We start from the raw sequence: 56,337 nt of genomic DNA on the forward strand, positions 1-56,337 counted from the left end.
GCGGGGGGGGCGGGCGCCGGCGCCGCGCCGGGGGCCCCCCCCGGGGCGGGGGGGTCGGGGGGGGGGGGGGGGGCCGGGCGGCGCGGCCGGGGGGGGGGGGGGCCCGGGGGGGGCGCGGGGGGCCGCGGCCGGGGCGCGCGTCCCCGGCCGCGCCCGCGGGCCGGCGGACGGCACACCCCGCCGGCCGGACATGTCCGACACACCGCCGCGCGGTACGGAAACCGGGTGCACGCGGGCCCCGTGTGCCGGATCATGGCCGCTATGTCCGCGCACCCGCACGACGCACTGCCGATCCGGCTCACCGTCGACGACTCCGACTCCCCGTCCGACGTCGTCGACGCGCTGTTCCTCGGCCGCTTCGCGACGGGCGAGCAGCCGTACTCGCACGCGGCGAACATCGACCGCGTGCGTTCCGGCGCGAACCTGCTGCCGCCCGGGGCCCGCGTGCTGCGCGTCGCCCGCGACGACGACCGCAGCGCCACCCTCGCCGAGGGCGACGGCTGGACGCTGCTGGTCTCCCGCTGGAACCGCGGCGCCGACGTCACGGTCACCGCGACCAGCCCCGAACTGGCCGCGCAGGTGCTCACCGAGGCCACGGAGGGCGCCGCGGACGAGCCCGAACCCCAGCCGGAGAACGTCACCATGGGCTTCTGGTACGTCTCCCCGAGGCGCGGCCCGCACCGCACCACCCGCCAGATCTCCGCGGGCACCTGGGACGAGGTCCGCCCCAACTACACGGCCCCGGTCGCCGAGGCGATGGACCGTCTGATGGGCACGACCCCCGAGGACATCGCCGGCCGGCTGCTGCTCCTGCACGGTCCGCCCGGCACCGGCAAGACCTCGGCGCTGCGCACCCTGGCCCGCTCCTGGCGGGACTGGTGCCAGGTGGACTGCGTGCTGGACCCCGAGCGGCTCTTCTCCGACGTCGGCTACCTGATGGACATCGCGATCGGCGAGGAGGACGGCACCGGCAAGGGGCGCTGGCGGCTGCTGCTCCTGGAGGACTGCGACGAGCTGATCCGCGGCGAGGCCAAGCACACGGCCGGCCAGGCGCTGTCCCGGCTGCTGAACCTGACCGACGGTCTGCTCGGCCAGGGCCGCAACGTCCTGGTGGGGGTGACCACCAATGAGGACCTGGAGCGCCTGCACCCGGCGGTCGTGCGCCCGGGCCGCTGCCTCGCCCGGATCGAGGTCGGCCCGCTGACCCGGCGGGAGGCGGTGGACTGGCTCGGCACCGAGGAGGGCGTCGGCCGCGAGGGGGCGACCCTGGCGGAGCTGTACGCGCTCCGGCGGGGCACCTCGCCGACGTCGCTGCCGGAGCCGCGGGGCGGGGCGGACGCGGGGCTGTACCTGTAGCCGACGGCCCGGGGTGTTCTGATGGAGGCATGACCCTGTACGTCGGCACGTCCGGCTGGCAGTACGCGGACTGGAAGGGCGTCCTGTACCCGGCCGGCGTCCCCGTGCGGCGGTGGCTGGAGGAGTACGCGGAGCACTTCGCCACCGTCGAGATCAACAACGCGTTCTACCGGCTGCCGTCCCGGGAGACCTTCGCGTCCTGGGGCGAGCGCGTCCCGTCCGACTTCGTGGTCGCGGTCAAGGCGAGCCGCTACCTGACCCACGTCAAGCGGCTGAAGGACCCCGAGGAGCCGGTGCACCGGCTGATGAGCCACGCGGCCGGCCTCGGCGCCCGTCTCGGCCCGGTGCTCCTCCAGCTCCCGCCGACCCTGCGCGCCGACCCGGAGCTGCTGGACGGCTGTCTGTCCCGCTTCCCCTCCGGCGCCCGCGTCGCGGTCGAACCCCGGCACGACTCCTGGTGGACGCCGGCCGTCCGCGGGGTCCTGGAGGCCCGGGGAGCCGCCCTGTGCTGGGCCGACGCCCGCTCCCGCCCGGTCACCCCGCTGTGGCGGACCGCCGACTGGGGCTACGTCCGCTTCCACCAGGGCCGGGCCCGCCCGTGGCCCGAGTACGGCCGCCGCTCCCTGGAGACCTGGCTCGACCGCGTCGCGACGACCTGGCCGGCCGGGGCGGACGTGTACGCGTACTTCAACAACGACCCCGGGGGCGCGGCGGTGCGCAACGCGGTGCTGTTCGCGAGGACGGCCCGGCGGGCGGGCCTGGGTCCCACCCGTGTCCCCGGCCGGGTCCCGCCCGCCCGGCGCTGACGGGGCCCCGGGCGGAGGGCTCACGCCTCGTGGGCCGCGCGCAGGGCGTCCCGTACCGCCGCCAGCGCCTCGTCCTCGGTCAGGCCGAGCCGCCGGGCCCGCTCCGCGAAGGCCTGCGCGGCGACGGCCAGCTCGCGGGCCGCCGCCGGGCCCACGGCCGCGACGTACGTGCCGTGCCGCCCCCGCGTCTCGATCACCCCGTCCGTCTCCAGCGCCCGGTACGCCTTGGCGACGGTGTTCGCCGCCAGCCCCAGCGACTCGGCGAGGCCCCGCACGGTCGGCAGCCGGTACCCCACGGGCAGCTCGCCCGACCGCGCCTGCTCGGCGATCTGCGCCCGCACCTGCTCGTACGGCGCGGCGCCCTCAGCGATGTGGATCTTCAAGGTCACGGCCCGATTCTCCCGCACCCGCCGGAAAATGGGAGGCATCCGCTCACCGCTCCCCCGTAGCGTGCGCCCACATGACCGTCATCGTGCGTGATCTGCGCCCCGACGCACCGGCCGACCTCGAGGGGTTCGTCCGGGTCCGGGACCTCGCGCTGCCCTACCTGATCTTCACCCCGGAGTCGGTGGCCCACGACGCGGCCCGCGCCCGCCCCGGCGCCCGTTCCCGCAGGCTGGTCGCCGAGGAGGACGGCGAGATCGTCGGCACGGCGCAGGTGGGCCTCGCCCACGACAGTCCGGAGCCCGGGCAGGGCGTCCTCAACGTGTACGTGGACCCGGCGCGCACCGGCCGGGGCGCGGGCACCCTGCTGGTGCGCGCCGCCGAGGAGCACCTGGCGGCCCACGGCGCGACCCGCCTGTTCTCCTGGGTCCTGGACGAGCCGGGTCACCGTGCCTACGCCGAGAAGCGCGGCTACCGGCCGAGCCGGTCCGCGCACTTCCTCACGCTCGACCTGGTGGACACCGCGCTGCCCCCGCTCCAGGACCCGCCGCCCGGCGTCGCGCTGCGCACCGCGGCCGACTTCGCGGACGATCCCCGCCCGCTGTTCCTGCTGGACGCGGAGACGGCGTCGGACGAGCCGGGCGACATCGCCGTCGACCTCACGGACTACGAGGCGTGGACCGAGGAGGTCTGGCGGCACCCCCTCTTCGACGCGGAGCTGACCTCGGTCGTCGTGGCCGACGGCCGTCCCGTCGCCTTCAGCCTGGCCCACACCGACGGCGCCGGTCGCTACCGCTCGGGCATGACCGGCACCGCCCGTGCCTTCCGCGGTCGCGGCCTGGCCAAGCTCGCCAAGAACGACTCCCTGCACCGCGCCCGCGCCGCCGGGTACACGCAGGCCCTGACCGGGAACGACGCGGACAACGGCCCGATGCTCGCCGTCAACGAGTGGCTCGGGTACGAGATCCGCGCGACGGAGGTGCGCCATGTCCGCGAACTCGGCTGACTCCCCCGGCTCCCCGGGCCGCGTGGACGTCGTCCTGGTCAAGGGCGGCCGGACGAAGATCCGTTACGCGGCGGAGCTGCTGTCCGACGACGGCACCCGGCTCGCCGTCCGGGCGCCCTGGGCCGGCGAGGGCGTGCGCGACTTCGGCTTCGTGCGCTTCGAGGCCGGTGACGTCTTCACCGAGTACTACTGGCGGGACCGCTGGTACTCCGTGAAGGAGGTCCGCGACGCGGCGGGCGCCCTCAAGGGCTGGTACTGCGACATCACCCGCCCGGCCGCGCTCACCGGCACGCGGCTGGTCGTCGAGGACCTCGACCTGGACCTGTGGCGCTCCGCCGACGGCACGGACGTGCGGCGGCTGGACGAGGACGAGTTCGAGGAGAGCGGTCTGCGGCAGAGCGATCCGGAGGCGGCGGCCGCCGCCGTGGCCGCCCTGGACGCCCTGGAGGCCCTGGCCCGCGAGGGCGGCTTCGAGGCGCTGCTGGCCTGAGGAGCTCCCGGCTCAGGGCGCCGGGGGGTGCGCGGACGGAACGGTCGCCGGCACCGCGTACCGCTCGTCCTCCACCTCCCTCCCCCACAGCCGCGCGTCGTCCGACAGCCGCTCCACGCGGGTGTGCGCGGCGAGCGGGTCCAGGAGGGCGGTGAGCCGGTCCGCGGGTATGCCGACGGGGCTCACGGTGCCCCACACGCCCTCGACCAGCACGAGCCGCCCCCCGGGGCGCAGCAGATCGCGCCAGTGCCGCAGGGCGCGGCCCGGGTCGGGCAGGGTCCACAGCACGTGCCGTACGAGGACGGTGTCGAAGCGCCGGTCGCCGACCGGGGGCGCCGTCGCGTCGCCGACGAGGAACACGGCGTCCCGCCCGGCGAGCTCGGCCCGGGCCAGGCCGATCATCGCCGGGGAGAGGTCGACGCCCGTGACCCGGTGTCCCTGCTCGGCCGCGAGGAGCGACAGGCTGCCGGTGCCGCAGCCGAGGTCGAGCAGGTCGCCCGCGCGGCGCGGGAGCCAGCCGCGCAGCCGCCCCGCCCAGGCGGCGCGCACCCGCGGGTCGCGCAGCCCGTGGTCCGGTTCCTCGTCGAAGGCGGCGGCCGACGCGTCCCAGTCGACGTCCGCCGAAGTCGTCCCGTCACTCTGGTTTGCCATGCGCCCAAGAGTGACACCCGCCACTGACAAACGAATCGTGACAGCCGCCACTGACAGAACGGGCGGCGATGAGGAACTCTCCCGGCACGGGTCTACCTCCGTGGAACCGCGGAACCCGGTAGTCCCTGGAGGAGGCAGCCATGCGCCGTACGACCGTGCAGAAGCCCCTGAGGAAGACGGACTCCCGCAGGATCCGCGAGGAGGCCGACGAGCGCCCCGCCGGACGCCCCGAGGTGCGCAAGGACATCGCGCGCACCTGGTGGCCGGACGGATGACGGCACCGGGCTCCCGCAGGCCGGCGCCCCCCGGCGCGTTCCCGTCCGCTCCAGCCGCCCCGCGCCCGTGCCCTGGGCGCCGGGCCGGACGGCCGCCCACGCCACCTGTCTGATCCCAGCCTGAGCACTTCCTTAAGGCCGCCCTAAAGATCGTCTCCGACGGTCACCGGCAGCGGATTTCACGGTTTCTTGGTTCCGGCACACATCAGCACCCGGTTCCGAGGAGAGCCCCATGCCCGCACGCCGCAAGGCCGCCGCCGTCGTCACCCTGGGCCTGACCCCGCTGGCCCTGACCGGGCTGTCCGCCGCCCCCGCGGCCGCGCACGGCTCGCTGGGCGATCCGGTCAGCCGGGTCTCGCAGTGCTACGCGGAGGGGCCCGAGAGCCCGAGGTCGGACGCCTGCAAGGCGGCTGTCGCGGCCGGCGGGACACAGGCGCTGTACGACTGGAACGGCGTCCGCATCGGCGACGCGAACGGCCGCCACCAGGAGCTGATCCCGGACGGCAAGCTGTGCAGCGCGAACAACGCCGAGTTCAAGGGCCTGGACCTGGCCCGCGCCGACTGGCCGGCCACCGGCGTGCGCGGCGGGTCGTACACCTTCAAGTACCGCGTGACCGCCCCGCACAAGGGCACCTTCACGGTGTACGTCACCAAGGCCGGTCACGACCCGGCGAAGCCGCTGGCCTGGTCCGACCTGGATCTGGAGCATCCGGTGGCGACGGCCGTCGACCCGGTCGCGTCGGGCGGTTTCTACACGTTCTCCGGCACGCTGCCCGAGCGGTCGGGCCGGCACGTGCTGTACGCGGTGTGGCAGCGCTCGGACAGCCCGGAGGCGTTCTACTCCTGCTCGGACGTCTCCTACGGCGGGAGCGCCCCGGCCGCCCCGGCCGCCTCCGCGCCCTCCGAGGAGCAGATCGAGGACGGCGCCGGCAAGTCGACGATCGAGCACGGCGGTCACGGCGACGACGACGCCACCACGACCGCGGACCCGACCACGGCCCCGGCCCCCGACCCGAGCACCGCACCGGCCGGCGGCCCGGCCGACGCCCCGTCGTCCGCGGCCCCGGCGGCCTCCGCGACCGCGGACGCCGCCTCGCCGGTCGCCGCGGCGGCGGACGGGCCGAAGGCGGCCGGCGCGGGCGAGCGCCTCGCCGAGACCGGGGGCGACGGCAGCACGCCGTATCTGGCCGTCGGCGGCGCGGCCGTGCTGGCGCTGGGGTCGGCGGTGCTGTTCGCGTCGGTGCGCCGGCGCGCGGTGGGCGGCGGCCGCTGACCCCACGGACTCCGGGGCCTGACCGGCGGCTCAGGTCGGTCAGGCCCCGGCGGGACCACCCCGCGGCCGGCCGGTCACCGACGCGCGGGCGGCCCGAGCGGCGCGTGCCCGGCCGGTGACGACCGGGCGGGCAGCCGCTCCTGACGGTGCGTCACCAGGAGGGCCGGAGGGGGCCCTGGGGGGTGACGCGCAGCAGGCGGTCGCGCAACCCGCGCACCTCGTCCTCCCCGAGCACCTCGACCCAGGCCTGTACGGCGTCGACGGCGGCCGCCTCCGCGGCCCGCGTGCACTCCCACCCCCGCTCGGTCAGGACGACCAGACGCGCCCGCGCGTCCCCGGGGTGCGGCCGGCGCTCGACGTACCCCTTGCGGGCCATCTCGTCGACGAGCTGGCTGGCGGCCTGCTTGGTCACCCCGAGGTGGACGGCGAGGTCGGTGACCGTCGCGCCGTCCGGGGCGAGCCGGGCGAACGCGAAGCCGTGCGCGGGGCGCACCCCCTCGAAACCACGGGCGGCCACGCCCTCGTGGATGCGCTGGGTGAGCTCACCGGCGACGGCGAGCAGGGCGGCGGACAGGGCCATGGCTTCGGAGTTCTGCACGCAGGCATTGAACACCCTTGACGAATCGGTCAAGCTGCTTGACCATATAGTCAAGTAGCTTGAATGAATTCCACGACGCCCCGTTCCAGGAGGACGCCATGCCCGTGGTCCGCACGTCCGAAGCCGTCACCCACGAGACCCACGGAGCGCGCTTCGTCTCGTACGCCTCCCCGTCGAGCGGCAGCGAGGAGCTGTGCGCCTGGCGGGGCGAGATCCCGCCGGGGACCAAGGCCCCCACGCACACGGTCAGCCGGGAGGAGATCTTCCACCTCCTCGTCGGCGAACTGCTCCTCACGCTCGACGGCCGCGCCGAACGGATCACGGCGGGCGACACCGTGATCGTCAACCCGGGCACGGCCCTGGGCGTCGAGAACCCGACCGGCCACACGGCGATCTCGTGGGTCACCACCTCGATCGGCCTGGAAGCGGTCCTCGCGGACGGCACGCGGATCACTCCCCCGTGGGCCAACTGATCTGCGTGCCGGGCCGGTTCCCCGGGGGTGCGGCCGATCGCGCCGCCGCCGGAGAAGGGGGAGCCCCCGCACGGCGGTCGCGTGCGGGGGCTCGCCTGCCGGTCGCAGGTCCGGCCGGCCCGGTCAGAAGACGCTGACGCCGTAGGCGTTCAGGGCCTCCACCACGGGCTGGAAGAAGGTCGTGCCACCGGAGGTGCAGTTGCCGCTGCCGCCGGAGGTCAGACCGTAGGCCACGCCGTTGCTGCCGTACAGCGAGCCGCCGGAGTCGCCGCCCTCGGCGCAGACGTTGGTCTGGATCATGCCGTAGACGACGTCGCCGCCACCGTAGTTGACGGTCGCGTTGAGCGCGGTGACCCGTCCGCTGTGGGTGCCGGTGGTCGAGCCGTCGCGGTAGACGGTGGTGCCCACGGACGGGGTGGCCGCGCTGGTGATGTCCACACCGCCGGCGGTGCCCGCCTTGGCGACCGAGCTGTTGGTGTACCGGACGATGCCGTAGTCGTTCGTCGGGAAGCTCGAGCCCGCCGTGGTGCCGAGCGTCGTGGTGTGGGACGAGTTGGACCACCACGTGCCGGCGCCGTCGGTGCAGTGACCGGCGGTCAGGAAGTAGTAGTTGCCCGCGCTGTCACGGACGTTGAAGCCGAGGGAGCAGCGCCAGCTACTCGCATAGATGGCGTCGCCGCCCTGGATGTACTTCTGGAACTTGCCCTCCGTGCGCTTGATCGTGAGCGCGTCGGCGTTGGCGCCGGCCTGCTGCTTGATCTTCGCTATCTCGGACTGCGACACCGTGCTGTCGACGGTGACGACGACCCGGTTGGTCTTGCTGTCGACCGCCCAGGCGGTGCCCGGGATGTCGGCCTTGAGCACCGAGCCGCTGGCGCTCTTGAGTTCGGCGGCGCTGAAGGGGGTGGCGTCGGCGGCGCTCGCGTGGGGGATGGCGACGGCGGCCGCGGCGACGAGGCCGGTGGCGACGGCGGTCAGCCGGGTCCGTCTCGTGATGCCGCTGGTGGTGGTGCGCTCGATCCTCACTTGTCGTTCCCTCCCAGGGGAAGTCGGGGGCCCGCGTGGGGTCGGGGCCCGTGAGGCGCAGCCGAGGGGCCCGACCGTCCGGATTCCGGATACGCCGTGCCCCTGACAAGCGCTGAGGGGGAGTATTCGGCCGAACGGACGGTCGGCGCAAGGGCGCCTTTCGGCCGTCAACCTTTGAACCAACTGCGTGAGTTGCCCCCTCGATGCACCCCCTCGCCCGGTCTCAGACCAGGTTGCGCTCCCCTGCCCGGATCGCGACGGGCAGCGTGTTCCCCGGCGGCGGGAAGGGGCAGAGGAAGTGCTCCGCGAAGGCGCAGGGCGGCAGTTGGGCCCGGTTGAAGTCCACGGTCGTGCGCCCCTCGGCGTCGGGCGCGGCCGGGTGCAGGAACCGGAACCGGTAACTGCCGTTCCCGCTGGTCCCGTCGGCGAACACGGCCCACAGGGAGCCGTCGCCCTGCACGCTCACCCGCAGCGTGAACTCCCGTCCGTCCAGCCGGAACGCGACCTCCCCGCCGAGACCGAGGCCGCGCTCCCGCCCGTCGGCGTTCGGCACCCGGACGGTACGGCTCCCGTCGTACGGCGTGAAGCGGCCCGGCACCGACCAGCGCGGGTCGTACGCGGTGGCCTCGATGCCCCGGAACCGGCTCCTGGCCTCGGCGTCCGGGTCGAAGACGCGCACCGCCCAGGCGCCCTCCCGGACCAGGACGACGAGCCGCCGTCCGCCGTGGGCGACCCGGGCCGCGCCGGCCGGCCCCTGGTCGGCGCCGAGCCGCACCTCCCCGTCGAACGGCCTGCCGTCGACGGTCAGTCCGTCGGCCCCGGCGGCGCGGAGCACCACTGTCTCCCCTTCGGCCACCCACGTCCCGGGGACGTCCGGAAGTCGACCCTCCGGGTGGTCCTCCAGCCAGTGGGTGCCGGTGAGCGCGAGGGGCCCGTGGGGCTCCGACACCGTCTCGACGCGGTGCTCGTGCCACTGCTTCCAGTCGTCGGATGCGTCCGTGGTCATGCCATCAGTCCTGTCGTCATGTGATCGGTCCTGCTCCCCCGGGCCGGACGGCCCGGGGCGTGGGCGCGGGGTGGTTCGCCGGCCGGGGGTCCGGGCGCTCACGGCGGTCCCCCCGCGGTCTGGTGGGCGGGCCGGGTCAGGCCCAGGTGCTCCCGGAGCGTGCCGCCCGGGTAGAAGGTGCGGAACAGGCCGCGGTGCTGGAGCAGCGCGACCGTGCCGTTGACCAGTCGCTCCAGGTCGCGGCGCGGTTCGACGGGCGTGAGGTGGAAGCCGTCGGCGGCGCCCTCCCGGTGCCAGGACGTGATCAGCTCGGCGAGGTCGACCGGGCCGCCGCGGTAGAGGGGACCGCGCGCGCTCGGCCGGGGGCCGCCCCCGCCGTGCCCGGGTGCGGCGGCGTACTCGCCGCCGCCGAGGTCGATCAGGAGGCTCACCAGGACGCGCAGGGAGTCCGGGGCACGGCCGGACGCGGCCGCCGACGCGCGCAGCCGGTCGCGCACGTCCCGGGCCTCGGCGGGGTTCGTCACCCGCACCAGCACGACGTCGGCCCACCGGGCGGCGACGGCACGGGCCGACGCCTGGGTGACGTCGGCCACGCGCACGAGGCCGCCCTCCGGCGGCAGGGGCCCGATCGCGTCGGCGCCGTCGTCCTCCCGGCCGTCCCCCGACCGCGCCGCCGCGCCGGCGGCCCGCGGCCACGGCGCGTCCGGTGCGGCGGCGTGGTGGCCGACGGCGGGGAAGAGGGGTTCCTCCTCGGTGGCGGGCCCGTCGACCCGCCAGCCGGCCCGGCCCCGGCTGACCCGGTCGAGGCCGGCGACGGCGGCCCCGGCCCGGAAAGGGTCGGGGCCGCCGTCGCCGAGGGTGGGCACCAGACCGACGCGGTGCGTGGCGGGCGCCACCCGGGACAGCACGGCGCAGGCGTCGAGTCCGGGGCCGGCGAAGGTGTCGTCCAGCGTCACGAAGTCGAGCACGCCGTGCTCGGCGAGCCGCGCCAGCTCGACGTAGGGGCCGGTGTCGTACACCCCGGGCTGGTCGACGGCGGCGGCCAGGTGCGGCAGGCCCCGGCCCGGCGAGGAAGTCATCTGAGGGAACCCTTTCTCCGGTTCACAGCGGTCCGGAAGCTCACAGCACCTTGGAGAGGAACGCCTGCGTCCGCTCCTGCCGCGGCCGTTCCAGCACCTCGGCCGGCGGTCCCTGCTCGACGATCCGCCCGTCGTCCATGAAGACGACCGTGTCGGCGACCTCCCGGGCGAACCCGATCTCGTGCGTGACGACGATCATCGTCGTGCCCTGCCCCGCCAGGTCCCGTATGACGTCGAGCACCTCGCCCACCAGCTCGGGGTCGAGCGCGGAGGTCGGCTCGTCGAACAGCAGCAGCTTCGGCTCCAGCGCGAGCGCCCGTGCGATCGCCACCCGTTGCTGCTGCCCGCCGGAGAGCTGCTTCGGATAGGCGCCGGCCTTGTCGGCGAGCCCCACCCGTTCCAGCAGCCGGCGGGCGGCCTCCACCGCCTGGCCGCGCGGCCGCTTCAGCGCGGCCACCGGCGCCTCGACGACGTTGTCGAGGACGGTGAGGTGCGGGAACAGGTTGAAGTTCTGGAAGACGAAGCCGATCCGCGTGCGCTGCCGGAGCACCTCGCGCTCGGGCAGCTCGTACAGCCTGTCCCCGGAGCGCCGGTAGCCGATGAGGGCGCCGTCCACGCTGATCGCGCCCCGGTCCACCTTCTCCAGGTGGTTGATCGTGCGCAGCAGCGTCGACTTACCGGAGCCGGAGGGGCCGAGGACGACGGTGACCTCTCCGGTGCGCACCGACAGGTCGATGCCCTTGAGGACCTCCAGGGAGCCGAAGCTCTTGTGGACGGACCTGATGTCGACCATGACGCTCATGGCGTGGATTCCTCCGGGTGGCAGGGGACTTGACGGGCGGGGGTCAGGCGACGGCACGACAGGCCAGGTCGCGCAGGAAGACCAGGACGGCCCGCGCGGTGGCGTCGTTCTGCCGGAACGCGGGCCCGCCGGTGCGCGGCCGGGTGAACGCGCCCGGCGTGCGGCCGTCGGTGTGCGGCCCGAGCGCGAAGCGCCGCGGATGCGGCCGGCCGGCCCGGTCCAGGACGCGTCCGTCGGCGCGGTCGACCCGCAGCAGGCCGTCCGGGGTCTCGGCGGCGCCGTCCTCGTGCAGTTCCCGCAGCAGCGGGTCGCGGGCGCGCCGGACCGTCGGCTCGGGCAGCCGGGCCTCGACCAGCGCCCTGGCCTCCACGGAGAACCCCGGCACGGTGGCGCTCGACGCCCGGAACACCCCGTCCTCGGCCCGTACGGCCATGTCGGCGCCGACGAACTTCAGCACCCCCGCCCGCGACAGCGCGAGCAGGTGCCGCAGCCGGGGTCCGGGCGGGCCGGAGGCGAGGTGACTGAAGAACCCGTGCCACCGGGTGCCGATGTCGCCGAGCCGCACCAGCTGCCCGTAGACGGACAGCAACGCCAGGAAGACGGCCAGGTCGGGGCTGTGGCCGGCGTCGTGGCGGCGCTCCAGGTCGGCCTCGACGTATCCCCGCAGTCCTTCCTGGAACTCCTCGGAGGACGCGTACCGCACCCCGTCCAGCGGGCGGTCGAGCGCGGCCAGGTCGAGCCGGTCGCGGGGATCGGGCACCGCGCCCGCCACGAGCACCTCCCGCTCGGCGGGGCTCGCGGCGGCGTACTTCTCCTCGAAGTCGGCCCAGGCCATCGTGGTCCGCCCGGGATGGGCGGCGAACAGCCGGTGGTAGTGGGCGAAGCCCAGCTCCTTCTCCACCAGCGGCCACACGTCCCGCCGGAAGTCGAACCCGCCGGGCCGCGCGAGCAGCCCCTCGATCTCGGCCGGTCCCAGGAAGCGGGGCAGCGGCGGCCGCTCCCCGCTCCACTCGTAGCCGATCTTCGCGTGGTACGGCACTCCGCGCCGCGAGCCGACGTGCAGCACCGGCTCCCGGCCCGAGGGGACGTAGGCGTCCCCCTCGTACCGTCCGCCGCGTCCCTCGGTGAGCAGCACCATCAGGTCGACGAAGGCGAGTCCGAAGCCGCGCACGAGGACGGGTTCGCCGGGCCGCAGCGCCGACAGGTCGCTGTCGGCGGTGAAGTCCGGCGGGAGGTGGACGAGGCCGTGCTCGTCCGCGTACGACGCCAGCGCCCGCTGCTCGTCGTCGAGTTCGGCGTCGAGGTGGCCGAGGGCGAGCACGACGAGGTCGGCGAGGAGGGGCCGGGGGCGGCCCTCCAGCCACACCTGTTGCCGGCCCTCGCGGGGACCGGTGACCCGCAGGGCACGGCGCGGGTGGTGGTGGACCGCGACGGACGGCGGCAGGGCGGCGACGGCCCGCTCGTGCACCCAGCTCAGGTAGGCGCCCTGGAGCTGCCGGTCGGCGAAGGTGCGTCCGTCGACGCCGGCCCACTCGTGCAGCGTGGGTCCGGGCCGCACGGGGCCCGCCATGTCCACCGTCTCGTCGGTGAACATGGTGACGTCCTCGGCGTGCGAGTTCATCCACAGCAGCGGTGACTGCGCGGCGCGCCAGATGCGTCCGGGGCCCGGCGGGTGCGGGTCGACGAGGTGGATGTCGAGGCCCCGGTCCGCGTACAGCTCGGGTGCGTTGGCGGCGATCCGCTCGATGAGGCCGGTCCCCCGCGGCCCGGCCCCGACGATCACCAGGGAGTGCCTCACCGGGTGCGCTCCGAACCGCGGGCGTAGTACTTCTCCACGTAGTACTGGCCGACGCTCAGCACCGAGGTGACGACGGTGTACCAGACGGTGGCGACCATCAGCAGCGGGATGACCTGGTAGGTGCGGTGGTAGACGAGCTGCACCGAGAACAGCAGGTCCTGCACGGCGATGACGCTGACGATGGAGGTGCCCTTGAGGGTGCCGATCAGCATGTTGCCGGCCGGCGGCACGATGGAGCGCATGGCCTGCGGCAGCACGATCCGCCACCAGCGCCGCCACCGGCTCAGTCCGAGCGCCTGCGCGGCCTCGATCTGCCCGCGGTCGACGGAGAGGATCCCGCCGCGCACCACCTCGGCGGCGTACGCGGCCTCGTGCAGGGTGAGGCCGATGACCGCGACGGCGACGGGGGTCAGCAGGTCGACCGTCCGCACGCCGAGGATCCGCGGGTACAGCGCCCCGATGTTGAACCACAGCAGCAGCTGCACCAGGACGGGGATCGACCGGAAGAGCCAGACGTAGCCCCAGCTCACGGCGCGCAGCACGGGGTTGGCGGAGAGCCGGGCGGCGGCGAGCAGGGTGCCGAGCGCGAAGCCGAGGACCATCACCACGGCCGTCAGCCACAGCGTGAGCCACAGGCCGCGCAGCACGGAGACGGAGGTGAAGTGGTCGGCGACGACGTCCCACCGGAACGCCTCGTTGCGCAGGACGGAGGTGACGGCGAGAGCGAGCAGGGCGAGGACGACGACGGCGGCCGCCCACTGTCCGAGCCGGCGGTGCGGGACGATCCGCAGGGCGTCCGCGGGCTCCGGTACGTCCGGTGCGGCGGGGGCTTTGGCGAGGGTGTCGGAGGACATGCGAAGGCTCCGTGACAGGCGGGGAACACGGGTGGGTGCCTTCACACCGATGCGCCGCGCGGCGCGACACGGCCGAGCCCCTCAGCAGGGCCGTCCGCCGAGACTACGACGGCGTTTCCCCTCGCTGTCAAGGCCGTCCACACTGTGAGCCTTACGTCTCAAGTCAGTTGACGCACCACCGGATGCCTGTTCCACTTGGCCCATGCATCCGCAGCAGTGGCTGGTCACGCGCTCCCACATCGACTTCGGTCGAGTGTGGTCCTGTTCCTGTTGAGCCGACCCCTCTGCGCGCCCTGATCCAGGGCGTTCTCGCGCGTTCTCTCCCTCTTCACCGGCCTTCTTCACCGGCTTCGCCTTCACCCGCGCGCCCTCCCCCTCACCTCGCGCCTTCCCGTCCTTCGGCTTTCGGCTTTCCTGGAGACCGCACACGATGCATGCGTCCACGCGTTCCCGTCAGCGCATTTTCGTCCCGTTCGCCCTGCTGACCTCGGCGACCCTGTTCCTCACCGCGTGCGGCTCCGGCACGGACGACTCCGCGGCGAGCGGTACCGCGCAGGCCGCGGCCCGGTCCGACGCGGTCCCCACCGAGGACGTCGTCTCGGCGATCCGCAAGGACGAGGCCGCCGCCCGGCTGCTGCCGTCCGGCGTGTCGAGCGTGACCCTCGCCGTCAGCGTCGGCGGCAACCCGCCCGGCACCACCTTCCTGGACGACGGAAAGACCCTGGCAGGCCAGGACGTCGACTTCGCCCGGGCCGTCGCCAAGGTGCTCGGTCTCGGGATCAGGACGGAACAGGCGAGTTTCGAGGCGATCCTGCCCGCCCTCGACAGCGGCAAGTACGACGTCGGCGTCAGCAACTTCGGCGTCACCACCGAGCGCCTGAAGACGATCGACTTCGTCACCTACATCAACGACGGCCAGGGCTTCGCCGCCCGCAAGGACAGCAAGCTGTCCCGGGTCACCGATCTGAAGCAGCTGTGCGGCCTGAACGTCGCCACCGGCGCCGGCACCACCTTCGAGTCCACGCTGGAGGAGAACAAGCACCTGTGCACCGACGCCGGGAAGAAGGCGTACGAGGTGCAGACGTACAGCGAGCAGGGCGCGATCTGGTCCTCGCTCCAGCAGGGCCGCACCGACGTCGTGATGTCCACCATCAACGGCCTGCGCTTCGCCGTCGCGCGCCAGGAGGGCGTGAGGTTCCTCAACGAGTTCCGCCGCCTCGACGTCGGCTTCGCCTTCAAGAAGGGCACGCCCCTCGCCCCCGCCTTCCGGGCCGCCGTCGACAAACTGATCGCCGACGGCACGTACGCCAGGATCCTGGAGAAGTGGGGCACGACGGGCTCGGCGATCGACAAGTCGCAGATCTCGCCGCCGGAGCTGAAGGGCTGAGGACCGGGCGCCGTCGGCCGTCGGGCGCTGCCGGCCCGAGGCCGACGGCGCCCGGTCGATCCCTAGCAGTCGCACCCGCAGCCGTCGCAGCAGCAGCCGTCGCCGCATTTCCCGCAGCAGTCACAGCAGTCGCAGCAGTCGGAGCAGTCGTCGCAGCGCGAGCAGTAGCCCTCCTTGCGTTCCCGCGTCCACGGGTCGTCGTACTCGCCGCAGCACATCTGGCACGTGCAGGCGAGCCCCGCCCAGACGAGGCAGCCCGCGAGGAGGCCGCGCCGGTCGCGGCGCGGCGGCTCCGGCGGCCAGGACGGCCCACCGGGGCCGGACGGCGCGTAGGGGTTGCCCGGGGCGGGACCGAACTGCTGCCGCGGCTGCGGGTGCCCGCACGAGGAGCTGCCGAAGGCCCGGTCGACGGACACGCGCAGCTCGTGCACGAGCAGCACGTGGGCCAGCTTCGGATCGCCGAACTCGGCCTCGCGCAGCGCCAGCCGGATGCCGTGCACGGCGTCGTCGGCGAGCCGCCTGGCCTCCGCCAGGGACGTCCCGGTCGCGGTCAGCGGGTTCCAGGCGCCCGACGCCGCGTCACTTTCCCGGTCCTCCACCGCGTCCAGGAGGTGGGCGAGCCGGCCGAAGAGGCGGCCGGCCTCGGCGAGCGGCTCGGCGTTGCCCGGCCGCCCGGCCAGGAGCGCGGTGTGCGCGAAGGCCGCGGCGGTCGCGGTCTCGGTCGGTTCGGTGACCGTCAGGATCGGCGTGCCGGGGCCGGCCAGCGTCTCGATGCCGACCTGCCGGTCCACGGCGTCGACGAGCACGGCGGTGTCGAAACCGACGGCGGATCCGCCGCGGGCGCCGGCCGCGCCCCAGCTCGTGGCGACCCGGCGCGCGGCCAGGGCGACCGGCCTGCGGGCCAGCCATCCGTCGCCGTCGGCGACGTGGTCGCGCACCTTGGCGGAGGCCAGCACCAGCGAGACGGCGGCCGCGAGCCGCGCCCCCTCGCCCTGGGCGACGGACGCGGTCCGCATGCCGCGCAGCGGGCAGGGCCCGGCCGTACGGCGCCGTCCGCCGCCCCTCCCCTCGGCCTGAGCCTCCGTCAGGACGGATATCAGCAGGCCGTCGTAGTTGGTCACCACCCTCGCGAACTGGCCGTGGTCCCGCCGCAGCGCGAGGCACAGGCCGCACAAGTGGGCCATCCACTGGGTCTTGAGCCCTTCACCGAGCCGGTGACTGCACGGTCTGACGATTCCGAACACGACGCTCCCCCGTGATCCGTACGATGTTTCCGAGCGGCCGCATCGTATCGACGGGCGGTCACGGGGGAACGGCTCGCCCGGTTCACCCGTACGCTCCGAGCGTCACCCGTACGCCCTGATCAATCATATTTCACTCACAGTCAGCAGCCGCATACCTCAGGAGCCTTGGGGCACACGGACTCTCGACGGATCGGCTGTGCACCAGTACCGTCACAAACCCCCCGCGCGGCGTCTATCCACTTGGCGCGACATCCGCATCATGGACGACCATGGGGAATGCGGATAAGGAAGAAAGACCGCTGTGAGAGGAGGCGTCCATGGGATCGGTACGCAAGGCGAGTGCCTGGCTTGGCCTCGTCGACGACAACGATGACGAGCGTTACTACGACGACGACTATTCCGAGGGGACCGACTCCGGGGACGCCTGGGTCACCGACCCCCGGGTGAGGGTCGCCACCGACACGGCCGAGGAGAGGGGCCGGCGGATCGGCACGGTGACCCCGGACAGCTTCCGGGACGCGCGGCTGATCGGCGAGCTGTTCCGCGAGGGCGTGCCGGTCATCATGAACCTCACGGCCATGGAGGCCGCCGACGCCAAGCGCGTCGTCGACTTCGCGGCCGGACTGATCTTCGGTCTGCGCGGCTCGATCGAGCGGGTCTCCACCCGGGTGTTCCTGCTGACCCCGTCCAACACCGAGATCGTGAGCGGCGATCCGGCGACCCACCGCTCGGACGGCTTCTTCAATCAGAGCTGAGGCAGGGCCGCTCACCGGCCCTGCCTCCCCCCGCGGGGGTCAGCGGAACGCGTCGAGCCCGGTGAGCGCCTTGCCCAGCACGAGCTGGTGCATCTCGACGGTGCCCTCGTAGGTGAGCACCGACTCGAGGTTGGTCGCGTGCCGCATGACGGGGTACTCCAGCGAGATCCCGTTGGCCCCGAGGACGGTCCGCGCCGTGCGGCAGATCTCGATGGCCTCCCGCACGTTGTTGAGCTTGCCGAAGCTGACCTGCTCCGGACGCAGGCGGCCGGCGTCCATGCGCCGCCCCAGGTGATGGGCGAGCAGAATCCCCTTGTGCAGTTCGACCGCCATGTCGGCGAGCTTGGCCTGGGTGAGCTGGAAGCCACCGATCGGCCGCCCGAACTGCTCCCGCGTCCTCGCGTAGTCCACGGCGGCCTCGAAGCAGGCCCGCGCCGCCCCCATGGCCCCCCACACGATCCCGTACCGGGCGTGGGACAGACAGCTCAGCGGGCCCTTGAGCCCGGCGACCTCCGGCAGCACCGCGTCGGCGGGCAGCCGCACGTCGTCGAGCACGAGCTCGCTCGTGACGCTGGCCCGCAGCGACCACTTGTGCTTGATCTCCGGCGCCAAGAACCCGGGGGTGTCGGTGGGCACGACGAATCCCCGGATCCCGGTGTCGGTCTGCGCCCACACCACGGCGACACCCGCGACGGACCCGTTGGTGATCCACATCTTCCGCCCGTCGAGGACCCAGTCGGACCCGTCGCGCTTGGCGTAGGTCCGCATCGAGGCGGGATCGGACCCGTGGTCGGGCTCGGTCAGGCCGAAGCACCCGATGACCTCGCCGGCGGCCATGCGCGGCAGCCAGGCCTGCTTCTGCTCCTCGCTGCCGAACCGGTGGATCGCGTACATGGCGAGCGAACCCTGCACGGAGACGAGGGACCGGATCCCGGAGTCGGCGGCCTCCAGCTCCAGGCACGCGAGCCCGTACTGCACGGCACTGGCCCCGGCGCACCCGTATCCCTCGAGGGACATGCCGAGCGCCCCGATCCCCCCGAGCTCCCGCGCCAGCTCGCGGATCCCGGGCAGCTCCCCCCGCTCGTACCAGTCGGCGACGTGGGGCAGCACCCGTTCCGCGGCCCACCTGCGCACGGTGTCGCGGACGGCGAGGTCCTCCGGCTCCAGCAGGTCGTCGAGACCGAGCGGATCGGTGGGGTCGAACGGGGGCAACTTCGAGGACGCGGCCATACGGGATCCTCCGGCGGGACGAAAACTAGCACCGCTAGTCACGATGTCCGCCCGACCGTACCAAACCCCGCCGCGACGGCGGAGGGGTCACACCGGGACGCGGGGCTCCGCGGCCTCCCTGGGCGCGGGCAGCCCGGCCCCCGCCGCGGGCTCCTCGGGCTCCTCGCACTGCATCACCCGCGGCAGCCGCAGCGCCATCACCGCGCCGAGCAGCAGCAGCCCCGCGCTCACCAGCAAGGTGACGTGCAGCCCGTGGACGAAACTGTCCCGGGCCGTCTGCCGCAGGGCGGCCCCCGCCGGTCCGCCGAGCCGCCCGGCGATCTCGTACGCCTCGCCCAGCGAATGCCCCGCCGCGGCCGAGGCGGCGGCCGGCACACCGGGCACCGACGACAGCCCGGGCGCGTACGCCGCGTTCATCACGCTGCCCAGCAGGGCGATCCCGATCCCGGCCCCCAGCTGGTACGAGGTCTCCCCGACCGCCGCGGCCCCGCCGGCCCGGGCCTGGGGCGCCTCGCTCAGCATCGACTCGTACGCCGCGAACAGCGTCGTCTCCAGGCCGAACCCGAGCAGCACGAACCCGGCCAGCAACAGCCCCGGGTCGTCCGACCCGCCCATCGCGGTCAGTGTCAGCACCGCGGCCGCCGTGAGGCAGAAGCCCCCGCTCACCATCCGCCGCGGTCCGAACCGCCGCAGCAGCCGGGCGCCGGCCAGCCCCGCCGCCATCGCCGCCAAGGTCAGCGGCAGCAGCCGCAGCCCCGTCTCCAGCGGGGACAGTCCGAGGACCAACTGCAGGTACTGCGCCGCGATCAGCTCCAGGCCCACCAGTGCCAGCATCGCCAGCACGATGCAGCCCACCGACGTGCTGAACGCGGGCCGGCCGAACATCCGCAGGTCCACCAGGGGATGGGCGCGCCGCCGCTGCCGCCGTACGAACAGCGCGATCAGGGCGACGCCCGCCGACAGCGGCACGAAGGTGAACGCGTCCGTCTCCCCGCCGCCGAGCCGCTTCACGCCCAGCACGACGCCGAACAGCCCGGCCGCCGCCATCAGCGCGCCCACGACGTCCCACGGGCCGTCCTCCCCGCCCCGCGACTCCGGCAGCAGCAGCCGTCCCACCGGCAGGCTGACCAGCATCAGCGGGATGTTGACGAGGAAGACCGAGCCCCACCAGAAGTGCTCGAGGAGGAAGCCGCCGAGCAGCGGCCCCACCGCCGCGCCCACCGCGGCCACCGCGCTCCAGACGCCGATCGCGAGCGCCCGCTCCCTGCGGTCCGGGAAGACCTGCCGCAGGATCGACAGGGTCGCCGGCATGATCATCGCGCCGCCCACCCCGAGGAGCGCCCGCGCGACGATGAGCACCTCGGCGCTGCCGGCGAACGCCGCCAGCGCGGAGGCGACACCGAACAGTGCGTAACCGAGCAGCAGCACCCGTCTGCGGCCCACCTTGTCACCGAGCGTGCCGAAGAGGATCAGCAGGGAGGCGCAGACCAGCGGATAGGTGTCGACGATCCAGAGCAGTTCGATCGCCCCGGGCCGGATGTCTTCGGTGACGGCGGGCACCGCGACGTGCAGCACGGTCGCGTCGACCGCGACCAGGAGCAGGCTGACGCACAGCACCACCAGCACGATCCAGCGGTTGGCACCGGCCCCGGCCGTCCGACGGCGCGGCCCGACGGCAGCCGTGGTCGTCCCGGACATGTACGTACCTCCCAGGTGCTCCTCGGGTTCGGCGGGCTCGCGGGAGGGGGGCTCCTCGCGACTCGGCCGGAGAGGAGCGGTGGTCTCCGGCCCGCGCAGACGAACGACGAGTGACACGCAGCGTACGCGAGTTCGCGGCTCGGCCACGTGGCGGACCTCTCACACTCCGGGGCAACCCGTGTGGCGTGCACCACTCCCGTCGTCGGCCCGCGCACCCCGGCGCGACCCCGCGCGCCGCGTCCGGCCGATAATCGGGCCCGTGACCGATCTTGGAACGCGCGTGACGCGGCGGGGGCCCGCGGCCCTGCGCCGGGCGGCCCCGGCCCTCGCCGGGTACGCGGCCGTCCGCGTCCTGGGCCTGCTCGCCCTCGCCGTGTGGAGCGCCGCGCGCGACAAGAGCGCGTACACGCTGCTGACGGCCCGCTGGGACGCCCTGTGGTACACGCGGGTCGCCGAGCTCGGGTACGGCTACGAGGTGCGCCTGCCCAACGGCGACGTGCACTCCGACCTGGCCTTCTTCCCGCTGCTGCCATGGCTGGAGCGGCTGCTGCACGCGGTGACCCCGCTGTCGTACGCCGACGCCGGTTTCACGGTCTCCCTGCTCGCCTCGGTGGCCGCGGCCTGGGGGATCTTCGCGGTCGCGGACCGTGTCCACGGGCGTCGGGCGGGGGTGTGCGCCGTCCTGGTGTGGGCGGTGCTGCCGGTCGGGATCGTGCAGTCGATGGCGTACAGCGAGTCGCTGTTCACCGCGCTGGCCGCCTGGTCGCTGTACGCGGTGCTCACCGACCGGTGGGTGGCCGCGGGCGCGCTGGCGTCGCTGGCGGGCCTGACCCGGCCCGTGGGGATCGCCGTGGTCGCGGCGGTGTGGGCGGCCGGCGTGCTCTCGTTCGTGCGTGACCGAAGCGCGGAGCCCGCACGGAGCGCGCGGACGACGGCACGCGCCCCCCGGTCGTCCGGTGACCCCTCGTCCCGGCGTGAAGGCGTCACCGGCGGCGCGCGCGTCACAGCACGCGCCGTCGGTCTCCTCGTCGCGCCGCTCGGCGCCGCGGGCCACGTCCTGTGGGTGGGCCGCCGCACGGGCCGGGGACCCCTCGGCTACCTCGACGTCCAGGCCGGCTGGCGCAACGGTTTCGACGGCGGCTACGCCTTCACCCGCTTCGTCCTGGAGAAGTTCACGTCCGTTCCGTCGGCCTTCGCGGGGGCCGGGCTGGTCGTCGGCGTCGCGCTGCTGATCCGGCTGTACGTCGTCTGCGTACGGCAGCGCCAGCCGCTTCCGTTGCTGGTGTACGCGGGTGCGGTCCTCGCGCTCGCCCTGTGCGCGTCGAGCTACTTCGGCTCGAAGCCGCGTCTGCTGCTGCCCGCGTTCCCCTTGCTGTTCCCCCTCGCCCTGGCCCTGTCCCGGCTGCGGCCCGCCAGGTGCGCGCTGGTGGTGGCGGGCGTCGCGGCCGCGTCGGCCGTGTACGGCGCCTGGTGGCTGAACGGTTCGGGTCCCCCGTGACCGGCCGCGCCCCACGGACGGGCACCCGCGGAATGGACCGCCCGGGCTTCGCTTAACTCATTCATAAGTTCACCAAAACCGCCCCCCGGAATGATCAAAGGAATTGAAGAGAACACCTCCGCGCGATTACCGAATCCGGCGGAATAAGCGCCCCTCTGAGAGCAACCCCACATCACATCGTCATCACAAAGCCGTGGATTCGTCAGGGAACAGAGCTCACTCCCTGTAACGTCGATTGGGTGCGTACCGAACGAAAGCCCACCCGTCTGGACCGGGTGTTCGCCAGACTCGACCGCGAGCCGGAGCGGCCGACCCACATCGACGTGCCGAAGATGAGCAGGCACCGGATCGCGCTGTTCGCCTCCACCCTCGCCTTCTACCTGGCGATCGTGTGGCTCGTGGTGATCACCTCGTGGCTGGTCCGCCTCGACTGGCAGGTCATGTTCTTCCGGCCGTACCAGCAGTGGTCCGAGATCCACTGGTTCGTCGACTACTACGTGGTCCTCGGCCAGCGCGGGCCCACCGCCGTGATGGTCGCCGCCTGGCTCGGCTGGAGATCCTGGCGCCAGCACACCCTGCGCCCGCTGCTCACGCTCGGCACCTCGCTGCTGCTGCTGAACGTCACCGTCGGCGCCGCGAAGATCGGCATGGGGCGCCTCGGACCGCACTACGCCACCACCATCGGCTCGAACGAGATGGGCCTCGGCGGCGATATATTTCCCAGCGGCCACACCGCCAACGCGGTCGTGACCTGGGGAATCCTGGCCTACCTCGCCTCCACGCCACGAGCCCGCCGCTGGCTGTCCGCGCTCTCCGCGGTCACCTCGCTCGGCGTCGGCCTGGCCACGGTCTACCTCGGTACGCACTGGCTGAGCGACGTGGTCCTCGGCTGGGCCGCCGGCCTGCTGATCCTGCTGGCGCTGCCCTGGTTCGAGCCGCTGATCGCCCGCGCCGAGTTCTGGATCCTCGACCTGCGCGACCGCTGGCGCGTCCGCGGCACCGGCACGGCGCCCACCCCGGTCCCGGTGCCGGTGTCGCTCAGGACGCGCGCCCCGGCCCAGCCGGACGAGACCACCGCCGCCCGCTCCCCGCGCGCGCCGGTCCACCTGGCCCCGGGCCCGCACGCGGTCCGCTCGGAGCGCCCGGTCACCCCGGCCGGCAGCCGCCGTCCGCCCCACGCCGACCGGCTGCCCCGCGGTACGACCACGTCGTCGGCCCGCCCCTGACGGCCGACCGGCCGCGGGCCCCGGTACGCACAGCCGGCCCCCGCACACCGAAGGCCCCGGCTCCTGGTCCAGGAGCCGGGGCCTTCGGCACGTGCCGTCCGTCGCGGGCTCAGCCCTTCCAGGCGCGGACCACGCGACCGTCGCGCACCTCCAGGTTCAGCCGGCCCACGCGGTACTCCATGGTGATGATCGTCCCGGGCTCCAGTGAGCGCACCGTCGACCACCCCCGTTCGCGGGCGAGCCGTTCGGCGTGCGCCACCTCGAGGCCGACGTACCCGTCCGGACTGTCCTGGGGCTCCGCTGGCGGAGTGGGAATCGGTGCCATACCGCCACGCTAGGACGAAGGCGCCCTCCCCGGGAAGCCCGGACCGGGACCGCGGACCGTTCCTGTCACACTTCTGTCACAGGTTCACGACACCGGTTTCCCGGGCGGCGACACGGGCGCCGTCGCTGCGGACCGTCACACGTACGGGCGATTCCCTACGCCTTCCGCGCGTATTCGAACGAAATTCCCGCGTGTCGTCCCGACACCGCGGAAAACCCGGCGGAGAGTTCCCGGAGAACCGTCCCCGGATCCCGTTCCATTCCCCTTCCGTACGACTCCGCGGGAGTCGGCTCGACATAGGAAATGCACGGCTCCCTCACATCACCTCCGTACGCTCCGGCCGGTGCGCACGGCGGCGCGAGCGACACGGCGGCGGCTCGCGGGCACCCGTGCGGCGCGGGCGGCGGCGGGCCCGGGGCGCGACGAGCGAAGGGCGAGCGAGCGATGGGGACGGAGACGGTACCGGCGGCGCGGGCCGCGGGGGCCAGGGGGCGCGGCCGGGTGGTCGTCGACTGGCTCAGCACCACCGACCACAAGAAGATCGGGCACCTCTACCTGATCACGTCGTTCGCGTTCTTCCTGGTCGGCGGGGCCATGGCGCTGATCATGCGGGCCGAGCTCGCCCGGCCGGGGACGCAGATCGTGAACAACGAGCAGTTCAACCAGTTGTTCACGCTGCACGGCACGATCATGCTGCTGCTGTTCGCGACCCCGAGTTTCGCCGGGTTCGCCAACGAGCTGATGCCGCTCCAGATCGGCTCGCCCGACGTGGCCTTCCCCCGACTGAACATGCTCTCGTACTGGCTCTTCCTCTTCGGCGGGCTGATCGTGCTCGGTTCCCTGCTGGTGCCGAGCGGGCCGGCTTCCTTCGGCTGGTTCGCCTACGCGCCGCTGAACAGCCTGGAACGCTCCCCCGGCCTCGGACCCGACCTGTGGATCATGGGTCTGGCGCTGGCGGGCTTCGGCACGATCCTCGGCGCGGTCAACTTCGTCACCACGATCATCGGCATGCGCGCGCCCGGCATGACGATGTTCCGGATGCCGATCTTCACCTGGAACACGCTGTTCACGTCGATCCTGATCCTGATGGCGTTCCCGGTGCTGGCGGCCGCGCTGCTGGTCCTGGAGGCGGACCGGCGGTTCGGGGCACAGGTGTTCGACGCCGCCAGCGGCGGGGCGCTGCTGTGGCAGCACCTGTTCTGGTTCTTCGGGCACCCCGAGGTGTACATCATCGCGCTGCCGTTCTTCGGGATCATCACGGAGATCATCCCGGTCTTCAGCCGCAAGCCGATCTTCGGCTACCTCACGCTGGTCGGCGCGACGATGGCGATCACCGGGCTCTCGGTGGTGGTGTGGGCGCACCACATGTTCGCGACCGGCGCGGTGCTGCTGCCGTTCTTCTCCTTCATGTCGTTCCTGATCGCGGTGCCGACGGGCGTGAAGTTCTTCAACTGGACCGGGACCATGATCAAGGGCTCGGTGTCCTTCGAGACGCCGATGCTGTGGGCGGTGGGCTTCCTGGTGACGTTCCTGCTCGGCGGGCTGACGGGGGTGATCCTGGCGTCGCCGCCGATGGACTTCCACGTCACCGACTCGTACTTCGTGGTGGCGCACTTCCACTACGTGGTCTTCGGCACGGTGGTCTTCGCGGTCTTCGCGGGGTTCTTCTTCTGGTGGCCGAAGTTCACCGGCAAGCTGCTCGACGAACGGCTCGGCAAGATCCAGTTCTGGACGCTGTTCGTCGGCTTCCACACCACGTTCCTGGTGCAGCACTGGCTGGGCGCCGAGGGCATGCCGCGCCGCTACGCGGACTACCTGGCCGCGGACGGCTTCACCGCCCTGAACACCGTCTCCACGATCGGCTCGTTCCTGCTCGGCCTGTCGACGCTGCCGTTCCTCCACAACGTCTGGAGGACGACCGTGTACGGCAGGAAGGTCGAGGTCGACGACCCGTGGGGCTTCGGCCGCTCGCTGGAGTGGGCGACCTCCTGCCCGCCGCCGCGCCACAACTTCACCGCGCTGCCCCGGATCCGTTCGGAGGCCCCCGCGTTCGACCTGCACCATCCGGAGCACGCGGCCGGGATCCCGCAGCCCGAGCCGAAGGGGCACCAGGCCGGCCGCGAGCCGTCCTGACCCCCGGGCCCGGCCCGGCGGGCTCCGGCACCCGGACGAACCCGCCCGGGCGGAAGGCCGCCGTCCCGGCCGTCGGGCGCCGTCCGCCCCGCGCGGCCGGGCGGCGTCTTCGCTCCCCGCGACGGCGGCGCGGCCCCGCCCGGCGGGCGCGCCCGGGCGGGGCCGCGAGGCCGCGGCCCGGGGTCAGAAGGTCAGGCGCAGGCCCGGCATGATCAGGTCCGGGTTCCCGCCGATGACGGCCTTGTTGGCGGCGTAGATCCGCTGCCAGCTGGTCCCGTGCCGGGCGGCGATGCCGCTGAGCGTGTCGCCCTGGCGGACCGTGTGGTCACCGCGGGAGCCGCTCCGGGAGCTGTGGCCCGTCGCGTGCCCGGACGCCGGGGCCGCCGTCCCGGCCGAGGGCGAACCCGGACCGGTGGAGCCCGAGTCGCCGGAGCCCGACGCGCTCGCGTTCGACGTGCCGGCGCCCGACCCGGCCGAGGGGACGTCGGGTGCGCCGCCGGACGCCCCGGCGCGCGCCGAACAGACGGGCCACGCACCCCACCCCTGCGCCCGCTGGACCTCGGTGGCGACGGCGATCTGCTGCTCCCTGCCGGCCTGGTCGGCGGTCGGCGCGTAGGCGGTGCCGCCGTACGCGCGCCAGGTGGAGGCGGAGAACTGCAGGCCGCCGTAGTAGCCGTTTCCGGTGTTGATGTGCCAGTCGCCGCCGCTCTCGCACTGGGCGATGCGGTCCCACACCCCGCCGTCCGCCGCCGCGGCGTCGCCGCCCGCGGCCAGCAGTCCGAGGGGGGCGAGAAGCGCCGCCCCGGCGAGGACCGCCGTCGTGCGCGCCTTGCCGGCGCGGGCCTGGGTGTGGGTGTTGTCGGCACATGCGGACATGGAGATCCCTCTCTACGGACCCGGGCTCCCCCCGAGCGGGGCGCGGCCGTCCGCGCGGTGGGCGCGGCCGACGCGCTCCGCCCCGTCCGCCGGCGGTCGTGCTGCGCGGTGTCCTGCTCTGCGCGGCCGGCGGACGTACCCGAGCGGTGCTCGTTGCACACGGCCGCGCAATCTATGGACGTTGCCGAACCGTTATCAAGCAACTCCCCGTCTTCCCAGGCCAGTTGGCCGTTACCGCCGGTATCGGCCGCACGCGGACGCCCACTTCGTCCGCCGATTTCATGATGTGTCGACCATCGACTCGCACCACATGTGACCCACTTCACGCAGCCAACGTCCGGAAGATTCCCTCTACTTGACGATGAGTGCCCGATTCCGCACGGATCGTGACCGCGCGTGCCGAGCCCTGCGATTCCGTTCGTCGTACAGCGTGACCCCCGCCACAGATCGCCCGTTGTCTTCTTCATGAGCCGGAAAGTCACCCGGCTCCGCCAACGCACCGCATCCCGAGGGAGTCACCCGTGCCGCGCATGCTCGACGTCAGCGACGAGGTACGCGCCGAGATCGGCGACGAAGAAGCCAACCGGCTGCTCGCCGGAGAGAACGCCCCGGGCAGTTACGACTGCACCTCCTGCCGCACCCCGGGCGACTCCGCGCACGAGCGCACCAGCACCGTCCTGTTCATCGGCGACGAGACCGCCGTCCTCGCCTTCGCCCACGCCACCTGCCTGCCCTCACAGGTCGTCCAGGTCACGGAGGAGCAACTCCAGGGCGCCGTCCGCTCGATCAGCGGCGACACCGTCGACCTGGACCCCGAGAAGGTCGTGCCCGAACAGGCCGTCCTCGGGGTCACCAGCGGACTCGTCCTGATCGCCGGGGAGTTGCACCCGGCGCTGGTCGTCGAGCCGACCGCCCCCATCGTGCGCCCGGGCACGATCGGCGTCGGCGACGACTTCCTGCCGCTCCTCATCGAGCAGGGCTTCATGCCGCTGACCGAGCTGTCCGAGGTGCCGCCGGTGCGGCACGGCTGGTCCGTGCTGCTGGCGATGGGGCAGCTGCACGCGGTGCTGCAGCCCTCGGCGAACGGCGGGCAGCCGGTGGCCTGGTGGCAGGCGCACCAGCCGCTGCAGGTGACGGAGGGCTGGCGGGCCGCCGCCAACAAGCACCAGCAGGTGCTGATGTTCGCCGCGCCGGTCGGCTCCATCGGGCGCCAGCCCCGCGAGGACCTGCTGCGGGACGCGCTCGACAAGGCGGCGGCGAACGGGAAGCTGGTCGGAGCGGCGCTCCCGCTGGCCGGGACCTGAGTGCCGTCCGGGCGGGACGCCGCCGACGGCCGAGGGCCGTGCGTGGCCGTTCGCGCCCGCGTCGCGGGCCCACGTGCCGATGCGCCCCGCGCCCCCTTCGGGGCGCCCTCCGGCCGCATCCCTTCCCGTCCGACCTCGTTTGGACATACGTGCACACCTACGACGTTCCCCGCCGCCAGGCCCACCAGTCGATCCCGTCCGCACGACCGGCTCCGGAAACCCCCTCGGGCCCCTCGGCCACGCCGATCTACGACGCGCTCTACGCCGAGTACGTCAAGTCGTTCCGATCGCTGCCCGGGGACCGCAGCGGGGAGGACGAACCGGGGTTCACCGCCTTCGGGTACGCGCCGCACAGCACAGGGTCGTTCGGCAGCTCGCACACCGGCTCCTACAGCGCCTACAGCGCGGGCGCGCAGAGCGCGCGCAGCGGGCTCGGCCAGCAGCCGCAGTCGCCGTGGCAGCGGGTCGGACCGCTCGGCCAGGGGAGCCGGCAACCCGCGCGCACGGGCATGCACCACGTCCCGGCGGCCCTGCCCCCCGCTCCCCGCAGGGGCCTGTGAGCCACGGCGGTTCCCGACACGTCCGGAGGGCGGCACCCACCACCGGGTGCCGCCCTCCGGACGTCGTGTCACTTCTTCTTGCCGCGCTTCTCGCGCACCCGCACCGAGATGTGGATCGGCGTGCCCTCGAAGCCGAACTCCTCGCGTAGCCGGCGCTCGATGAACCGCCGGTAGCCCGCCTCGATGAAACCCGACGCGAACAGCACGAACCGCGGCGGCTTGGTGCCGGCCTGGGTGCCGAAGAGGATGCGCGGCTGCTTGCCGCCCCGGATGGGGTGCGGGTGGGCGGCGACCAGTTCGCCAAGGAAGGCGTTCAGGCGGCCCGTGGGGACCCGGGTCTCCCAGCCGGCCAGAGCCGTCTCGATCGCGGGGACCAGCTTCTCCATGTGCCGTCCGGTGCGCGCCGAGACGTTCACCCGGGGCGCCCACGCCACCTGGCCGAGCTCGGTCTCGATCTCCCGCTCCAGGTAGTAGCGGCGCTCCTCGTCGAGGGTGTCCCACTTGTTGTAGGCGAGGACGAGCGCGCGGCCCGCCTCCACGGCCATGGTGACGATGCGCTGGTCCTGGACCGAGATGCTCTCGGCGGCGTCGATCAGGACGACGGCCACCTCGGCCTTCTCGACGGCGGCCGCGGTGCGCAGCGAGGCGTAGTAGTCGGCGCCCTGCTGGAGGTGGACGCGCTTGCGGATGCCGGCCGTGTCGACGAACTTCCAGGTGACTCCGCCCAGTTCGATCAGCTCGTCGACCGGGTCACGGGTGGTGCCGGCCAGCTCGTTGACCACGACGCGCTCCTCGCCGGCCACCTTGTTCAGCAGCGAGGACTTGCCGACGTTCGGGCGGCCGATGAGCGCGATGCGGCGCGGGCCGCCGACGGCCGTGCCGAAGGTCTGCTCCGGCGCCTCCGGGAGCGCCTCCAGGACGGAGTCCAGCATGTCGCCGGTGCCCCGGCCGTGCAGCGCGGACACCGGGTGCGGCTCGCCCAGGCCCAGGTTCCACAGGTAGGCCGCGTCGGCCTCGCCGCTGGGGCCGTCGACCTTGTTGGCGCACAGCACGACGGGCTTGCCCGCCTTGCGCAGCAGACGGACGACCGCCTCGTCGGTGTCGGTGGCGCCGACCTTGGCGTCGACGACGAACACGACGGCGTCGGCGGCCTCGATCGCGTACTCGGCCTGCGCGGCCACCGAGGCGTCGATGCCGAGGACGTCCTGCTCCCAGCCGCCGGTGTCGACGACCTTGAAGCGGCGGCCCGCCCACTCGGCCTCGTAGGTGACGCGGTCGCGGGTGACGCCCGGCTTGTCCTCGACGACGGCCTCACGGCGGCCGATGATCCGGTTGACGAGGGTCGACTTGCCGACGTTGGGACGGCCGACGACGGCGAGCACGGGCAGCGGCCCGTGTCCGGCCGCCTCGATGGCGCCCTCGACGTCCTCGAGGTCGAAGCCCTCTTCCGCGGCGAGCTCCATGAACTCCGCGTACTCGGCGTCGCCGAGCGCCCCGTGATCGTGCTCGAAGGCGTCCGAGCCGTCGGGCTGGCTGTGGTCGTTCATGAAGTCCGTACCTCGTCGTTCATCGTGGTGGTCGGTGGACCGCCCGTTTCCCCGGGGTGATCCACTACTCAGTGTCGCCCGGCGCCCCGTCGGACGCCCGGCGATTATTCGCCCGCCGCCCGGCGGCCGGTGAAGCGTCTGGCGTGGTCCAGGTGGGCGGCCAGCTGCTTCTGGATGCGCTCGGTCGCCTCGTCCAGGGCCTTGCGCGTGCGCCGTCCGCTGCCGTCGCCCGCCTCGAACGGGTCGCCGAAGACGACGTCGACGCGGGAGCGCAACGGGGGCAGCCCCTTCATCAACCGTCCGCTCCGCCCGGAACTTCCCAGGACGGCGACGGGGACGATCGGCGCCCCGCTGCGCACCGCGAAGTAGGCGAGCCCGGCCCGCAGGGAGGCGAAGTCGCCCTCGCCGCGGGTGCCCTCCGGGAAGATCCCGAGGACGCCGCCGTTCTCCAGCACGCCCAGCGCGCGGGTGATCGCCGTGCGGTCGGTGCTCTCGCGGTCCACCTTCAGCTGGCCGATGCCGGTCAGGAAGGGGTCGAGGGGGCCGACGAACGCCTCCTTCTTGATCAGGAAGTGCGTCGGCCGGGGCGCCACGCCCATGACCATCGGTCCGTCGATGTTGTGGGAGTGGTTGACGGCGAAGATCACCGGACCGCTCGCCGGGACCTTCCAGGCGCCCAGCACCCGCGGTCTCCACAGCCCGTACATCAGGCCGACGCCGATGCGCCGCCCGACCTCGGCACCCCTCTCGGAGGGCAGCTCGCTCACTTCGCGGCCCGCTTCTCCCCGACGAGGGTGACGACGCACTCGATGACCTGGGCCAGCGTCAGCTCGGTGGTGTCCACCTCGACGGCGTCGTCCGCCTTGGCGAGCGGGGAGGTCTTGCGGGAGGAGTCGGCCGCGTCCCGCTTGATCAGCGCCTCGCGGGTGGCGTGGACGTCCGCGCCCTTGAGCTCGCCGCTGCGGCGGGCGGCGCGGGCCTCCGGCGAGGCCGTGAGGAAGATCTTCAGGTCGGCGTCCGGCAGCACGGTCGTGCCGATGTCCCGGCCCTCGACGACGATGCCCTTCTCGGCGGCGGCCGCCAGCGACCGCTGGAGCTCGGTGATCCGGGCCCGCACCTCCGGCACCGCGCTGACCGCGCTGACCTTGGAGGTGACCTCCTGCGTACGGATCGGGCCGGAGACGTCGGTGCCGTCCACGGTGATCGTCGGGTTCGCCGGGTCGGTGCCGGAGACGATCTCCGCCTTGCCGGCGACGGCGGCGATCGCCGAGGGGTCCTCGATGTCGATGCCGTTGGCCACCATCCACCACGTGATCGCCCGGTACTGCGCGCCGGTGTCCAGGTAGCTCAGGCCGAGCTGCGCGGCCACGGCCTTGGACGTGCTCGACTTGCCCGTGCCGGAGGGGCCGTCGATGGCGACAATCACGGGCTGGGCGGCGCCGTTTTCCACGGGGGGACACCTTCCTGGTGCGAGGTGGTGGGCTCGGGGGCGACACTGCGCCCCGCACAAGGTTACTGGGTGCGGGTCACTCGTCCGGCCGCCCGCCGGTGCCGCGGCGGCGCCGGCCGGGGCGATCCGGCCCGTCCGGCGGCCGCTCCCCGTCGCGGGCCCGGCGCGGCCGGCCCGTCCGGCGTTCGAGCGCGAGGCCCGTGCGGGGCCGCAGCGGTGGTCCGGGACGGCGGCCCGGCGGGTCCGGCGCTCTCCCGGCCGGGACGGCGATCGAGGCGGGCGCGGGACGAGGGGTCCGGGGCGGAGCCCCCGGCGACGCCCACGCCGGCGCCGGGCGCCTCGACGGCGCAGGACGCCCTACTGCCGGAGGGCCCACCCTCTCTCCCGCAGCGCCGAGGACAGCACCACCGCGCTCTTCGGCTCGACCATCAACTGCACCAGGCCCGCCTGCTGCCCCGTCGCGTGCTCGATCCGCACGTCCTCGATGTTGATCCCGGCCAGTCCCGCGTCGGCGAAGATGCGGGCCAGCTGCCCCGGCTGGTCGTCGATCAGCACCGCGACGACCTCGTACGCCCGCGGAGCGGACCCGTGCTTGCCGGGGACGCGGACCTGCCCCGCGTTGCCCCGGCGCAGGACGTCCTCGACGCCGCCGGCGCCGTCGCGGCGCTCGTCCTCGTCGGAGGACTGCAGCGCCCGCAGCGCCCGGACGGTCTCCTCCAGGTCGGCGGCGACGTCGGTGAGCAGGTCGGCGACCGGTCCGGGGTTCGCGGACAGGATGTCGATCCACATCCGGGGGTCGGAGGCGGCGATCCGGGTCACGTCCCGGATGCCCTGCCCGCACAGCCGTACGGCGGCCTCCTCGGCGTTCTCCAGACGGGCGGCGACCAGGCTGGAGACCAGGTGGGGCATGTGGGAGACGAGCGCGACCGCCCGGTCGTGGGCGTCCGCGTCCATCACCACGGGGACCGCCCGGCAGTGCGAGACCAGTTCCAGGGCGAGGTTCAGCACCTCGGTGTCGGTGTCCCGGGTGGGCGTCAGCACCCAGGGGCGGCCCTCGAAGAGGTCGGCGGTCGCGGCCAGCGGACCGGACTTCTCCCGGCCCGACATGGGATGCGTGCCGAGGTACGCCGAGAGGTCGAGGCCGAGGGCCTCCAGCTCGCGGCGCGGCCCGCCCTTGACGCTGGCGACGTCGAGGTAGCCGCGGGCCGCCCCCCGGCGCATGGCGTCGGCGAGCACGCCGGCGACGTGGGCCGGCGGGGCGGCGACGATCGCGACGTCGACCGGGCCGTCGGGGGCCTCGTCGGTGCCGGCGCCGAGCGCGGCCGCCGTACGGGCCTGCTGGGGGTCGTGGTCCTCCAGGTGGACGACGACGCCCCGCTGGGCGAGGGCCAGGGCCGCGGAGGTGCCGATGAGCCCGGTTCCGATGACGAGCGCGGTCCTCACTGGGCGATGTCCTTGCGCAGGGCGGCGGCGGCGCCGAGGTAGACGTGGTGGAGGCCGGCGCGGGGCCGGTCGGACTCGACGTGCGCGAGGACGCGCACGACCCGCGGCATGGCGCCCCGGACGTCGAGCTCCTGGGCGCAGATCAGCGGGACGTCGACGATGCCGAGCTTGCGGGCGGCGGCGGCCGGGAAGTCGCTGTGCAGATCGGGCGTCGCCGTGAACCAGATGCTGATCAGGTCGTCGGCGCTGAGGGAGTTCCGCTCCATGAGGGCGGTGAGCAGGGCTCCGACCTGCTCGTCCATGTGGCCGGCTTCGTCCCTCTCCAGCTGGACGGCCCCCCGGACCGCTCGTACCGCCACGGCACCGCTCCTTGTCCCCGTAGGTATCGCTGTTCCCGTAGGTGTCGCGCTTCGCCCGTCCAGCCTAGTCAGCCCCGGGCGGGGCCGGTGCGCGCCGCCCGTCCGCTGAGACGGCGGCCCGCGCCGGCGCGGTGACCGCCCGCCGTGCGCCGCCCCGCGCGCTCGGCCGTCGGGCGTACGGTCGGCGCGTTTTGCGGCGCTCCCTCCCGGGTTGCTTCTTCTTCGGCGCCTTCGGTGCCAAGATGCTGCTGCTCCGCCCGGAGCGCCTCCCCCTGGCTTCCGCCGGTCGTCGGCGGGCTCGCCCCGCCGTGTCCAGGAGCGTCCGGCCGGCCCCCTCCCCCGCCCTTCCGCACCTTCGGAGTGACGACATGACCCACCCCGCCTCGCGCCGGACGGTTCTCCTCGCGACGGGCGCGGCGGCACTCGCCGTCGGCTGCAGCGACGGCGACGACGGCTCCGCCTCCGAGACCACCGCCGAGGCGACGGCCGGGACCGCGGCCGCGCCCCCGGCCGTCGCCGCCGGGAAGAAACTGGCCGCCACGGCCGACATCCCCGTCGGCGGCGGCACGGTCTTCGCGGAGGAGAAGGTGGTCGTCACCCAGCCGGCCAAGGGTGACTTCAAGGCCTTCTCCGCGATCTGCACCCATCAGGGCTGCACGGTCTCCACCGTCGCCGACGGCACCATCAACTGCGCCTGCCACAAGAGCAGCTTCAGCATCGCCGACGGCTCGGTCACCGCCGGCCCGGCGACCGAGCCGCTGCCGGCCGAGCCCATCACCGTGCGGGGCGACACCATCGCCCTGGCCTGATCACAGGTCCCACAGGGCCCCGAGCGTCACCAGTTCCCCGCCGTACTCGATCCGGTCCGCCCACTCCGTCGGCCACGCCTCGGAGCCCGCGTACGCGCCCGCGAAGGCCCCCGTCAGGCAGGCGACGGAGTCGGAGTCGCCGGACGAGCAGGCGGCCCGGCGCAGGGCGGTGACCGGCTCGTCGGGGAAGAGCAGGAAGCACAGCAGCCCGGTCGCCAGGGCCTCCTCGGCGATCCACCCGGCCCCGGTGGCCAGGCACGGGTCGGTCTCGGGCGAGGGCGTGCGCAGTGCCTCCCGGAGGCGGTCCAGGACGGCCAGGCACTCGTCCCAGCCGCGCGCGGAGAAGTGCTCCGGGCCCGGGTCCTGGCTCCGGGTCCACAGATCGCCCAGCCAGCGCTCGTGGTAGCGGCCGCGGTTGTCGAGGGCGTACGAGCGCAGCAGCCCGACCAGGGCGGCCGGCTCGGCGCCCTGCGCGAGCAGCCGCACGGCGTGGGCGGTGAGGTCGGAGGCGGCGAGCGCGGTGGGGTGGCCGTGGGTGAGGGCGGCCTGGAGCTGCGCGGCGCCGGCGCGCTGTTCGTCGCTGAGGCCGGGCGCGAGACCGAGGGGGGCGACGCGCATGTTGGCGCCGCAGCCCTTGGAGCCGATCCGGCTGGCGTCCTGCCAGAGCCGCCCCTCGTCCTCCAGCAGGTCGCAGGCGGTCAGGCAGGTCCGGCCCGGGGCGCGGTTGTTGTCGGGCGAGCGGTACCAGTCGACGAACTCCTCGCGCAGCGGCCGCTCGAGGCGCGACGGCACGAGCGGTCCCCGGTCCATGGCCGAGCGCAGGGCCCGTCCGACCGCGAGGGTCATCTGGGTGTCGTCGGAGACGAAGGCGCGCGTCGGAAGCTCCATCTCGCGCCAGGGTCCGCACTTGGCGAGGATCGAGGGGACGTCGTTGAACTCGGTGGGAAACCCGAGCGCGTCCCCCAGCGCGAGGCCCACGAGGGCTCCGGTGGCGGCGCGCTTCCTGACGGTGGTGGTGGCGGTCATGCCGGACGTCCTTCCCGGGGCGGTCGCAGCAGCGGTGGGTGGAGGGTGGTGGCGGTGCCCGCGCGGTAGAGGGCGGCCGGTTTGCCCCGGCCCCCGGTCAGCCGCGCGGCGCCGGGGACGGGTTCGACGAAGCCGGGTGTGGCCAGCACCTTGCGGCGGAAGTTGGGGCGGTCCAGACCGGTGCCCCACACCGTCTCGTAGACCCGCTGGAGCTCGCCGAGGGTGAACTCGGGCGGGCAGAAGGCGGTGGCCAGGCAGGTGTACTCGAGCTTGGCGCCGACCCGGTCGTGGGCGTCGGCCAGGATCCGGTCGTGGTCGAAGGCGAGCGGCCCCGCGTCGTCGTACGGCAGCCAGCGCGCCTGGGCCGCGTCGCCGCCGCCGCGCGGTTCGGGGGCGTCGGGCAGCAGCGCGGCGAAGGCGACGGAGACGACCCGCATCCGGGGGTCGCGGCCGGGCTCGCTGTAGGTGCGCAACTGCTCCAGGTGCAGCCCGGAGACGTCCTCCAGGCCGGTCTCCTCGGCGAGTTCGCGCCGGGCCGCCGTCTCCGCGGACTCCTCGGGCAGCACGAAGCCCCCGGGCAGCGCCCAGCGGCCGGCGTACGGCTCCTGCCCCCGTTCGACGAGCAGGACGTGCAGCGCGCCCGAGCGCAGGGTGAGGACGGCGAGGTCGACGGTGACGGCGAAGGGCTCGAAGGCGTACTTGTCGTAGCCCCGCATCCCCCCCACCTCCTTAATAGTCGTAACGACTATAAACATGCCGGGTGTCCGGGCACAAGGAAGCGGCCGGCTCCGGAGGAATCCGGAACCGGCCGCCGCGGGCGCCGCGGGACCTACAGGTCGACCTCCTGCATCAGCATGCCGACCTCGGTGTTGGACAGCCGCCGCAGCCAGCCGGACTTCTGGTCGCCCAGGGTGATCGGGCCGAAGGCGGTGCGCACCAGCTTGTCGACCGGGAAGCCGGCCTCGGCGAGCATGCGGCGCACGATGTGCTTGCGGCCCTCGTGCAGGGTCACCTCGACGAGGTAGTTCTTGCCGGTCTGCTCGACGACCCGGAAGTGGTCCGCGCGGGCGTAGCCGTCCTCCAGCTGGATGCCGTCCTTGAGCTTCTTGCCCAGGTCGCGCGGGATCGGCCCCACGATGGCGGCGAGGTAGGTCTTCTTCACGCCGTACTTGGGGTGGGTCAGCCGGTGCGCCAGCTCGCCGTGGTTGGTGAGCAGGATGACGCCCTCGGTCTCGGTGTCGAGCCGCCCGACGTGGAAGAGCCGCGTCTCGCGGTTGGTGACGTAGTCACCGAGGCACTGCCGCCCCTCCGGGTCCTCCATGGTGGACACGACGCCGGCGGGCTTGTTCAGCGAGAAGAACTGGTACGACTGCGTCGCCACCGTCAGGCCGTCGACCTTGACCTCGTCCTTCTCCGGGTCGACCCGCTTGCCCTGCTCCAGGACGATCTCGCCGTTGACCTCGACGCGCGCCCGCTCGATCAGCTCCTCGCAGGTGCGCCGGGAGCCGTAGCCCGCGCGCGCGAGGACCTTCTGGAGCCGTTCGCCCTCCTGCTCGGCGCCCGGGAAGGTCTTCGGCAGCTTGACGTCCTTCTTGCCGGCGTACCGCTCGCGGTTGCGCTCCTCGGCCCGTGCCTCGTACTCCCGGGACCGGGCGGGCGCCGTGCGCCCGTGCTGCGGCTGGGGCTTCTTCGGGCCGCCCTTGGCGCCGCCGCGGGCCGCGCCGCCGCGCCCCGACTTCGGGCCGTCCGGGGAGGCGCCGGGGCCCACGTCGTAGCGGCGCTCCTCGGGGCGGGGCTTGCGGGGACGGCCCTGGCCCTGCTTCTGGTCCCTGTTGTTGCCGGCACCGCGGTGGTTACCGCGCCCGCCGCTCTTGCCGCTGCCGCTGCTTCGCATCAAAGTTCCGTCGTCGTCGTGTTCGTCGTGGGACCGTCGTCCGTGGCCGGCGCCTCCGTGTCGGGGGCGTCCGGATCGAACGACGGTACGCCTTCCTGGGTCTCGGCCTCGATCGCCTCCGCCTCGGGCAGGAAGGGCGCGAGCTCCGGGAGCTCGTCCAGACCGCGCAGGCCCATCCGCTCCAGGAAGTAGTTCGTCGTCCTGTACAGGATCGCACCTGTTTCGGGTTCCGCGCCCGCCTCCTCGACCAGCCCGCGCTGCAGGAGGGTGCGCATCACGCCGTCGCAGTTCACCCCGCGCACCGCGGAGACCCGGCTGCGGCTGACGGGCTGGCGGTAGGCGACGACCGCGAGGGTCTCCAGCGCCGCCTGGGTGAGCCGGGCCTGCTGCCCGTCCAGGACGTACCGCTCGACGGCGGGGGCGTACTCGGCCCGGGTGGAGAACCGCCAGCCGCCCGCCACGAACCGCAGCTCGAAGCCGCGCCGCTGGAGGGTGTACTCGTCGGCCAGTTCGCGCAGCGCGTCCGCGACCTGCCGGCGCGGGCGGTCCACGATCCTCGCGAGGTGTTCCTCGGTGGCGGGCTCGTCCACCACCATCAGGACGGCCTCCAGCGCGGGCTTGAGGTCGAGGCCGGCCACGCCGCCCGGCCCGGCCGGGACCCCGGTGGTCTCGTTCACGGCTTCCTCTCCTCCTCGGGCTCCTCGGGCGGCCGGTCGAACTCGTCGGTCACCCTCGGCGTCTCGTTCCCGTCGCCGCCCGTCCAGCGCACGAGCAGTTCCCCGAGCGCGGCCTCCTGGTCGAGGGCGACGGCCTTCTCCCGGTACAGCTCCAGCAGGGCCAGGAAGCGGGCGACGACGGTGAGGGTGTCGTCGGTGTCCTCCACGAGCGTGCGGAAGCTGGCCTCCCCGAGCGTGCGCAGCCGCGCGACCACGATCCCGGCCTGTTCCTGCACGCTGACCAGCGGCGCGTGGATGTGGTCCACGTACACCTGCGGCTTCGGCTTGGGCTGCATCGCCTTGACGGCGAGCCGGGCGAACCCTTCCGCACCGATGCCGATGACCACCTCGGGCAGCAGCTCGGCGTGGTGCGGCTCGAGGCCGACGGTCCGGGGGTGGCGGCGGGCCTCCTCCTCCAGCTTGCCGTGGAAGATGTCGGCGACCCGCTTGTACGCACGGTACTGGAGCAGCCGGGCGAACAGCAGGTCGCGGGCCTCCAGCAGGGCCAGGTCCGCCTCGTCCTCGACCTCGGCGACGGGCAGCAGCCGGGCCGCCTTCAGGTCGAGCAGGGTGGCCGCCACGACCAGGAACTCGGTCGTCCGGTCCAGGTCCCAGTCCGGCCCCATCGCCCGGATGTGCGTCATGAACTCGTCGGTGACCTTCGACAGCGCGACCTCGGTGACGTCCAGCTTGTGCTTGGAGATCAGCTGGAGGAGCAGGTCGAAGGGGCCTTCGAAGTTGGCGAGCCGGACCTTGAAGACACCGTCGGCGGGCGCCGGGCCGGGCTCGGCTCCGGGCTGCCCGGCCTCCGCCGGCCGTGGTTCCGGTACGGCGGCGTCCGCCTCGGGCGCGGGCTCCGGCTCGGCGGGCTCCGGCCCCACCACGACGGGCGCGGGCTCCGGCTCCGGCTCCGGCTCCGGCTCCGGCTCCGGTACGACGGTTTCGGGCTCGGGCTCGGGCTCGGGCGGCGCCTGCGGAACGGGCGGTTCCTGCGGCGCCGGAAGCGGGACGGCCGGCTCGACCGGCGCGGCTCCCGGCCCCCGCCCCAGCGCACGCCGGCGGCCGGCCGGTGCGCCGGGAGCGGGAACGTCGTTCGAGGTCATGGCCCCCGCAGGCTACCGCTACCGTCCGCGCAGCCGTCGCACCAGGATGCTGGCGTCCCCGCGGGCCTCCAGGTCGGCGAGGACGACGGCGACGGCCTCGCGGACGATGCGGCCCCGGTCGACGGCGAGCCCGTGCTCACCGCGGAGCACCAGACGCGCGTGCTCGAGGTCCATCAGCTCCTCGGCGGACACGTACACCGTGATCTTCTCGTCGTGCCGCTCCCGGCCGCTGGGCCGGCGCGTCGAGGACCGCCCGCGCTTGCGCGGCTGGGCGCCGGCGGCGGATCCGGCAGAACCTTCCTGCGCCGCCTGGCGCCGTGCGGTGCGCTCCGCGCCCGCGGCCCGGCTGCGGGACTCCCCCGCGTCGGCCTGCTCGGCGTCGGCCGCCACGTGCTCGGCGCCCTCGCCGTCGCCGCCCTGCGCCGGAACGGCCGGCGGCGCGTCCTCGGCGGAGGCGGCCGCCGCCCCGTCGCTCTCGCCCGCCGGCGCGGGCACCCGGGCCTCGCCGTTGGCGGAGCGCCGGGGCGCGGACGGCTGAAGCGCCGTTCCCCCTGTCGTGCGGAAGAGTTCGTCGGCCCCCGGCAGACTCACTCGGCGTGACACCGGGCGAGCACCTCCCTGGCGAGCTGGCGGTAGGCGGCGGCGCCGACGGAGTTGGAGGCGTACGTGGTGATCGGCTCACCGGCGACCGTGGTCTCCGGGAAGCGGACCGTGCGCCCGATGACCGTGTGGTAGACGTGGTCGTCGAACGCCTCGACGACCCGTGCGAGCACCTCACGGCTGTGCACGGTGCGCGAGTCGTACATGGTCGCCAGGATGCCGTCGAGCTCCAGCTCCGGGTTCAGGCGTTCCTGGACCTTCTCGATGGTCTCGGTCAGCAGCGCCACACCGCGCAGGGCGAAGAACTCGCACTCCAGCGGGACGATCACCTTGTGCGCGGCGGTCAGCGCGTTGACCGTGAGCAGACCGAGCGAGGGCTGGCAGTCGATGACGATGTAGTCGTAGTCGTCCATCAGCGGCTTGAGCGCACGCTGGAGCGTGGACTCGCGCGCGACCTCGGAGACCAGCTGGACCTCGGCGGCGGACAGGTCGATGTTGCTCGGCAGCAGGTCCATGTTGGGGACCGCCGTCTTCAGGAGCACCTCGTCCGCCGACATGCCCCGCTCCATGAGCAGGTTGTAGACGGTGAGGTCGAGCTCCATCGGGTTGACGCCGAGACCGACCGACAGCGCGCCCTGCGGGTCGAAGTCCACGAGCAGCACCCGGCGTCCGTACTCCGCCAGCGCGGCACCCAGGTTGATGGTCGACGTCGTCTTGCCGACGCCGCCCTTCTGGTTGCACATCGCGATGATCGTCGCGGGTCCGTGGTTCGTCAGCGGACCCGGGATCGGGAAGTACGGCAGCGGGCGACCGGTCGGGCCGATGCGCTCACGGCGCTGGCGGGCAGCGTCGGGCGCGAGCGTGGCCGCGTACTCCGGGTCGGGCTCGTATTCGGCGTCGGGGTCGTAGAAGTGCCCGTCGGGCAGTTCGTCGTAGTCGGCGAAGTGGTTGCGGGGCGCGCCACTTCCGTCGCCGGCCATGGCGTTCACGTGATGGCCATCCATGCTGTGGTGTGCTGGCTGAGCCATGGGGGGGCTGCTCTGGCTCTGATGGGCTGCGAAGGTTCGGACAGCGACGGAGCCGACAGCCTCGAGCCCCGTGGGGCCCGGGCCCCGCGTAGGCGTTCCTGGTTGACCACCCCCGGGAGAAAATGTCGACTCATTCACAAGTCGTCTTACCTCCTTGGTGACCAGGAAACTTCTAGACAAGGTCAGCGTGGCACCATGCCGACGGTTGGCGACTCTATGGCGTGTCGGGCGTCCGCAGCAACACAATCCGCCGGACCCGGCCCGATGTGTCGACAATGAAACATCCCGCTGTCAAGGGCGTACGGCCGTCGCACGGCAGGTTCCACCGGTGTACGAACCGGTCGAACGGTCACGTTCGAGGCGAGTCGGCCGAGCATGGCAAAGTGACCATACACACATCCGGCCGGACCTCGTCGGGCAAGGTCCGGCCGGCTGCGTGCGGTTGACGCGTCAAGTTGACGTATCGCCTTTGCGGAAGGGCGACTTGGCCCGGGCTCAGCCGAGCAGCGAGTCGAGCTCCACGTGCTCCAGGCCGTGCGCCTCGGCGACCTCGCGGTAAACGACCTTGCCGTCGTGGGTGTTGAGGCCCTTGGCCAGCGCGGCGTCGCGGCGCAGCGCCTCCACCCAGCCCCGGTTCGCGAGCTCCACGATGTAGGGCAGCGTGGCGTTGGTCAGCGCGTAGGTGGAGGTGTTGGGCACCGCGCCCGGCATGTTGGCGACGCAGTAGAAGACCGAGTTGTGGACCCGGAAGGTCGGCTCGGCGTGCGTGGTCGGGTGGGAGTCCTCGAAGCAGCCGCCCTGGTCGATCGCGATGTCGACAAGGACACTTCCGGCCTTCATCCGGGAGACCAGCTCGTTGGTGACCAGCTTCGGGGCCTTGGCGCCCGGGATGAGCACGGCGCCGACGACGAGGTCGGCGTCCAGGCAGGCCTTCTCCAGCTCGAAGGCGTTGGAGACGACGGTCTGGATCTTCGTGCCGAAGATCTTGTCGGCTTCCTTGAGCTTGTTGATGTCCTTGTCGAGCAGCGTCACGTGGAAGCCCAGGCCGATGGCGATCTGCGCGGCGTTCCAGCCGGAGACGCCGCCGCCGATGACGACGGCCTTGCCGGCCGGCACGCCCGGGACGCCGCCGGGCAGCACACCGCGGCCGCCGGCCGCGGCCATCAGGTGGTAGGCGCCGACCTGCGGGGCGAGGCGGCCCGCGACCTCGGACATCGGGGCCAGCAGCGGCAGGGCGCGGTTCGGGAGCTCGACCGTCTCGTAGGCGATCGCCGTGGTGCCGGACTCCAGCAGGGCGTCCGTGCACTCCCTGGAGGCGGCCAGGTGCAGGTAGGTGAAGAGGATCTGGTCCTTGCGGAGGCGGTGGTACTCCTCGGCGACGGGCTCCTTGACCTTCAGCAGCAGGTCGGCGGCGGCCCAGACCTCGTCGGCCGTCGGCAGGATCTGCGCCCCGGCGGCGACGTACTCCTCGTCCGGGATCGACGAGCCGACACCGGCGCCCTGCTCGACGACCACCTGGTGGCCGTGGCGCACCAGCTCGTGCACACCGGCGGGGGTGATGGCCACCCGGAACTCGTTGTTCTTGACCTCGCGGGGGATGCCGACCTTCACGTCGATCACGGTCCTTGGCTCAGAGGGTGTGGGGCATAGCAAGAAATACCCGGATGCAAAGGGCACACGGGGATACACCGCAGGAGAACGAGCGGCAGAGCCAGTCTAATGAAGGTGTTCCCGCTGTCTAGCCTTTCAATGCATCAATCCTCGATGGATGTACTACGGATTTCGCAGGCGTTAGCGTGGTGTTCCGGCCGTTCCGGCCCCGGATCGCCGTCCTGGGCCTCCTCTTCCAGGATGCGCTCGGCCGCGCCGCGGTGCAGGCGGGCGGCCGCCGGGTCGCCGAGGCGCTCCAGGGTGTCGGCCAGCCGCAGCTGCAGCGCCGCCTGGAGCCGGGCGTCCTGCGCGCGCCGCGCCCACTCCACCGCCTCCTGGCAGGTGCGCAGCGACTCCTCGGGCCGGCCCGCGTACTCCTGGACCCGGGCCAGTTCGCTCAACGCCCGCGCGTACGCGGCGACATCGCCGTTCTTGCGGTGTCCGGCCGCCGCGGCCCGCCAGCCGCGCAGCGCCTCGCCGTAGCGGCCCGCGTAGGTGTGTGCGGTGGCGATGCGGCCGTACAGCCGGGCGGCGTCCGCGCGCTCGGCGCGGGCCAGCCGCTGGGCGAGGGCGCGGCCGAACCAGTCGGCGGCCCGGTCGAAGTCCCCGAGCTCCAGGTGCGCACCGCCTACGGATTCCATGGCGCGCCCGGTCGCATACGGGTCGTTCGCCTCGCGTCCGGCGTCCAGCGCCGCCCGGTACCGCACCAGCGCCTTCGCGGTCCGCCCGGTCCGCGCGTCGACGTCGGCCAGGTTCAGCAGGGCGGCGGCCTTCTCGCGGGGCAGGTTCCGCCGCTCCGCCACGTCCAGGACGAGCTGGTGGATCCCGTACAGGTCGGGGGCGGCCCCCTGGGTGCCGAAGTGCGCGACCATCGCCCTGACCAGCTGGGACATCAGGCGCCTGGCCAGGGTGTCCAGCTCCCCGTCGGCGACCGCGAGACGGGCCGAGGCGAGCAGGGCGGGCCGGCGGACGCGCAGCCAGTCGGCGGCCTCGCGGGGGCCGGGGAAGCGCAGCGTCCGGGGCATGTCCTGGAGCTTCTCCCGGGCCTGCGGATTGTCCGTCTCGGTGATCGCCCGGCAGGACTGCAGGAGCCGCACCGTCCGCTCCAGCATGCGGGCCCGGGCCAGCTGGAGCTCACCGGGGCGCTCGTGGGCCTCGGCGGCGGCCCGCAGCAGGGGGTGCAGACAGCCGGGGACCTCGTACTGGGGCAGCGGGGAGTCCACGGCCCGCAGCAGGCCGAGGGCGACGAAGTCGTCCAGGGTGGTGCGGGCGGCGCCGAGCGAGCAGCCGGCGAGCGCGGAGGCGGTGTGCGGGTCCACCAGGCCGGCCGGGGCGAGGGAGAGCAGCCGCAGGGTCCGGGCGGCGGCCGCGGGGAGGGAGGCGTGCACGAGCCGGAAGACACGGCTCAGCGGCGTACCGTCCTCGCCCTGCGCGTGCAGCTGCTTGGCGAGGTCGGCGACGGCGGCCTTGGGGCGGGCGGCGAGCCAGCCGCCCGCGAGCATCAGCGCGGCGGCGTGCCCCTGGCACGCCTCGACGAGCCCCTCGGCGGCCCGCGGGTCGACGGTGACGCGGACCGAGCCGGTGTGGCGGGTGAGCAGCTCGAGGGCGGACTTGGTGTCCAGGCCGCCCAGCGTGCAGGGACGCACGTCCGAGATCCCGGTGAGCGGCCCCGCCGAGACGGCGACGACCAGGCACTGCGGGGTGTCCGGGAGCAGCGCGTCGACCTGTTCGGCGCCGGTCGCGTCGTCGAGCAGGAGCAGTGCGCGCCGCCCGGCGAGGGCCTCGCGCAGGGCGGCCGAGAGGTCGTCCTCGGACGCGCCCGGCGGGATGGGCAGGCCGAGGGCGGCGAGCAGTTCGCGGGCGGCGCGCTCGACGGGCACGGGAGTGCCGTCCGGCTCGCCGAGACGGGCGCGCAGCACCCCGTCGTGGTACCGGCCGGCGACCTGCCGGACGAGTTCCTCGGCGAGCGCCGTCCGTCCGGAGCCGGGCCGGCCGGCGATCAGCAGCACGCGCGCGCGGGGCGCCTTCCGCCCGGACAGGGTGTCCAGCCCGGCGCGCTCGATGTCGGCCCGCAGTTCCTTCAACTCCCGGGCACGGCCCAGGAAATGGCCCTCCGTCGCAGCGTCTCCCGACAGCTGCACGCCGCCTGTGTCCACTGCCTGATCCGTCACGGGCCACACTCCCGTCCCACCGCACGCGCAAGCCCGCCGGAACTCCGGACCGGGTGATTCCCGAGCCTAGTTCACGCTCTGCGACGTTCCCGGAGGAGCACGGCGGTGGCGTCGCCCGATCGGATCAGGCGATCGTCATACCGGAGGGGGTTTTTGCTCACGCCTCGAACGGACGCGCCGGCCAGGGAGCCTGAGCCGGCCGCAGCGCGTCGAGCCCGTCGCCGGCGCGTGCGGCGGCCAGGGAGAGCACGCCCACGACGAGGCAGTTGTTGTGCACGTCGCCCGCGAGCACGGCCCGGACGAGCTCGTCGACCGGCACGCGCGCGTGCTCCATGTCGGCCTCCTCGTCCTCCACCTCGAAGCGGTCCCCGTCGGCCTCGGAGAGATCACGGGCCAGGAAGATCCGCACCGCCTCGTCGCACCCTCCGGGAGTCGTGTACACGTCGGTGAGCACCCGCCAGTCCTCGGCCTTGACGTGCGCCTCCTCGTACAGCTCGCGCTGGGCGGCGTGCAGCGGGTTCTCACCGGGCACGTCGAGCAGACCGGCCGGGATCTCCCACAGCCGCTGCCGCACGGGGTGGCGGTACTGCTTGATCAGCAGGACGCGGTCCTCCTCGTCGAGGGCGAGGACGGCCACGGAGCCCGGGTGGACCTGGTAGTCGCGGCGGACCATCGAGCCGCCGGGCATGACCACCTCGTCCGTGCGGACGGAGGTCTTGTTGCCCGTGAAGGGGGTCTCCGTCGCCCGGATCTCCCACGCCTCGGGGGTGTCCTTGATCGTCATGCCCTGTCCTTCCGCACGTACACGAGTGGCCGGCCGCACGCCGCGAGGGACCGGCCGGGACGAAACCGGGGTGCCCACCCTGTGAAGGAATGCACCCCGGCCACCGTACAACCGGTGTGTCGCTACGAATTCGTCCTCGCCGCGGCCTGCCGCTCCACCGCCGCCTTCACGAGGCCGGCGAACAGCGGGTGCGGCCGCGTCGGCCGGGACCGCAGCTCGGGGTGGGCCTGCGTGGCGACCAGGTAGGGGTGGACGTCGCGCGGGTACTCGACGTACTCGACGAGCTTGCCGTCCGGGGAGGTGCCGGAGAACAGGATGCCCGCCTTCTTCTCCAGCTCCGCGCGGTAGGCGTTGTTCACCTCGTACCGGTGACGGTGCCGCTCCTCGACGTACTCCTTGCCGTCGTACACCTCGCGCACGATGGAGCCCTCGGCCAGCTTGGCCGGGTACATGCCCAGACGCATCGTCCCGCCCAGGTCGCCCTCGCCGGCGACGATGTCGAGCTGCTCGGCCATCGTGGAGATGACCGGGTGGGCGGTGGCCGGGTCGAACTCGGTGGAGTTGGCGTCGCCGATGCCGGCGAGGCTGCGGGCCGCCTCGATCACGATGCACTGCAGGCCCAGGCAGAGACCGAGCAGCGGGATCCTGTTCTCGCGGGCGTAGCGGATGGCGCCGACCTTGCCGAGCACACCGCGGTCGCCGAAGCCGCCGGGGATGCAGATGCCGTCCACGTCGGCGAGCTGCGCCTTGGCGCCCGCCGGGGTCTTGCAGTCGTCCGAGGTGACCCACTTGATCTTCACGCGGGCCTTGTTGGCGAAGCCGCCGGCACGCAGGGCCTCGATGACCGAGAGGTAGGCGTCGGGCAGGTCGATGTACTTGCCGACCAGGGCGAGGGTGATCTCGTGGTCGGGGTTGTGGACGCGGTCGAGCAGGTCGTCCCAGGTCGTCCAGTCCACGTCCCGGAACGGCAGGTCCAGCTTGCGCACGACGTAGGCGTCCAGGCCCTCGCCGTGCACGGTCTTCGGGATGTCGTAGATGGAGCGGGCGTCGGGGCAGGCGACCACGGCTGCCTCGTCGACGTCGCACATCAGCGAGATCTTGCGCTTGATGGCGGTGGGCACCTCGCGGTCGCAGCGCAGCACGATCGCGTCCGGCTGGATACCGATGTTGCGCAGGGCGGCCACGCTGTGCTGGGTGGGCTTGGTCTTGAGCTCGCCCGAGGGACCGATGTAGGGAAGGAGGGAGATGTGGACCACGAAGACGTTGTCCCGGCCGACCTCGTGCCGGACCTGGCGGACGGTCTCCAGGAACGGCAGCGACTCGATGTCGCCGACCGTGCCGCCGACCTCGGTGATCACGACGTCCACCTCGTCCGTCGCCATGCGGCGGATCCGGTGCTTGATCTCGTTGGTGATGTGCGGGATGACCTGCACGGTGTCGCCCAGGTACTCGCCGCGCCGCTCCTTGGCGATCACGGTCGAGTAGACCTGGCCGGTGGTGACGTTGGCGGAGCCGTCCAGGTCGCGGTCGAGGAAGCGCTCGTAGTGGCCGATGTCCAGGTCGGTCTCGGCGCCGTCGTTGGTGACGAACACCTCACCGTGCTGGAACGGGTTCATCGTGCCAGGGTCGACATTGAGGTACGGGTCGAGCTTCTGCATCACGACCCTCAGGCCCCGCGCCTTGAGCAGCATGCCGAGGCTGGAGGCCGTCAGCCCCTTGCCGAGAGAGGAGGCGACACCCCCGGTGACGAAGATGTGCTTGGTCGTCGTGGATTTGGGCGGCATGGCCAAGAGGGGGCTCCCGTGGTCGCGGTCTGGGGGTGCGGTGCGGCTTCCGGGGGCTCTCGCCGGTGGCGGGTGCCGGAGGTTTCCGGGGGTGCCGTCGCTGCGGTTCGGGGGTTTCGAGCCCACCGGTCCACGGGCTACCAGGGTAACAGCGCCTCGGAGAGATGGCTTCCGGCCACGCTCCGCACACGCGCGTACACGGGACCGGGCGCCGGTGCGGGGTTCTCACCCGGTGCTCACCCGTTCGGCGCACCTGCGTTGCCCGGAGCGGCACACAGATCATCTACGTGCGTCGTATCCTGCTCGGACACTCGCTGCCGAGCCCGGCCGGACGACACGGCAACACCCCCGTCCGTATCCCCCGGAACAACGAGAGCTCGTCAGTTCGTTGAACAAGAATTGTTGTTTTGCCAATGCGGCTGAGCGACTGCTTTGCTTCAAGAAAGCTCAACGACGCATTACAACGACCCCTTGACCGCACTAGCGACAGCCCCCATTTGCGGGGTGACGTGGCCGTTCGACTGGAGTTGCACGTGGCCGGGCGCATCGAAGACTACGCACTCATCGGAGACATGCAGACCGCTGCCCTCGTCTGCCGGGACGGGACAGTGGACTGGCTGTGCCTGCCCCGCTTCGACTCGCACGCGATCTTCGCCGGTCTGCTGGGCACCGAGGAGCACGGCTTCTGGCGGCTCGGGCCCGCCTACGCCTCCGACCAGCAGCCGCCCACCGCGGCCCGGCGCTCCTACCGGGGCGACTCGCTCGTCCTGGAGTCCGAGTGGGACACCCCGCGCGGCACGGTCCGGGTGACCGACTTCATGCCCCCGCGTGACGGCGCGCCCCAGCTGATCCGCATCGTCGAGGGCGTCTCGGGCCGCGTCCCCATGCGCTCCGCCCTGCGGATGCGCTTCTCCTACGGCCGGGTCGTCCCGTGGGTGCACCGGCACGAGGGGCGCACGGTCGCCGTCGCGGGCCCCGACTCCGTGTGGTTCGACACGGACTGCGAGACCTACGGCAAGGCGCTGACGACGTACGCCGACTTCACGGTCGCCCCGGGCGACCGCGTCGCCTTCACCGTCTCCTGGCAGCCCTCGCACAAGCAGCCGCCGCCGCTGCCGGAGCCGGAGCAGTCGCTGGAGGCGACCGAGGAGTTCTGGCGGGAGTGGGTCGAGCACTGTACGTACCACGGCCCCTACCGCGAGGCCGTGATCCGCTCGCTGATCACGCTGAAGGCGCTGACGTACGCCCCCACCGGCGGCATCGTGGCGGCCCCCACGACCTCGCTCCCCGAGGACATCGGCGGCGTCCGCAACTGGGACTACCGCTACACCTGGCTGCGCGACGCGGCGATCACCCTGTCCTCCCTGCTGCGCACCGGTTACCGCGAGGAGGCCCGCGCCTGGCGCGAGTGGCTGCTGCGCGCGGTCGCCGGCGACCCCGAGAACCTGCAGATCATGTACGGCATCGCGGGCGAGCGCGAGCTCGGCGAGGCGGAGCTGGACTGGCTGCCCGGCTACGAGAACTCCGCGCCGGTGCGCGTCGGCAACGGCGCCGCGCACCAGCTCCAGCTGGACGTGTACGGCGAGGTCACCGAGGCCCTGCACCTGGGCCACATGACGGGCCTCGCCCGCAACGACTACGCCTCCCTGCTCCAGCTCAGGCTGATCCAGTACCTGGAGGACCACTGGCAGGAACCGGACGAGGGCATCTGGGAGGTGCGCGGCCCGCGCCGCCACTTCGTGCACTCCAAGGTCATGGCCTGGGTCGCGGTGGACCGCACCATCAAGCTGATCGAGTCCGGTGACGCGGACGGCCCGCTGGAGAAGTGGCGCGAACTGCGCGACGACATCCACCGGGACGTGTGCGAGAAGGGCTACGACAAGGAGCGCAACACCTTCACGCAGTCGTACGGCTCGAAGGAGCTGGACGCGTCCTTGCTGCTCATCCCGCAGATGGGGTTCCTGCCCCCGGACGACAAGCGGGTGATCGGCACGATCGAGGCGATCCAGCGCGAGCTGTCCACGCCGGACGGCTTCATCCTGCGCTACCCCACCCAGGGCCACGACGAGGGCGTCGACGGCCTCCCCGGCGACGAGGGCGCCTTCCTCGCCTGCTCGTTCTGGATGGCGGACGACCTCGCGATGATCGGCCGCGTGGACGAGGCCCGCAAGCTGTTCGAGAAGCTGCTGTCCCTGCGCAACGACCTCGGCCTGCTCGCCGAGGAGTGGGACCCGCGCCTGCAGCGCCAGGTCGGCAACTTCCCGCAGGCCTTCAGTCACGTGCCGCTGATCGACACGGCCCTGCGCCTGACCGCCTCGGGCGCCTACGGCGGCTGAACAGGACCCGTGCGGCGGGCCCGCCTAGGCTGGGAGTCGTCACCCCCTGTTCCCGTACGGAAGGGGGCGCCCCATGGCTTCCCCGTCGAAGGCGGGCGCGGCGCTGGCCGCGCTGCGCGAGGACCTCTCCGGCGACGTGTTCGCCCCGGGGGACGTGGGCTACGACGACGCCCGGACGGTGTTCAACGCGATGATCGACCGTCGTCCGGCGGTGATCGCGCAGTGCGTCGACGAGGACGACGTCGTGCGGGCCGTGCGGTTCGCGCGCGACCTGGATCTGAAGATCGCGGTGCGCGGCGGCGGACACAGCGTGGCGGGCACGGCCGTCAACGACAACAACCTGGTCGTCGACCTGCGGCACATGCGCGCGGTCACCGTCGACCCCGCGGCCGAGGCGGTACGGGTCGCGGGCGGCGCCACGATGAGCGACCTGGACCGGGCCACCCAGCCCCACGGTCTCGCCACGACCGGCGGCCGGGCCTCCACCACCGGCGTCGGCGGCTTCGTCCTCGGCGGCGGCTCCGGCTGGCTGGACCGCTGGTGCGGGCTGGCCGTCGACAACCTGCTCGGCGTCGAGCTGGTCACCGCCGACGGCGCACGGGTGCACGCGAACGCCGACGAGAACCCGGACCTGTTCTGGGCCCTGCACGGCGGCGGCGGCAACTTCGGCGTCGCCACCGCGCTCACCCTGAAGCTGTACGAGCTGCCCGAGTTCTCCATCGCCCTGCTGCTGTACCTCCCGGAGACCGGCCCCGAGGCCACCCGCACCTACCGTGACGTGATCACCGCCGCCCCGGACGAGGCGGGCGGCGCCGTGATCTACCTCACCGGCCCGCCCGCGGAGTTCGTCCCGCCGCACCTGGTCGGCACCCTGGTGTGCGGTGTGCTGCTCACGTACGCGGGCCCCGAGGGGGACCTGCGCAAGCTGGCCGAACCGCTGCTGGCGCTGCCGCACGGGGCGGAGGTCGTCGGCACGGTGCCGTACGCGGACGTGCAGTGCATGCTCGACGATCCGCCGGGGATGCGGAACTACTGGTCGGCGGAGTACCTGACCGGCGCGCCCGACGCGTTCCTGGACGTCTTCTGCGCCCGCGCCGGGTCCCTGCCGGTGCCGACCGGCACCCAGCACGTGCTGTTCCCGCAGGGCGGCGCGATCGCCGCCGGGCCGCACGCGTACCCGGTGGCCTTCCGGGACGCGCCGTGGGTGGTGCACCCCTTCGGGATCTGGGAGGACCCGGCGGACGACGAGCGGTGCGTGCGGTGGGTGCGGGACGTCCGCGCCGACGCCCGGCCGTGGCGCACCGGTGACGTGTACCTCAACTTCATCGGCGACGAGGGCGCCGAACGGGTCGTCGCCGGCGTCGGCGCCGAGAACGCCCGCCGGCTCGCGGAGCTGAAGCGGCGTTACGACCCCGACAACGTCTTCCGCTTCAACCACAACATCAGGCCGGCCTGAGCGAAGTCGGCGTGCGCTCCCCCGCCGGATCGCCCGCCGTCGCGGGCCCGGGACGGTCTCGTCGAGGCGCGCCTCGGCACGGGCGCCGATCCGGGCGCGTACGGCGCCGTCGTCGCGACCGGGCCGACCACGGCCGCGGCCTCGGCGGCGGGGCACGGACCGGGCCGGCGCGGCGATCCCCTGCCCGGCGGCCCGCGCACCGGGGTGCCGGTGCGCGCGGTCACGTCCTCCGGGCCGTTCCGGCCGATGGTCTCGTGGCGTTCGGGGCACGGGGCCTCAAGGCGCGGGGCCCCGGGGTGTTCGGACGTCGTGGCCTCGGGCCAGGAAGATCGTTCCGGTCGCGGCGCGGGATGTCGCCGTGGCGTCCGCGCAGGTAGCGTCCGCTGCATGGACAGCGGCACGGACCACCGACTCGACGGCCGGAGCGCCGGCATCACCGTCCAGCGGGCGCTGGAACTGCCCGGGCTGCGCAGCGGACTGCCCGAGATCCTCGCCGGCGCGGACCGGCTGGGACGCACGGTGCGCTGGGTGCACGCGGGCGAGGTCCCGAACATCGCCTCCCTGCTCAAGGGCGGCGAACTGCTGCTGACCACGGGCTACGGCCTCGGCACCCGCCCGGCGGAACAGCGGGCGTTCGTGCGCACGCTGGCCGAACGGGGCATCGTCGCGCTGGTGATCGAGCTGGGCCCGCGCTTCACGCGGCTGCCGGCGGCCGTGGTGGAGACGGCGCGGGCGACCGGCCTGCCCCTGGTGCAGCTGCACCGCGAGGTGCCGTTCGTGACGGTGACGGAGGAGATCCACACCGAGATCGTCAACGGCCACTACGCGCTGCTCCAGCGGGCGGAGGAGGTGCACCGCCGCTGCACGGAGGCGCTGCTGGGCGGGGGCGGGATCCCCCAGGTGCTGGGGATCCTGGCGGACTTCAGCGGCAACCCGGTCTTCCTGGAGACGACCGAGGGGCAGTTGCTCTACGCCGCCGGGGCCGGCCCGCAGGGGGCGGATCCGCTCCAGGTGTGGGAGGGGTTGCGCGGGCCGCAGAAGGACGCGCCGCCGCCCGCCGGCTCCGTGCTGGTGGACGTGCCCGGGGGCGGGCCGGGGGCGGGTTCGGTGCGCGCCCGGCTCGTGCTGCTGCCGGTGCGCGCCCCGCTCGCTCCGGTGCACCGGATCGCCGCCGAGCGGACGGCCGGGATCCTGGCCGTGGTGCTGATGCAGGCGCGGCAGGAGGAGGAGCTGGCGGCGCGGGGCCGCGGGGACTTCCTCACCGACCTCGCCGAAGGGCGCGTCGCGGCCGAGGACGCTCCGGCGCAGGCCCGTGTCCTGGGCTTCCGGCCCGGCGACAGCCCGCTGCTGCCGGTCGTCATGCGGCTGGGCGACACGCTCTCCCCGGGCGGCGGCTGGGCGGTGCTGGCGCGGGCGGTGGCGGAGGAGCTGGCGTCGGTCGGCGTGCCGGTCCTGCTGGGCGTCCGGCCGGTGGAGGGCCGGGTGCCGGTCCTGCTCGGTCTGCGTGCGGAGTCGGAGCGGTCGGCGGTCGCCGACCGGGTCGCGGCGGCGCTGCGGGCCGGTGTGGAGCGGGCCGGGATCCTGCGGCCGGGCGCCCCTTCGCCGGTCGTGGTCGTCGGGGTCGCGGGCGGCTGGGCGGCGGCCTCGGCGGGCCTGAGGCACGCGGCGGAGACGGCGACCGCCGCCCAGGGCCTGTCGGACCGGCCCTGGTACGACGCCCGCCGCCTCGACATCGACCTGCTGCTGTGGCGGCTGCGCGACCACCCGGACCTGGCGGCCTTCGTGGACCGCGCGATCGGCCCGGTCCGCGACCACGACCGCCGTTCCAGGCCGCCCCTGCTGCCCACGCTGGAGACCTATCTGGCGCACGCGGGCCGCAAGGCGGAGACGGCCCGCGAGCTGCACCTCAACCGCCAGACGCTGTACAACCGCCTCGCCCGCATCGGCGAGTTGCTGGGCACGGATCTCGACGACCCGCAGACGGTCCTGGCCCTGAGCCTGGCGCTGCGGGCCCGCCGGCTGGTCCCGTGATCCGCCACCGGGTCTTCCCGGGGGACGGGCGGGTTCAGATCATGGGCCGAAGCTGCGTCAGTTCGTCGTACACGCTGAGGACCTGGGCGACGGTCTCGTCCTCGCTCGGCCAGCCGGCCGCCTGACGGGTGCCCAGCTCCCGGAGCCGCTCGCGGCGTCCGGGGTCGTCGAGCAGCCGGACGACGGCGTCGGAGAGAGCGTCCGCGTCGCCGTGCGGCACGAACTCGGCCGCGTCGCCGACGAGTTCGCGGATGCCGCCGGTCAGGGCGGCCACCAGCGGCACCCGTGCGTGGAGGGCTTCCTGCGCCAGGACGGACCGCGCCTCCTCGCCGCCGGGCAGCAGGGCGAGGTCGGCCGCGGCCAGCAGTTCGCCCACGTCGTCCCGCCGCCCGACGAGCCGGACGGGCAGGCCTTCGTCCTCGATCCGGCGCTGCAGGTCCGCCCGCAGCGGCCCCTCCCCCGCGACGACGACCAGGGGCACGGGGTCCAGCCGGCGCCACGCGCGCGCGGCGTCCAGCAGGACGTCGTAGCCGCGGTGGCGCTCCAGGGAACCGACGGCCATCAGCAACGGGCGTCCGATCGCGCCCAGTTCGGCCCGCGCCTTGGGGCGCGGCCGGTCGGGCTCCTCCGCGGCCGGCTGGGGCCGGGGAAGCGCCACGGCGGCGAGCCGGGCGTCCCGTGCGCCCGTGCGGCGCGCCCGGTCCACGAGGTCGGAGGTGGTCCCGAGCACGACGGCGGCCGTCCTCGCGACCCGCCGCTCCAGCAGGCGCAGCAGATGGGCGCGGGCGCCCTCGGCGTACGCCCGGTTGTGCCAGGTGACGACGAGCGGGGTGCTCCGCCCGCTGAGCGCGAGCACGGCCCGGAAGGAGGCGTGCAGCCCGTGCGCGTGGACGAGGTCGGCGTCCGTGCAGGCCGCCCGCAGCGCCGCCACGGACGCGGGGTCGCTGCTGCGCGGCACGGGTACGTGGTCGGCTCCGGAGCCCGTGAAGTCGTAGGTGTGATCGGACTCGACGGGGGCGCACACCGTCACCCGCACGCCCCGCGCGACCAGCCCCGCGGCCAGGGAGCGCACGTGCGCGCTGCTGCCGGCGTTGCCGCCGCCCAGCACCTGCACGGTGCGCAGCGGCGACTGGCCGCGCGGTGAGTGGCTGCTCACGTGGCCGGGGCTCCTGGTTCGGCGTCGGACGGTCACGAGGAAACGTACAGAGGGGGCCGGCGGAGGGGTGGACCGCTCGCGCTCCTCCACGTACTCCGCCAAGGATGCCAGCACGTACGGGTGTTCCGTGCCGCCGAGCACCCGGGGGCCCGGCAACACGGCCCCACACATCACTCACACGAGTGAAGGAGGGCGGGGTTCTGTTCGATTGCGGGCCGCCGGGGAGGCCGTCGGGACGGAGCGGCGGCCGATCGGTCGGCACAGGGGCGGTTGCGGCGGTGCGGCGATCGACCGGTCGGGGAAGCCCGGGAGCAGCCCGGCCGAGGAGGCGATCCCGCGCGAGGGGCAGGACCCCCAGGTCACTGCCCCTCGTCCGTGTCCGGCGTTCCGGACCGCGTCCGGCGCTCCCGGTCCGCGTCCGACGCCTGCCGGACCTCCGTCCGGCGCTCCCGGTCCGCGTCCGACGCCTGCCGGACCTCCGTCCGGCGGTCTCGTCGCTACGCGTCCGCCCGCGCCGTCGCCAGCAGCTCCTCCGCGTGCGCCCGGGCCGTCTCCGAGTCCTCCTGACCGGCGAGCATCCGGGACAGCTCGCGGACGCGCTCCTCGCCCTCGAGGACCTTCACGCCGGAGCGGGTGACCGACCCGTCGTTCGTCTTCTCGACCAGCAGCTGCCGGTCGGCGAAGGCGGCGACCTGCGGAAGGTGGGTCACCACGACGACCTGCGCGGTCTTCGCGAGCCGCGCCAGCCGCCGCCCGATCTCGACCGCGGCCTTGCCGCCCACGCCCGCGTCGACCTCGTCGAAGAGGTACGTCGGCACGGGGTCCGTCCCCGCGAACACGACCTCCACCGCGAGCATCACGCGCGAGAGCTCACCGCCGGACGCGCCCTTGGCGATGGGCCGCGGCGGCGCGCCGGGGTGCGGGGCGAGCAGCAGCTCGACCTCGTCGGCGCCGGACGGCCCGTAGGCGACCGTCCGCCCGCCGACCTCGACGCCCTCCGGATCGTCGGCCTGCCGGATCTCGAACGACACGCGCGCGTGCGGCATGGCGAGCGACGCGAGCTCGGCGGTGACCGCGGCGGCGAACCGCTCGGCGGCCTCCGTCCGCGCGTCGGTCAGGGCCTGCGCCAGCCCGCCCAGCTCGGTGCGCAGGGCGTCCCGTTCGGCGGTCAGCTCGTCGATCCGCTCGTCGTCGCCCTCCAGCTCGGCGAGCCGCGCGGCACCGCGCTCGGCCCAGGCCAGCACCGCGGCGGCGTCCTCCCCGTACTTCCGGGTCAACGCGGTCAGCGCGGCGCGCCGCTCCTCCACGGCCGCCAGCCGCAGCGGGTCGGCGTCGAGGTCGTCGGCGTACCCGGCCAGCTCCCCCGCCACGTCGCCGAGCAGGATCCCGATCTCCCCGATCCGGTCCGCGAGCGCGGCGAGCGCCGGATCGTGCGACCGCACGGCTTCCAGGGCCCGCTGAGCGCCCGCGACGAGCGTCGCCGCGTCGATGCCCTCGGGGTCCTCCGGGTTGCCCGCCAGAGCGGCGTGGGCGGCCGTGGCGGCCGAGGACAGCGCCTCCGCGTGCCCCAGCCGCTCCGCCTCCTCCGCCAGCTCCACGTCCTCCCCGGCGCGCGGCTCCACCCCCGCGATCTCGTCGAGCCCGAAGCGCAGCATGTCGGCCTCCTGGGCCCGCTCACGCGCGCGCGTGGTGATCTCGTCGAGCTCCGCGGCCACGGCCCGCAGCCGCCGGTACGCCTCGGTGTACTCGGCGAGCGGCACGGCGACGGCGTCCCCGGCGTACCGGTCGAGCGCCTGCCGCTGCCGGGACAGCTTCAGCAGCCCCTGCTGGTCGGTCTGCCCGTGCACGGCGACGAGGTCGTCGGCCAGCTCGGCCAGCACACCCACCGGCACGCTCCGCCCGCCGACGTGCGCCCGCGACCGTCCTTCGGCGGAGACGGTCCGGCTGATCAGCAGCGCCCCGTCGTCGAGCTCCGCCCCGGCCTCCTCGGCCCGGGCGACCACGGAGGCGTCCGCGGGCACGGCGATCCGCCCCTCCACGACCGCCTTGCCGGCTCCGATCCGCACCAGCGCGGGATCGGCGCGCCCGCCCAGCAGCAGACCGAGGCTGGTGACCACCATGGTCTTGCCCGCGCCCGTCTCGCCGGTGACGGCGGTGAAGCCGGGCGACAGCTCGACGACCGCGTCGTCGATGACTCCGAGCGACCGTATCCGCATCTCCTCCAACACGGAGAAGACCTTACGAGGTCGGGGCGGACATGTGCGAGGCGCCCCGGTCACCCAGGCGGGTGGACCCGCCTCCAGGGGGTGCGGGACCGTGCCGGTGCGCGGCCCCGCCGCGAAGCGCTAGTGCCGGGCCCCGCGCCACCCGGAGACGGGCAGCGCGAACTTCGCCACGAGCCGATCGGTGAACGAGGCGTGGTGCAGTCGGGCGAGCCGCACCGGCACGGCCCCCCGCCGCACCTCCACCCGGGCCCCCGGCGGCAGCTCGAAGGTCCGCCGCCCGTCGCACCACAGCACACCCGGCGGGATGTGCGGCAGCAGCTCCACGGCGAGCACCGAGTCCGGCGAGGTCACGAGCGGCTTCGCGAACAGCGCGTGCGCGCTGATCGGCACCATCAGCAGCGCCTCCACCTCGGGCCACACCACGGGCCCGCCGGCGGAGAACGCGTAGGCGGTGGACCCGGTGGGCGTGGACAGGACGATCCCGTCGCACCCGAACCCGGTCACCGGCCGCCCGTCGATCTCCAGCACGACCTCGAGCAGCTTCTCGGCGCCGGCCTTCTGCACCGCCGCCTCGTTCAGCGCCCAGTCCGTGTGCACGATGTCGCCGTTGCGGTGCACGACGACGTCGACGGTCATCCGCTCCTCGACCTCGTACG

The 56,337-nt window shown here is 73.7% G+C and carries 51 protein-coding genes and 1 pseudogene (1 of these 52 running past the window's edge); 19 read left to right on the forward strand and 33 right to left on the reverse strand.

What is annotated here, in order from left to right; all coding sequences use genetic code 11:
- The first annotated feature begins 261 nt into the window (after positions 1-261).
- Complete coding sequence (locus ACH4F6_RS19540; protein ID WP_397961463.1) at positions 262-1,356, forward strand: DUF5925 domain-containing protein; 1,095 nt, start codon at positions 262-264, stop codon at positions 1,354-1,356.
- A gap of 29 nt (positions 1,357-1,385) precedes the next feature.
- Positions 1,386-2,162: a DUF72 domain-containing protein gene (locus ACH4F6_RS19545; RefSeq protein ID WP_397961464.1), complete on the forward strand. Its 777-nt coding sequence runs from the start codon at positions 1,386-1,388 to the stop codon at positions 2,160-2,162.
- A gap of 20 nt (positions 2,163-2,182) precedes the next feature.
- Here the strand turns inward: ACH4F6_RS19545 and ACH4F6_RS19550 are convergent, their stop codons facing one another.
- Positions 2,183-2,551, reverse strand: a complete 369-nt coding sequence (locus ACH4F6_RS19550; protein ID WP_397961465.1) for a GntR family transcriptional regulator — start codon at positions 2,549-2,551, stop codon at positions 2,183-2,185.
- Between the two features lie 71 nt (positions 2,552-2,622).
- Here ACH4F6_RS19550 and ACH4F6_RS19555 point away from each other — a divergent pair, with 71 nt between their 5' ends.
- Both ACH4F6_RS19555 and ACH4F6_RS19560 read left to right on the forward strand, forming a co-directional pair.
- A complete protein-coding gene (locus ACH4F6_RS19555; RefSeq protein WP_397961466.1) occupies positions 2,623-3,552 on the forward strand; it encodes a GNAT family N-acetyltransferase in 930 nt (309 codons plus the stop codon).
- Positions 3,533-4,042 carry a DUF402 domain-containing protein gene (locus tag ACH4F6_RS19560; RefSeq protein ID WP_397961467.1) on the forward strand — a complete coding sequence of 170 codons (510 nt, stop codon included), beginning with the start codon at positions 3,533-3,535 and terminating at the stop codon, positions 4,040-4,042. The genes ACH4F6_RS19555 and ACH4F6_RS19560 overlap by 20 nt, the downstream gene beginning before the upstream one ends.
- 12 nt (positions 4,043-4,054) lie before the next feature.
- Here the strand turns inward: ACH4F6_RS19560 and ACH4F6_RS19565 are convergent, their stop codons facing one another.
- Positions 4,055-4,693, reverse strand: coding sequence for a class I SAM-dependent methyltransferase (locus tag ACH4F6_RS19565; RefSeq protein WP_397961468.1), 639 nt, complete (start codon positions 4,691-4,693; stop codon positions 4,055-4,057).
- A gap of 140 nt (positions 4,694-4,833) precedes the next feature.
- On the opposite strand from ACH4F6_RS19565, the gene ACH4F6_RS19570 reads away from it, so the two are divergent.
- A complete protein-coding gene (locus tag ACH4F6_RS19570; RefSeq protein WP_359007664.1) occupies positions 4,834-4,968 on the forward strand; it encodes a hypothetical protein in 135 nt (44 codons plus the stop codon).
- Between the two features lie 232 nt (positions 4,969-5,200).
- Positions 5,201-6,241, forward strand: a complete 1,041-nt coding sequence (locus ACH4F6_RS19575; RefSeq protein ID WP_397961469.1) for a lytic polysaccharide monooxygenase — start codon at positions 5,201-5,203, stop codon at positions 6,239-6,241.
- Between the two features lie 151 nt (positions 6,242-6,392).
- On the opposite strand, the gene ACH4F6_RS19580 is transcribed toward ACH4F6_RS19575, so the two are convergent.
- Positions 6,393-6,839, reverse strand: coding sequence for a MarR family winged helix-turn-helix transcriptional regulator (locus ACH4F6_RS19580; protein ID WP_397961471.1), 447 nt, complete (start codon positions 6,837-6,839; stop codon positions 6,393-6,395).
- Positions 6,840-6,937: 98 nt separating this feature from the next.
- On the opposite strand from ACH4F6_RS19580, the gene ACH4F6_RS19585 reads away from it, so the two are divergent.
- The gene (locus ACH4F6_RS19585) at positions 6,938-7,312 is read left to right on the forward strand and encodes a cupin domain-containing protein (RefSeq protein ID WP_397961537.1); all 375 of its coding nucleotides are present in this window, start codon (positions 6,938-6,940) and stop codon (positions 7,310-7,312) included.
- A gap of 123 nt (positions 7,313-7,435) precedes the next feature.
- On the opposite strand, the gene ACH4F6_RS19590 is transcribed toward ACH4F6_RS19585, so the two are convergent.
- The 6 genes from ACH4F6_RS19590 to ACH4F6_RS19615 form a co-directional block, all read right to left on the reverse strand.
- Positions 7,436-8,338, reverse strand: coding sequence for a S1 family peptidase (locus tag ACH4F6_RS19590; RefSeq protein WP_397961472.1), 903 nt, complete (start codon positions 8,336-8,338; stop codon positions 7,436-7,438).
- 223 nt (positions 8,339-8,561) lie between these two features.
- Positions 8,562-9,344 (reverse strand): DUF1684 domain-containing protein, encoded by a 783-nt coding sequence (locus ACH4F6_RS19595; protein ID WP_397961473.1) that lies wholly within the window; start codon positions 9,342-9,344, stop codon positions 8,562-8,564.
- A 98-nt stretch (positions 9,345-9,442) separates the two neighbouring features.
- Complete coding sequence (locus ACH4F6_RS19600; RefSeq protein ID WP_397961474.1) at positions 9,443-10,423, reverse strand: LLM class flavin-dependent oxidoreductase; 981 nt, start codon at positions 10,421-10,423, stop codon at positions 9,443-9,445.
- Between the two features lie 40 nt (positions 10,424-10,463).
- Positions 10,464-11,225 (reverse strand): amino acid ABC transporter ATP-binding protein, encoded by a 762-nt coding sequence (locus ACH4F6_RS19605; protein WP_397961475.1) that lies wholly within the window; start codon positions 11,223-11,225, stop codon positions 10,464-10,466.
- Between the two features lie 43 nt (positions 11,226-11,268).
- Positions 11,269-13,023 (reverse strand): FAD/NAD(P)-binding protein, encoded by a 1,755-nt coding sequence (locus ACH4F6_RS19610; RefSeq protein ID WP_397961477.1) that lies wholly within the window; start codon positions 13,021-13,023, stop codon positions 11,269-11,271.
- Positions 13,020-13,877, reverse strand: coding sequence for an amino acid ABC transporter permease (locus tag ACH4F6_RS19615; protein WP_397961478.1), 858 nt, complete (start codon positions 13,875-13,877; stop codon positions 13,020-13,022). The genes ACH4F6_RS19610 and ACH4F6_RS19615 overlap by 4 nt, the downstream gene beginning before the upstream one ends.
- A gap of 430 nt (positions 13,878-14,307) precedes the next feature.
- Here ACH4F6_RS19615 and ACH4F6_RS19620 point away from each other — a divergent pair, with 430 nt between their 5' ends.
- Positions 14,308-15,264 carry an ABC transporter substrate-binding protein gene (locus ACH4F6_RS19620; protein ID WP_397961479.1) on the forward strand — a complete coding sequence of 319 codons (957 nt, stop codon included), beginning with the start codon at positions 14,308-14,310 and terminating at the stop codon, positions 15,262-15,264.
- A gap of 62 nt (positions 15,265-15,326) precedes the next feature.
- On the opposite strand, the gene ACH4F6_RS19625 is transcribed toward ACH4F6_RS19620, so the two are convergent.
- Positions 15,327-16,508 (reverse strand): DUF5685 family protein, encoded by a 1,182-nt coding sequence (locus tag ACH4F6_RS19625; RefSeq protein WP_397961480.1) that lies wholly within the window; start codon positions 16,506-16,508, stop codon positions 15,327-15,329.
- Positions 16,509-16,825: 317 nt separating this feature from the next.
- On the opposite strand from ACH4F6_RS19625, the gene ACH4F6_RS19630 reads away from it, so the two are divergent.
- Entirely contained in the window at positions 16,826-17,263 is a 438-nt protein-coding gene (locus ACH4F6_RS19630; RefSeq protein ID WP_397961482.1) for a cell division protein SepF, read from the forward strand.
- Positions 17,264-17,302: 39 nt separating this feature from the next.
- Here the strand turns inward: ACH4F6_RS19630 and ACH4F6_RS19635 are convergent, their stop codons facing one another.
- Together ACH4F6_RS19635 and ACH4F6_RS19640 are read right to left on the reverse strand one after the other, a co-directional pair.
- Entirely contained in the window at positions 17,303-18,493 is a 1,191-nt protein-coding gene (locus ACH4F6_RS19635) for an acyl-CoA dehydrogenase family protein (RefSeq protein WP_397961483.1), read from the reverse strand.
- A gap of 87 nt (positions 18,494-18,580) precedes the next feature.
- On the reverse strand, positions 18,581-20,191 hold the full coding sequence (locus ACH4F6_RS19640) for an MFS transporter (protein ID WP_397961484.1): 1,611 nt from the start codon (positions 20,189-20,191) through the stop codon (positions 18,581-18,583).
- Between the two features lie 259 nt (positions 20,192-20,450).
- On the opposite strand from ACH4F6_RS19640, the gene ACH4F6_RS19645 reads away from it, so the two are divergent.
- Together ACH4F6_RS19645 and ACH4F6_RS19650 are read left to right on the forward strand one after the other, a co-directional pair.
- Positions 20,451-21,689, forward strand: coding sequence for a glycosyltransferase family 39 protein (locus ACH4F6_RS19645; protein ID WP_397961485.1), 1,239 nt, complete (start codon positions 20,451-20,453; stop codon positions 21,687-21,689).
- Between the two features lie 239 nt (positions 21,690-21,928).
- Positions 21,929-22,915: a phosphatase PAP2 family protein gene (locus ACH4F6_RS19650; protein ID WP_397961486.1), complete on the forward strand. Its 987-nt coding sequence runs from the start codon at positions 21,929-21,931 to the stop codon at positions 22,913-22,915.
- A 109-nt stretch (positions 22,916-23,024) separates the two neighbouring features.
- Here the strand turns inward: ACH4F6_RS19650 and ACH4F6_RS19655 are convergent, their stop codons facing one another.
- Positions 23,025-23,240 (reverse strand): I78 family peptidase inhibitor, encoded by a 216-nt coding sequence (locus tag ACH4F6_RS19655; RefSeq protein ID WP_397961487.1) that lies wholly within the window; start codon positions 23,238-23,240, stop codon positions 23,025-23,027.
- Positions 23,241-23,684: 444 nt separating this feature from the next.
- On the opposite strand from ACH4F6_RS19655, the gene ctaD reads away from it, so the two are divergent.
- Positions 23,685-25,373, forward strand: coding sequence for a cytochrome c oxidase subunit I (ctaD, locus tag ACH4F6_RS19660; protein WP_397961488.1), 1,689 nt, complete (start codon positions 23,685-23,687; stop codon positions 25,371-25,373).
- A 183-nt stretch (positions 25,374-25,556) separates the two neighbouring features.
- On the opposite strand, the gene ACH4F6_RS19665 is transcribed toward ctaD, so the two are convergent.
- Positions 25,557-26,249 (reverse strand): transglycosylase family protein, encoded by a 693-nt coding sequence (locus ACH4F6_RS19665; protein ID WP_397961490.1) that lies wholly within the window; start codon positions 26,247-26,249, stop codon positions 25,557-25,559.
- A gap of 521 nt (positions 26,250-26,770) precedes the next feature.
- On the opposite strand from ACH4F6_RS19665, the gene ACH4F6_RS19670 reads away from it, so the two are divergent.
- Together ACH4F6_RS19670 and ACH4F6_RS19675 are read left to right on the forward strand one after the other, a co-directional pair.
- Positions 26,771-27,553, forward strand: a complete 783-nt coding sequence (locus ACH4F6_RS19670; RefSeq protein ID WP_397961491.1) for a hypothetical protein — start codon at positions 26,771-26,773, stop codon at positions 27,551-27,553.
- 149 nt (positions 27,554-27,702) lie between these two features.
- The gene (locus tag ACH4F6_RS19675) at positions 27,703-28,113 is read left to right on the forward strand and encodes a hypothetical protein (protein WP_397961493.1); all 411 of its coding nucleotides are present in this window, start codon (positions 27,703-27,705) and stop codon (positions 28,111-28,113) included.
- Positions 28,114-28,181: 68 nt separating this feature from the next.
- On the opposite strand, the gene der is transcribed toward ACH4F6_RS19675, so the two are convergent.
- The 5 genes from der to aroH form a co-directional block, all read right to left on the reverse strand.
- Positions 28,182-29,660: a ribosome biogenesis GTPase Der gene (der, locus tag ACH4F6_RS19680; RefSeq protein ID WP_397961494.1), complete on the reverse strand. Its 1,479-nt coding sequence runs from the start codon at positions 29,658-29,660 to the stop codon at positions 28,182-28,184.
- Between the two features lie 104 nt (positions 29,661-29,764).
- A complete protein-coding gene (locus tag ACH4F6_RS19685) occupies positions 29,765-30,427 on the reverse strand; it encodes a lysophospholipid acyltransferase family protein (RefSeq protein ID WP_397961495.1) in 663 nt (220 codons plus the stop codon).
- Positions 30,424-31,110, reverse strand: a complete 687-nt coding sequence (gene cmk / locus ACH4F6_RS19690; protein WP_397961496.1) for a (d)CMP kinase — start codon at positions 31,108-31,110, stop codon at positions 30,424-30,426. Before cmk ends, ACH4F6_RS19685 begins: the two co-directional genes overlap by 4 nt.
- A 357-nt stretch (positions 31,111-31,467) precedes the next feature.
- Entirely contained in the window at positions 31,468-32,553 is a 1,086-nt protein-coding gene (locus tag ACH4F6_RS19695) for a prephenate dehydrogenase (protein ID WP_397961497.1), read from the reverse strand.
- On the reverse strand, positions 32,550-32,912 hold the full coding sequence (gene aroH / locus ACH4F6_RS19700) for a chorismate mutase (RefSeq protein ID WP_397961498.1): 363 nt from the start codon (positions 32,910-32,912) through the stop codon (positions 32,550-32,552). Before aroH ends, ACH4F6_RS19695 begins: the two co-directional genes overlap by 4 nt.
- A gap of 131 nt (positions 32,913-33,043) precedes the next feature.
- On the opposite strand from aroH, the pseudogene ACH4F6_RS19705 reads away from it, so the two are divergent.
- Positions 33,044-33,172, forward strand: a pseudogene (locus ACH4F6_RS19705) (DUF6529 family protein); the annotation flags it as partial.
- A gap of 108 nt (positions 33,173-33,280) precedes the next feature.
- Positions 33,281-33,721, forward strand: a complete 441-nt coding sequence (locus ACH4F6_RS19710; protein ID WP_397961538.1) for a Rieske (2Fe-2S) protein — start codon at positions 33,281-33,283, stop codon at positions 33,719-33,721.
- Here ACH4F6_RS19710 and ACH4F6_RS19715 read toward each other — a convergent pair whose 3' ends face one another.
- The 11 genes from ACH4F6_RS19715 to ACH4F6_RS19765 all read right to left on the reverse strand — a co-directional run bounded on the left by ACH4F6_RS19715 (position 33,722) and on the right by ACH4F6_RS19765 (position 46,477).
- Complete coding sequence (locus tag ACH4F6_RS19715) at positions 33,722-34,747, reverse strand: ADP-ribosylglycohydrolase family protein (RefSeq protein ID WP_397961499.1); 1,026 nt, start codon at positions 34,745-34,747, stop codon at positions 33,722-33,724.
- A complete protein-coding gene (locus ACH4F6_RS19720) occupies positions 34,744-35,463 on the reverse strand; it encodes an NUDIX domain-containing protein (RefSeq protein ID WP_397961500.1) in 720 nt (239 codons plus the stop codon). The genes ACH4F6_RS19715 and ACH4F6_RS19720 overlap by 4 nt, the downstream gene beginning before the upstream one ends.
- Positions 35,464-35,576: 113 nt before the next feature.
- On the reverse strand, positions 35,577-36,641 hold the full coding sequence (locus ACH4F6_RS19725; RefSeq protein WP_397961501.1) for a pseudouridine synthase: 1,065 nt from the start codon (positions 36,639-36,641) through the stop codon (positions 35,577-35,579).
- Positions 36,641-37,318 (reverse strand): SMC-Scp complex subunit ScpB, encoded by a 678-nt coding sequence (scpB, locus tag ACH4F6_RS19730; RefSeq protein WP_397961502.1) that lies wholly within the window; start codon positions 37,316-37,318, stop codon positions 36,641-36,643. The genes ACH4F6_RS19725 and scpB overlap by 1 nt, the downstream gene beginning before the upstream one ends.
- Positions 37,315-38,460: a segregation and condensation protein A gene (locus tag ACH4F6_RS19735; RefSeq protein ID WP_397961503.1), complete on the reverse strand. Its 1,146-nt coding sequence runs from the start codon at positions 38,458-38,460 to the stop codon at positions 37,315-37,317. Before ACH4F6_RS19735 ends, scpB begins: the two co-directional genes overlap by 4 nt.
- 18 nt (positions 38,461-38,478) lie before the next feature.
- Positions 38,479-39,063, reverse strand: a complete 585-nt coding sequence (locus ACH4F6_RS19740; protein WP_397961504.1) for a hypothetical protein — start codon at positions 39,061-39,063, stop codon at positions 38,479-38,481.
- Positions 39,048-40,088, reverse strand: a complete 1,041-nt coding sequence (locus ACH4F6_RS19745) for a ParA family protein (RefSeq protein WP_397961505.1) — start codon at positions 40,086-40,088, stop codon at positions 39,048-39,050. Before ACH4F6_RS19745 ends, ACH4F6_RS19740 begins: the two co-directional genes overlap by 16 nt.
- Before the next feature lie 495 nt (positions 40,089-40,583).
- Positions 40,584-41,708, reverse strand: a complete 1,125-nt coding sequence (gene ald / locus ACH4F6_RS19750; protein ID WP_397961506.1) for an alanine dehydrogenase — start codon at positions 41,706-41,708, stop codon at positions 40,584-40,586.
- 134 nt (positions 41,709-41,842) lie between these two features.
- Positions 41,843-43,909: a tetratricopeptide repeat protein gene (locus ACH4F6_RS19755; protein WP_397961508.1), complete on the reverse strand. Its 2,067-nt coding sequence runs from the start codon at positions 43,907-43,909 to the stop codon at positions 41,843-41,845.
- A gap of 157 nt (positions 43,910-44,066) precedes the next feature.
- Complete coding sequence (locus ACH4F6_RS19760; RefSeq protein ID WP_397961509.1) at positions 44,067-44,693, reverse strand: NUDIX domain-containing protein; 627 nt, start codon at positions 44,691-44,693, stop codon at positions 44,067-44,069.
- Between the two features lie 122 nt (positions 44,694-44,815).
- Positions 44,816-46,477, reverse strand: a complete 1,662-nt coding sequence (locus ACH4F6_RS19765; RefSeq protein WP_397961511.1) for a CTP synthase — start codon at positions 46,475-46,477, stop codon at positions 44,816-44,818.
- A 533-nt stretch (positions 46,478-47,010) separates the two neighbouring features.
- Here ACH4F6_RS19765 and ACH4F6_RS19770 point away from each other — a divergent pair.
- The 3 genes from ACH4F6_RS19770 to ACH4F6_RS19780 all read left to right on the forward strand — a co-directional run bounded on the left by ACH4F6_RS19770 (position 47,011) and on the right by ACH4F6_RS19780 (position 52,300).
- Positions 47,011-48,813, forward strand: coding sequence for a glycoside hydrolase family 15 protein (locus ACH4F6_RS19770; RefSeq protein WP_397961539.1), 1,803 nt, complete (start codon positions 47,011-47,013; stop codon positions 48,811-48,813).
- A 73-nt stretch (positions 48,814-48,886) separates the two neighbouring features.
- A complete protein-coding gene (locus ACH4F6_RS19775) occupies positions 48,887-50,269 on the forward strand; it encodes an FAD-binding oxidoreductase (protein WP_397961512.1) in 1,383 nt (460 codons plus the stop codon).
- Positions 50,270-50,656: 387 nt separating this feature from the next.
- The gene (locus ACH4F6_RS19780; protein WP_397961513.1) at positions 50,657-52,300 is read left to right on the forward strand and encodes a PucR family transcriptional regulator; all 1,644 of its coding nucleotides are present in this window, start codon (positions 50,657-50,659) and stop codon (positions 52,298-52,300) included.
- Between the two features lie 34 nt (positions 52,301-52,334).
- Here ACH4F6_RS19780 and ACH4F6_RS19785 read toward each other — a convergent pair whose 3' ends face one another.
- From ACH4F6_RS19785 to ACH4F6_RS19795, 3 genes are all read right to left on the reverse strand, one after another.
- The gene (locus ACH4F6_RS19785; protein WP_397961514.1) at positions 52,335-53,456 is read right to left on the reverse strand and encodes a glycosyltransferase family 4 protein; all 1,122 of its coding nucleotides are present in this window, start codon (positions 53,454-53,456) and stop codon (positions 52,335-52,337) included.
- A 497-nt stretch (positions 53,457-53,953) separates the two neighbouring features.
- A complete protein-coding gene (gene recN / locus ACH4F6_RS19790; protein ID WP_397961540.1) occupies positions 53,954-55,672 on the reverse strand; it encodes a DNA repair protein RecN in 1,719 nt (572 codons plus the stop codon).
- 129 nt (positions 55,673-55,801) lie between these two features.
- A protein-coding gene (locus ACH4F6_RS19795) for an NAD kinase (protein WP_397961515.1) crosses the window boundary here: on the reverse strand, positions 55,802-56,337 show its 3' portion. The gene runs 370 nt beyond the window's last position; the window shows 536 of its 906 coding nt (coding positions 371-906); its start codon lies off the right edge, out of view — the gene reads right to left on this strand; the stop codon is at positions 55,802-55,804.

The organism is Streptomyces sp. NPDC017936 (assembly GCF_044328485.1).
Classification (GTDB): Bacteria; Actinomycetota; Actinomycetes; order Streptomycetales; family Streptomycetaceae; genus Streptomyces.

Bases quoted from the DNA above. Each gene is read 5' to 3' on its own strand.
- ACH4F6_RS19540 (WP_397961463.1), top strand. From the start codon at position 262: ATGTCCGCGCACCCGCACGACGCACTGCCGATCCGGCTCACCGTCGAC.
- ACH4F6_RS19545 (WP_397961464.1), top strand. From the start codon at position 1,386: ATGACCCTGTACGTCGGCACGTCCGGCTGGCAGTACGCGGACTGGAAG.
- ACH4F6_RS19555 (WP_397961466.1), top strand. From the start codon at position 2,623: ATGACCGTCATCGTGCGTGATCTGCGCCCCGACGCACCGGCCGACCTC.
- ACH4F6_RS19560 (WP_397961467.1), top strand. From the start codon at position 3,533: ATGTCCGCGAACTCGGCTGACTCCCCCGGCTCCCCGGGCCGCGTGGAC.
- ACH4F6_RS19565 (WP_397961468.1), bottom strand. From the start codon at position 4,693: ATGGCAAACCAGAGTGACGGGACGACTTCGGCGGACGTCGACTGGGAC.
- ACH4F6_RS19570 (WP_359007664.1), top strand. From the start codon at position 4,834: ATGCGCCGTACGACCGTGCAGAAGCCCCTGAGGAAGACGGACTCCCGC.
- ACH4F6_RS19575 (WP_397961469.1), top strand. From the start codon at position 5,201: ATGCCCGCACGCCGCAAGGCCGCCGCCGTCGTCACCCTGGGCCTGACC.
- ACH4F6_RS19585 (WP_397961537.1), top strand. From the start codon at position 6,938: ATGCCCGTGGTCCGCACGTCCGAAGCCGTCACCCACGAGACCCACGGA.
- ACH4F6_RS19595 (WP_397961473.1), bottom strand. From the start codon at position 9,344: ATGACCACGGACGCATCCGACGACTGGAAGCAGTGGCACGAGCACCGC.
- ACH4F6_RS19600 (WP_397961474.1), bottom strand. From the start codon at position 10,423: ATGACTTCCTCGCCGGGCCGGGGCCTGCCGCACCTGGCCGCCGCCGTC.
- ACH4F6_RS19605 (WP_397961475.1), bottom strand. From the start codon at position 11,225: ATGAGCGTCATGGTCGACATCAGGTCCGTCCACAAGAGCTTCGGCTCC.
- ACH4F6_RS19615 (WP_397961478.1), bottom strand. From the start codon at position 13,877: ATGTCCTCCGACACCCTCGCCAAAGCCCCCGCCGCACCGGACGTACCG.
- ACH4F6_RS19620 (WP_397961479.1), top strand. From the start codon at position 14,308: ATGCATGCGTCCACGCGTTCCCGTCAGCGCATTTTCGTCCCGTTCGCC.
- ACH4F6_RS19630 (WP_397961482.1), top strand. From the start codon at position 16,826: ATGGGATCGGTACGCAAGGCGAGTGCCTGGCTTGGCCTCGTCGACGAC.
- ACH4F6_RS19635 (WP_397961483.1), bottom strand. From the start codon at position 18,493: ATGGCCGCGTCCTCGAAGTTGCCCCCGTTCGACCCCACCGATCCGCTC.
- ACH4F6_RS19640 (WP_397961484.1), bottom strand. From the start codon at position 20,191: ATGTCCGGGACGACCACGGCTGCCGTCGGGCCGCGCCGTCGGACGGCC.
- ACH4F6_RS19655 (WP_397961487.1), bottom strand. From the start codon at position 23,240: ATGGCACCGATTCCCACTCCGCCAGCGGAGCCCCAGGACAGTCCGGAC.
- ctaD (WP_397961488.1), top strand. From the start codon at position 23,685: ATGGGGACGGAGACGGTACCGGCGGCGCGGGCCGCGGGGGCCAGGGGG.
- ACH4F6_RS19665 (WP_397961490.1), bottom strand. From the start codon at position 26,249: ATGTCCGCATGTGCCGACAACACCCACACCCAGGCCCGCGCCGGCAAG.
- der (WP_397961494.1), bottom strand. From the start codon at position 29,660: ATGAACGACCACAGCCAGCCCGACGGCTCGGACGCCTTCGAGCACGAT.
- ACH4F6_RS19710 (WP_397961538.1), top strand. From the start codon at position 33,281: ATGACCCACCCCGCCTCGCGCCGGACGGTTCTCCTCGCGACGGGCGCG.
- ACH4F6_RS19715 (WP_397961499.1), bottom strand. From the start codon at position 34,747: ATGACCGCCACCACCACCGTCAGGAAGCGCGCCGCCACCGGAGCCCTC.
- ACH4F6_RS19720 (WP_397961500.1), bottom strand. From the start codon at position 35,463: ATGCGGGGCTACGACAAGTACGCCTTCGAGCCCTTCGCCGTCACCGTC.
- ACH4F6_RS19725 (WP_397961501.1), bottom strand. From the start codon at position 36,641: ATGCGAAGCAGCGGCAGCGGCAAGAGCGGCGGGCGCGGTAACCACCGC.
- ACH4F6_RS19735 (WP_397961503.1), bottom strand. From the start codon at position 38,460: ATGACCTCGAACGACGTTCCCGCTCCCGGCGCACCGGCCGGCCGCCGG.
- ACH4F6_RS19745 (WP_397961505.1), bottom strand. From the start codon at position 40,088: ATGGCTCAGCCAGCACACCACAGCATGGATGGCCATCACGTGAACGCC.
- ACH4F6_RS19760 (WP_397961509.1), bottom strand. From the start codon at position 44,693: ATGACGATCAAGGACACCCCCGAGGCGTGGGAGATCCGGGCGACGGAG.
- ACH4F6_RS19765 (WP_397961511.1), bottom strand. From the start codon at position 46,477: ATGCCGCCCAAATCCACGACGACCAAGCACATCTTCGTCACCGGGGGT.
- ACH4F6_RS19775 (WP_397961512.1), top strand. From the start codon at position 48,887: ATGGCTTCCCCGTCGAAGGCGGGCGCGGCGCTGGCCGCGCTGCGCGAG.
- ACH4F6_RS19780 (WP_397961513.1), top strand. From the start codon at position 50,657: ATGGACAGCGGCACGGACCACCGACTCGACGGCCGGAGCGCCGGCATC.
- recN (WP_397961540.1), bottom strand. From the start codon at position 55,672: ATGCGGATACGGTCGCTCGGAGTCATCGACGACGCGGTCGTCGAGCTG.